Origin of the sequence: Nocardia sp. CC213A (genome assembly GCF_030766805.1) — a bacterium.
GTDB lineage: Bacteria > Actinomycetota > Actinomycetes > Mycobacteriales > Mycobacteriaceae > Nocardia > Nocardia otitidiscaviarum.
Genome location: NZ_JASFXA010000025.1, coordinates 56,389 through 105,988, shown reverse-complemented (window position 1 = coordinate 105,988; position 49,600 = coordinate 56,389). Strand labels below are relative to the sequence as shown.

The 49,600-nt window shown below is 70.0% G+C and carries 38 protein-coding genes and 1 pseudogene (1 of these 39 cut by a window edge); 21 read left to right on the top strand and 18 right to left on the bottom strand.

The genetic code is table 11. The features are described from left to right. Positions 1–1,129: aminotransferase class I/II-fold pyridoxal phosphate-dependent enzyme (locus QJS31_RS32995; protein ID WP_306358572.1), on the top strand; the 1,129-nt coding region annotated here is incomplete at its 5' end. A 455-nt stretch (positions 1,130–1,584) separates the two neighbouring features. Further along, entirely contained in the window at positions 1,585–1,998 is a 414-nt protein-coding gene (locus QJS31_RS32990) for a hypothetical protein (protein WP_306358571.1), read from the top strand. Positions 1,999–2,023: 25 nt separating this feature from the next. On the opposite strand, the gene QJS31_RS32985 is transcribed toward QJS31_RS32990, so the two are convergent. Continuing rightward, a complete protein-coding gene (locus tag QJS31_RS32985) occupies positions 2,024–3,898 on the bottom strand; it encodes an ABC transporter ATP-binding protein (RefSeq protein ID WP_306358570.1) in 1,875 nt (624 codons plus the stop codon). Between the two features lie 86 nt (positions 3,899–3,984). On the opposite strand from QJS31_RS32985, the gene QJS31_RS32980 reads away from it, so the two are divergent. Then, positions 3,985–4,416: a MarR family winged helix-turn-helix transcriptional regulator gene (locus QJS31_RS32980; protein ID WP_306358569.1), complete on the top strand. Its 432-nt coding sequence runs from the start codon at positions 3,985–3,987 to the stop codon at positions 4,414–4,416. 61 nt (positions 4,417–4,477) lie between these two features. Here QJS31_RS32980 and arc read toward each other — a convergent pair whose 3' ends face one another. Beyond that, the gene (gene arc / locus QJS31_RS32975) at positions 4,478–6,238 is read right to left on the bottom strand and encodes a proteasome ATPase (protein WP_029923568.1); all 1,761 of its coding nucleotides are present in this window, start codon (positions 6,236–6,238) and stop codon (positions 4,478–4,480) included. A gap of 244 nt (positions 6,239–6,482) precedes the next feature. Between arc and QJS31_RS32970 the strand changes: the two genes are divergently transcribed. Continuing rightward, positions 6,483–6,959: a hypothetical protein gene (locus QJS31_RS32970; RefSeq protein WP_306358568.1), complete on the top strand. Its 477-nt coding sequence runs from the start codon at positions 6,483–6,485 to the stop codon at positions 6,957–6,959. Between the two features lie 63 nt (positions 6,960–7,022). Here QJS31_RS32970 and QJS31_RS32965 read toward each other — a convergent pair whose 3' ends face one another. Next, positions 7,023–7,856, bottom strand: coding sequence for a tRNA (adenine-N1)-methyltransferase (locus QJS31_RS32965; protein WP_039814532.1), 834 nt, complete (start codon positions 7,854–7,856; stop codon positions 7,023–7,025). Between the two features lie 155 nt (positions 7,857–8,011). Between QJS31_RS32965 and QJS31_RS32960 the strand changes: the two genes are divergently transcribed. After that, the gene (locus QJS31_RS32960) at positions 8,012–8,935 is read left to right on the top strand and encodes a RecB family exonuclease (RefSeq protein WP_306358567.1); all 924 of its coding nucleotides are present in this window, start codon (positions 8,012–8,014) and stop codon (positions 8,933–8,935) included. Here the strand turns inward: QJS31_RS32960 and QJS31_RS32955 are convergent. From QJS31_RS32955 to QJS31_RS32925, 7 genes are all read right to left on the bottom strand, one after another. Continuing rightward, the gene (locus QJS31_RS32955) at positions 8,912–9,154 is read right to left on the bottom strand and encodes a hypothetical protein (protein WP_029923564.1); all 243 of its coding nucleotides are present in this window, start codon (positions 9,152–9,154) and stop codon (positions 8,912–8,914) included. The genes QJS31_RS32960 and QJS31_RS32955 overlap by 24 nt on opposite strands. A 139-nt stretch (positions 9,155–9,293) precedes the next feature. Beyond that, positions 9,294–10,145: an ATP phosphoribosyltransferase gene (gene hisG, locus QJS31_RS32950; RefSeq protein ID WP_282783864.1), complete on the bottom strand. Its 852-nt coding sequence runs from the start codon at positions 10,143–10,145 to the stop codon at positions 9,294–9,296. Positions 10,146–10,232: 87 nt separating this feature from the next. After that, on the bottom strand, positions 10,233–10,496 hold the full coding sequence (locus QJS31_RS32945) for a phosphoribosyl-ATP diphosphatase (RefSeq protein ID WP_372341723.1): 264 nt from the start codon (positions 10,494–10,496) through the stop codon (positions 10,233–10,235). Between the two features lie 174 nt (positions 10,497–10,670). Further along, on the bottom strand, positions 10,671–12,500 hold the full coding sequence (locus QJS31_RS32940) for a choline/carnitine O-acyltransferase (protein WP_306358566.1): 1,830 nt from the start codon (positions 12,498–12,500) through the stop codon (positions 10,671–10,673). Further along, on the bottom strand, positions 12,497–13,345 hold the full coding sequence (locus QJS31_RS32935; RefSeq protein WP_282786194.1) for a trans-aconitate 2-methyltransferase: 849 nt from the start codon (positions 13,343–13,345) through the stop codon (positions 12,497–12,499). The genes QJS31_RS32940 and QJS31_RS32935 overlap by 4 nt, the downstream gene beginning before the upstream one ends. Positions 13,346–13,369: 24 nt before the next feature. Further along, on the bottom strand, positions 13,370–14,212 hold the full coding sequence (locus tag QJS31_RS32930) for an arpA protein (RefSeq protein WP_306358565.1): 843 nt from the start codon (positions 14,210–14,212) through the stop codon (positions 13,370–13,372). A 211-nt stretch (positions 14,213–14,423) separates the two neighbouring features. Beyond that, positions 14,424–15,806 (bottom strand): NAD(P)/FAD-dependent oxidoreductase, encoded by a 1,383-nt coding sequence (locus tag QJS31_RS32925; protein ID WP_306358564.1) that lies wholly within the window; start codon positions 15,804–15,806, stop codon positions 14,424–14,426. A 115-nt stretch (positions 15,807–15,921) separates the two neighbouring features. Between QJS31_RS32925 and QJS31_RS32920 the strand changes: the two genes are divergently transcribed. Together QJS31_RS32920 and QJS31_RS32915 are read left to right on the top strand one after the other, a co-directional pair. Beyond that, positions 15,922–16,731 (top strand): pyridoxal-phosphate dependent enzyme, encoded by an 810-nt coding sequence (locus QJS31_RS32920; protein ID WP_306358563.1) that lies wholly within the window; start codon positions 15,922–15,924, stop codon positions 16,729–16,731. Further along, positions 16,614–17,096: a pyridoxal-phosphate dependent enzyme gene (locus tag QJS31_RS32915; protein WP_306358574.1), complete on the top strand. Its 483-nt coding sequence runs from the start codon at positions 16,614–16,616 to the stop codon at positions 17,094–17,096. The genes QJS31_RS32920 and QJS31_RS32915 overlap by 118 nt, the downstream gene beginning before the upstream one ends. 102 nt (positions 17,097–17,198) lie before the next feature. Here QJS31_RS32915 and QJS31_RS32910 read toward each other — a convergent pair whose 3' ends face one another. From QJS31_RS32910 to metH, 3 genes are all read right to left on the bottom strand, one after another. Further along, a complete protein-coding gene (locus tag QJS31_RS32910; protein ID WP_306358562.1) occupies positions 17,199–17,876 on the bottom strand; it encodes an HAD family phosphatase in 678 nt (225 codons plus the stop codon). A 25-nt stretch (positions 17,877–17,901) separates the two neighbouring features. Next, positions 17,902–19,590 carry a serine/threonine-protein kinase gene (locus QJS31_RS32905; RefSeq protein ID WP_282784169.1) on the bottom strand — a complete coding sequence of 563 codons (1,689 nt, stop codon included), beginning with the start codon at positions 19,588–19,590 and terminating at the stop codon, positions 17,902–17,904. 79 nt (positions 19,591–19,669) lie between these two features. Continuing rightward, positions 19,670–23,248, bottom strand: coding sequence for a methionine synthase (gene metH / locus QJS31_RS32900; RefSeq protein ID WP_282784171.1), 3,579 nt, complete (start codon positions 23,246–23,248; stop codon positions 19,670–19,672). A gap of 188 nt (positions 23,249–23,436) precedes the next feature. Here metH and QJS31_RS32895 point away from each other — a divergent pair, with 188 nt between their 5' ends. Both QJS31_RS32895 and QJS31_RS32890 read left to right on the top strand, forming a co-directional pair. Further along, on the top strand, positions 23,437–24,330 hold the full coding sequence (locus QJS31_RS32895) for a PAC2 family protein (RefSeq protein ID WP_282784173.1): 894 nt from the start codon (positions 23,437–23,439) through the stop codon (positions 24,328–24,330). A gap of 36 nt (positions 24,331–24,366) precedes the next feature. After that, positions 24,367–27,549: an AMP-binding protein gene (locus QJS31_RS32890; protein WP_306358561.1), complete on the top strand. Its 3,183-nt coding sequence runs from the start codon at positions 24,367–24,369 to the stop codon at positions 27,547–27,549. On the opposite strand, the gene QJS31_RS32885 is transcribed toward QJS31_RS32890, so the two are convergent. After that, positions 27,451–27,756: a hypothetical protein gene (locus tag QJS31_RS32885; RefSeq protein ID WP_081592491.1), complete on the bottom strand. Its 306-nt coding sequence runs from the start codon at positions 27,754–27,756 to the stop codon at positions 27,451–27,453. The genes QJS31_RS32890 and QJS31_RS32885 overlap by 99 nt on opposite strands. 193 nt (positions 27,757–27,949) lie before the next feature. Between QJS31_RS32885 and QJS31_RS32880 the strand changes: the two genes are divergently transcribed. The 4 genes and pseudogenes from QJS31_RS32880 to QJS31_RS32865 all read left to right on the top strand — a co-directional run bounded on the left by QJS31_RS32880 (position 27,950) and on the right by QJS31_RS32865 (position 37,491). Continuing rightward, positions 27,950–29,143, top strand: a complete 1,194-nt coding sequence (locus QJS31_RS32880; RefSeq protein WP_282785905.1) for an XRE family transcriptional regulator — start codon at positions 27,950–27,952, stop codon at positions 29,141–29,143. Positions 29,144–29,296: 153 nt separating this feature from the next. Then, a pseudogene (locus QJS31_RS32875) lies at positions 29,297–30,796 on the top strand (TIGR02677 family protein); the annotation flags it as partial. A gap of 731 nt (positions 30,797–31,527) precedes the next feature. Beyond that, positions 31,528–32,907 (top strand): TIGR02678 family protein, encoded by a 1,380-nt coding sequence (locus tag QJS31_RS32870; protein ID WP_282786248.1) that lies wholly within the window; start codon positions 31,528–31,530, stop codon positions 32,905–32,907. Between the two features lie 3 nt (positions 32,908–32,910). Then, a complete protein-coding gene (locus QJS31_RS32865) occupies positions 32,911–37,491 on the top strand; it encodes an SbcC/MukB-like Walker B domain-containing protein (RefSeq protein WP_306358560.1) in 4,581 nt (1,526 codons plus the stop codon). A gap of 146 nt (positions 37,492–37,637) precedes the next feature. On the opposite strand, the gene QJS31_RS32860 is transcribed toward QJS31_RS32865, so the two are convergent. Beyond that, positions 37,638–37,889 (bottom strand): hypothetical protein, encoded by a 252-nt coding sequence (locus QJS31_RS32860; RefSeq protein WP_282782941.1) that lies wholly within the window; start codon positions 37,887–37,889, stop codon positions 37,638–37,640. A 186-nt stretch (positions 37,890–38,075) separates the two neighbouring features. Then, positions 38,076–38,498 carry a M15 family metallopeptidase gene (locus QJS31_RS32855; RefSeq protein WP_372341724.1) on the bottom strand — a complete coding sequence of 141 codons (423 nt, stop codon included), beginning with the start codon at positions 38,496–38,498 and terminating at the stop codon, positions 38,076–38,078. Between the two features lie 1,027 nt (positions 38,499–39,525). Between QJS31_RS32855 and QJS31_RS32850 the strand changes: the two genes are divergently transcribed. After that, on the top strand, positions 39,526–41,004 hold the full coding sequence (locus QJS31_RS32850) for an FAD-binding oxidoreductase (RefSeq protein WP_306358559.1): 1,479 nt from the start codon (positions 39,526–39,528) through the stop codon (positions 41,002–41,004). A gap of 57 nt (positions 41,005–41,061) precedes the next feature. On the opposite strand, the gene QJS31_RS32845 is transcribed toward QJS31_RS32850, so the two are convergent. Beyond that, positions 41,062–42,738: a fumarate hydratase gene (locus tag QJS31_RS32845; RefSeq protein WP_282782937.1), complete on the bottom strand. Its 1,677-nt coding sequence runs from the start codon at positions 42,736–42,738 to the stop codon at positions 41,062–41,064. 190 nt (positions 42,739–42,928) lie between these two features. Here QJS31_RS32845 and QJS31_RS32840 point away from each other — a divergent pair, with 190 nt between their 5' ends. The 7 genes from QJS31_RS32840 to QJS31_RS32810 all read left to right on the top strand — a co-directional run bounded on the left by QJS31_RS32840 (position 42,929) and on the right by QJS31_RS32810 (position 48,694). Next, on the top strand, positions 42,929–43,450 hold the full coding sequence (locus tag QJS31_RS32840; protein WP_282782935.1) for a MarR family winged helix-turn-helix transcriptional regulator: 522 nt from the start codon (positions 42,929–42,931) through the stop codon (positions 43,448–43,450). A 162-nt stretch (positions 43,451–43,612) separates the two neighbouring features. Beyond that, on the top strand, positions 43,613–44,509 hold the full coding sequence (locus QJS31_RS32835) for an STAS domain-containing protein (RefSeq protein ID WP_029923542.1): 897 nt from the start codon (positions 43,613–43,615) through the stop codon (positions 44,507–44,509). A gap of 13 nt (positions 44,510–44,522) precedes the next feature. Further along, positions 44,523–44,912, top strand: a complete 390-nt coding sequence (locus QJS31_RS32830) for an STAS domain-containing protein (RefSeq protein ID WP_029923541.1) — start codon at positions 44,523–44,525, stop codon at positions 44,910–44,912. Beyond that, positions 44,902–45,315 (top strand): anti-sigma regulatory factor, encoded by a 414-nt coding sequence (locus QJS31_RS32825; RefSeq protein ID WP_282782931.1) that lies wholly within the window; start codon positions 44,902–44,904, stop codon positions 45,313–45,315. The genes QJS31_RS32830 and QJS31_RS32825 overlap by 11 nt, the downstream gene beginning before the upstream one ends. After that, positions 45,308–45,940, top strand: coding sequence for a SpoIIE family protein phosphatase (locus tag QJS31_RS32820; protein WP_282782929.1), 633 nt, complete (start codon positions 45,308–45,310; stop codon positions 45,938–45,940). The genes QJS31_RS32825 and QJS31_RS32820 overlap by 8 nt, the downstream gene beginning before the upstream one ends. After that, positions 45,937–48,171, top strand: coding sequence for a SpoIIE family protein phosphatase (locus tag QJS31_RS32815; RefSeq protein ID WP_282782927.1), 2,235 nt, complete (start codon positions 45,937–45,939; stop codon positions 48,169–48,171). The genes QJS31_RS32820 and QJS31_RS32815 overlap by 4 nt, the downstream gene beginning before the upstream one ends. 187 nt (positions 48,172–48,358) lie before the next feature. Next, complete coding sequence (locus QJS31_RS32810) at positions 48,359–48,694, top strand: STAS domain-containing protein (protein WP_282782945.1); 336 nt, start codon at positions 48,359–48,361, stop codon at positions 48,692–48,694. Positions 48,695–48,959: 265 nt separating this feature from the next. Here the strand turns inward: QJS31_RS32810 and QJS31_RS32805 are convergent, their stop codons facing one another. Continuing rightward, on the bottom strand, positions 48,960–49,600 hold the 3' portion of the coding sequence (locus tag QJS31_RS32805; protein ID WP_306358558.1) for an LLM class F420-dependent oxidoreductase. Its footprint extends 397 nt past the window's final position; 641 of the gene's 1,038 nt are visible here — the last part of the coding sequence; its start codon lies off the right edge, out of view; the stop codon is at positions 48,960–48,962.

Below are 49,600 nucleotides of genomic sequence, written 5' to 3'. Positions count from 1 at the left end.
GGTGGCGGCGGGTGGGCGCTACCAGCGGCTGCACTCGCGGTCCGACAGCGTGTTCCGGGTGGACCTGTCCCGGGGCATTCCGGATCCGGCGCTGCTGCCCGATCTCACGGCGGCGCTGCGCCGACTCGGCGACGACGACTCCATCGACGACCTGTCCGCCACCTATCTGGGCGAGGCCATGCTGCCGGAGCTGGAGCGGGTGGTGCGCGCGGACTGGCCTTTCCGGCCCGATCGGCTCACGGTGCTCGACGGCGCGCTCGACGCCATCGACCGGCTGCTGACCGCGCAGGTGCGCCTCGGCGATGCCGTGGTGGTCGAGAATCCGTGCTTCCCACCGTTTCTCGATCTGCTGGCACGGCTGGGGGCGCGTGCGGTCCCGGTGGAGATGGACGAGTCGGGCATGCGGCCCGACGAACTCGCGGCGGTGCTGGCCGAACACGCGCCGACCGCGCTGCTGCTACAACCCCGCGCTCAGAATCCCACGGGCACGTCACTGTCGGCTGTCCGGCTGCGCGCCCTCGCCGATGTGCTCGCCGCCCACGATCTCGTCGTGATCGAGGACGACCACTCCGCGGGCATCGCCCACGCGCCACCCCGCTCGCTGGGCACCCGGTTGCCGCGGCACACCGTGCACGTGCGCTCGTATTCCAAATCCCATGGCGCGGACCTGCGTCTGGCCATTGTCGGCGGCCCGGCCGAACTCCTGGATCCGGTGATCGAGCGCCGTATGCTCGGCCCCGGCTGGTCCAGTCGCCTGCTCCAGCGCGTACTGCTGCACATGCTCACCGACGACGCCGCCCGCGACCGGGTCGCCACCGCACGCGCCGAATACCGCCGACGCACCACGGCACTGCGCAAAGAGCTGTCCCGCCACGGGATTTCGGTATCCCCGGCCGACGGCATCAACCTGTGGCTACCCGTGCTAGACGAATCGGCCGCCATGATCTCCCTCGCCGCCGCCGGAATCAAGGCCGCCCCGGGTACCCCGTTCGAGGTGATCGGCCTGCCCGCCACCGACCATCTGCGCATCACCCCCGCCGCCGTCGCGGACGGCGACACCCCCCGGCTCGCCGCCGAACTGGCCGCCGCCGCCCAGGCCGCGCCGACCTACCGCCGCCTGCGACGCTGACCCTGGGAGGTCGACCGGAACGCCCGACCAGACGAACCGGGCCGATCCGAGCCCGGTGTGCGCTCGTCCTCCGACGGACCACGTCGTCAGCACAGTTGATGACACCGGCCGCGCGGCGACATCACCCGGCGATCACGCCGAGTCCCGCCTCCGATCCACGGGTAGCCGCCGGGCCGTGCGACCCATGGCGCTGCCGCGGGCCGCACGGCCACCCCGCGCGGGTCGGCACGTGCGCGCCCGCCAGGTTCGCGGACGACCACACCGACGTGAGGTACATCACGACAGCCCGCCGGCTCGTTACGGTGATCGTGCAGCACAGCGGCCGGAACCGAGGTGAATCCGCGCGATCGGTAGCGCGGACACCCGTAACAGCGGCATGATCGAGCCTCGATTCCCCAGCGATGGCATACCGCCGATCGACCGATAGTGACCGATCGCAGACAGTGGGAGAGCCGATGACTTCGATTGCCCGCAGCGTCACCCGCATCACCGCGACCGCCGCCGTCACCGCCGGAGCCGCCCTCGCCCTGGGTACGGGTACGGCCGCCGCCGACGACTGGCCGGTGCAGCAGCCGAACAGCCCGGTCTCGGTCTTCGAGGCCGAGGGGTTCCTGACCCCGACCGATCTCGACTACTGGAATCCGCTGCACACCGGATACCGCCTGACCTCGCCCTACGGCAACAGCACCCGCATCGTGTGCACCGCCTTCCACGGCGTGATCATGGAGTGCTACCAGGCCGATCAGGACGGCAACCCACACAAGCTGGCCCGCCTGCCGTTCAACTTCCCGAACATCACCGGGTCGTCGCAGCCCGGCGGCGGTCCCAGCCACTTCGTGTACCCGGGCTACCTCCCCGGGATCAGCTGACCCGCCACGACCCGCCGGAAAGTCCTCAGCGCACCAACGCCGGGCGGTCCGCAGGTGTCGTACCCGTCACCGACTCCGCGTCCCCGACCGATCCCGCGCCTGGCGCCGGGTCCGGTACCGATGCCGTGCCCGCCGCCACCGCCGCGCCCGGTGCGAGCACACCGTCGCGCGCCAGCAGATCGGCGTAGGCGGTGCCGCGCGCGAGCAGTTCCTCGTGCGTGCCACGCTCGACCACCCGGCCGTGGTCGAGCACCACGATCTGGTCCGCGTCGCGGATCGTGGAGAGCCGGTGCGCGATGGTGATGGTGGTGCGTCCGGCCGACAGGGCGTCGATGGCGTCCTGCACCTCGCGTTCGGTGCGGGTGTCCAGGGCGCTGGTGGCCTCGTCCAGGACCAGGATCGGCGGATTGCGGAGAATGGCGCGGGCCACCGCGAGGCGCTGCTTCTCACCGCCGGAGAACCGGTAGCCGCGCTCCCCGACCAGGGTGTCGTAGCCCTGCGGCAGGCTCGCGATATGGTCGTGAATCCGGGCCGCCCGTGCCGCGGCGCGCAGTTCCTCGTCGGTGGCATCGGGTTTGGCGAAGCGCAGATTCTCGGCCACCGTGGCATGGAACAGGTAGGTCTCCTGCGAGACCACCCCCACGGCCGCGGCCAGGTCGGCGAAACTCAACTCGCGCACATCGACGCCGTCGATGGTCACCCGACCCGAGGTGGCGTCGTAGAGCCGCGCCACCAGATAGCCGAGAGTGGTCTTCCCGGAACCGGTCTCACCGACGATCGCCAGGCCGCTACCGGCCGGGACGTCGATATCGATATCGCGCAACACCTCCCGGTCGGCGTCGTAGCCGAAGCCCACCCGCTCGAACCGCACCGCGCCTGTCACGCCCGCCACCGGCAGCGGGACCGGCCGCTCGGGTTCGGTGATATCCGGTCGCAGATCGAGGTATTCGAAGATGCGGCCGAACAGCGCCAGCGAACTCTGCACCTCCACACCCGTGGACAGCAGCATGACGGCGGGCCGCAGCAGTCCCGCCTGCAAGGTCGTGAACGCCACCAGCGTGCCGACGGACACCAGCGGCGTCCCGGACGCGGCGGTCAGCCCGGCCGCCCAGTACACCACCGCGGGCATGGCCGCCATCACGATGGTGATGGTCGACTGCCGCCACCGCCCCGCCATCCCGGCCCGGATCTCCAGGTCCACCAGCGACCGCGACTCCCGGTCGAAATCGTCCACCAGCGCCGGGGCGCGACCCATGGTGCGCCCCAGCAGAATTCCGCTCACCGACAGCGATTCCTCCACCACGGCCGACATGGCGGCCAGTTGCCGCTGTCGCTGCGCGGTGATGCGCCGCCGCTCGGCCCCCACTCGGCGGCTGATCCAGACGAAGAACGGCAGCATGACCAGCGAGATCAGGGTCAGCCGCCAGTCCAGTGCGAACATGGCGACGACGGCGGCCAGCACCGAGGTGAAGTTGGCGATGAGCGAGGTCGCCGTGGAGGTGACGGTCGACTGCATGCCGCCGATGTCATGGGCGAGGCGCGACTGCACCTCGCCGGTGCGGGTGGCGGTGAAGAACGCCAGTGGCATGGACTGCAACCGCGCATAGACGGCAGTGCGCAGATCGTGCATGACGCGCTGCCCCACCGTGGTGGACAGATAGGTCTGCCAGACCCCGAAGACCGAGGTGAGCGCGGCCACCGCGATCATGCCCAGCGCCAGCAGGGTCAGCAACCCGGTGCGGCCGTGCGGCAGCGCGTCGTCGAGTACCGCGCGCAGCATGAACGGGGAGGCCAGACCCACCAGCGACGACAGGCCGACCAATGCGCCCACCAGCGCGAGACGCGCCCGATAGGGGCGGAAGAGCCGGATGATCCGGCGCAGTTCGGATCGGGCGGCCATCGGCACCCTCCTTCCCACGGGAACCCCCGCTATAACTGAGCTTGACTCAATATTGTTCCCCAGAACATTGATCTATGCTCACAAATATGACGGAGGCCATCGAGGACGACCTGCCCGAGCTGTTCCTGCGCACCGCCCGCCGCATCCGCCGCGCCCAGCAGGCCGACCTCGCCCCACTCGGCCTCACCCCCGCCCAGGCGCGCGCCCTGCGCATTCTGGGCCACAGCGCCGAACCGCTGCGCATGTCCGCGCTCGCCGAACGCCTGGGTATCGTGCCCCGCTCCGCCACCACCGTGGTCGACGCCCTGGAAGCCGCGGGCTGGGTCGACCGTGCCACCGATCCGGCCAATCGCCGCGCCACCCTGGTGGCGCTCACCGACTCCGGTCGCGCCGTCCTGACCCGCATGTCCGATGCCCGCCGCCGCGCCGCCCGCGATCTGTTCGCGCGCCTGTCCCCCGGGCACCGCGCATCGCTGCGCGCCATCCTGGCCGAATTGGCCGCTGGGGACGGCGAGTAGGCCCCGCGACGGCGACGGGGCGCGCCTCCCGAAGGAAGCGCGCCCCGTCGTGTCGTACTACTTACAGGTACTGCCCCGTATTCGACTCGGTGTCGATCGCCCGGCTGGCCGAGGCGTTCTTGCCCGTCACCAGGGTGCGGATGTAGACGATCCGCTCGCCCTTCTTACCCGAGATGCGGGCCCAGTCATCGGGATTCGTGGTGTTGGGCAGGTCCTCGTTCTCGGAGAACTCGTCCACGATCGAATCGTAGAGATGCTGGAGCCGCAGGCCCGGATTGCCGGTTTCCAGGACGGACTTGATGGCGTACTTCTTGGAGCGGTCCACGATGTTCTGGATCATGGCGCCGGAGTTGAAGTCCTTGAAGTACAGCACCTCCTTGTCACCGTTGGCGTAGGTGACCTCCAGGAAGCGGTTGTCCTCGCTCTCGGCGTACATCCGCTCCACGACCCGCTCGATCATGGACTGCACGCACTTGCCGCGGTCGCCGGGGAACTCGTTGAGATCGTCGGCGTGCAGCGGCAATTCGTCGGTGAGGTACTTGGAGAAGATGTCGGCCGCGGCCTCGGCGTCCGGGCGCTCGATCTTGATCTTCACATCGAGTCGGCCGGGCCGCAGGATGGCCGGGTCGATCATGTCCTCGCGGTTGGACGCGCCGATCACGATGACGTTCTCCAGGCCCTCCACGCCGTCGATCTCCGACAGCAGCTGCGGTACGACCGTGGTCTCCACATCGGAGGAGACGCCCGAACCGCGGGTGCGGAAGATGGAGTCCATCTCGTCGAAGAACACGATCACCGGAGTGCCTTCGCTGGCCTTCTCGCGGGCTCGCTGGAAGATGATGCGAATGTGGCGCTCGGTCTCACCCACGAACTTGTTGAGCAGCTCGGGGCCCTTGATGTTGAGGAAGAACGACTTGGCTTCCTTGGCATCCTCACCGCGCGCCTCGGCGATCTTCTTCGCGAGGGAGTTGGCCACGGCCTTGGCGATCAGGGTCTTACCGCAACCGGGCGGGCCGTAGAGCAGCACACCCTTCGGGGGCCGCAGCGCGTACTCACGGAACAGATCCTTGTGCAGGAACGGCAGTTCCACCGCGTCGCGGATCTGCTCGATCTGGCGCGACAGGCCGCCGATGTCCTCGTAGTCGACATCGGGCACCTCTTCCAGCACGAGGTCCTCGACCTCGGCCTTGGGAATGCGCTCGAAGGCGAAGCCCGCCTTGGTGTCGACCAGCAGCGAATCACCCGGCCGCAGTTTGCGAATCGGGGAATCCGGATCGTCCAGATTGTCGACGTCGACCAGACCCGAGAGCGGTCCGGACAACCACACCACGCGTTCTTCGTCGGCATGGCCGACCACAAGCGCGCGGCGGCCGTCGTCGAGAATCTCGCGCAGCGTGCCGATTTCACCGATGGCCTCGAAATGTCCGGCCTCCACGACGGTCAGCGCCTCGTTGAGGCGCACGGTCTGACCGTAGGTGAGTTCGGAGGTGTCGATATTCGGTGAGCACGTCAGTCGCATCTTGCGCCCAGAAGTGAACACGTCGACCGTCTGATCGTCGTACACCCCGATGAGAACGCCGTAGCCGCTGGGCGGTTGCCCGAGGCGGTCCACTTCCTCGCGCAGGGCGACCAGTTGCTGCCGCGCCTCCTTGAGGGTGTCCATCAGCTTGGTGTTGCGAATTGTCAGCGAATCCACCCGGGCTTCCAATTCCCGTGTGCGATCCGGCGTGTCGGCGAGTTGCCTCCGGAGTGCAGCCGCCTCGGCGCGTACTACCTCGAGTTCCCTCCAGGCTGCCGAATCCGAATGTTCGATGGGGCTCATGATGCTGCTCCTCCCAGTCCCGGTCTATCAACGCTACCGGGGACAAGCCGTTCCCGCTTTCCGACATGGTTTCGTCGTGATCACATCTAGGCTGCGGTCACCGGGCCGGACGACCATGTTAGCCTGCCCTAACCTGTTTCCGGCGAGCTATTTCGCCGACCGAGCCGAAAGGGTGCTATCGATGCTCCTTCCCAGCAGTCGTACCCGTTACCGGGTTAACGCCACAAGGACGCTTCGTGTTTCCGTGGCTACCGTCGCGGCGGCCCTCGCCGTTACCGGCACCCTGGCGGGCTGCGGCTCGGACGACACCGATTCCGGGTCCACGACCGCTGCCGGCAGCGTCTCGGCCACCACGGTCGCACCTGACGATAATGCCGCCGCACCCGCCGTCACCGCGGCGGAATTGCAGTCCACGCTGACCACGTTCGCCGATCCGGCGGTTCCCGCGGCGGACAAGGCGAAACTCGTGACCGACGGTGACCAGCGGGTCGCGCTCATCGAGCGGATGAACCAGGGCCTGGCCAACTACCAGGTCACCTTCACCGTCACCGAGGTGCGGCAGGACGGCGACCGCGCCGACGCCGACGTGGATGTCACCAGCCCGCACGGCACCATGCCCGATGTGGCCATGACCTGGGAGTACGACGACAGCACCTGGAAGATCTCGGACGCCTCCGCGTGCACCATCCTCGGCATGGCGCGCGCCGCCTGCCAGCCGTAGCAACCCCGCGGTCCGCGCACCGATCAGCACGGTGCGCCGGACAACGGATGATCGCCACGTCCCTCAGCCCTTGGACGGCCTCCGCTGTGGCTTGGGGGCCACCACGCCGTCGGCCAGCCGCCGCGCGCTCACCAGAAACGCCGTATGCCCCTGCATGCGGTGTTCGGGGCGCACGGCGAGGCCGACCACGTGCCAGGGCCGGATGAGCGACTCCCAGGCGCGCGGTTCGGTCCAGCACTGCTGGCGGCGCAGCGCCTCCACCACCTCGGAGAGCTGGGTGACGGTGGCCACGTAGACGATGAGCACGCCGCCGGGGATGAGCGCCTTGGACACGGTGTCCAGGACATCCCAGGGCTTGAGCATGTCGAGGATGACGCGGTCGACCTGGTCGCCGGAGTATTCGGCGAGGTCGGCGACGGTGAGGTCCCAGTTCGCCGGGCGTTCCCCGAAGAACTTCTCGACGTTCTTGACCGCGTGTTCGGCGTGGTCGTCGCGCACCTCGTAGGAGATGACCCTGCCCTCGGGGCCGACCGCGCGCAGCAGCGAGCAGGTGAGCGCACCCGATCCGGCACCGGCCTCCAGCACTCGCGCACCGGGGAAGATATCGCCCTCGTGCACGATCTGGGCGGCGTCCTTGGGGTAGATGACCGCCGCGCCGCGCGGCATGGACAGCACGTAGTCGGTGAGCAGCGGCCGCAGCGCCAGATACGGCGTGCCGTTGGCGGAGTTCACCACGCTGCCCTCGTCGACACCGATGAGGTCGTCGTGGCGGATCTGCCCCTTGTGGGTGTGGAACTCCTTGCCCTCCTCCAGGATCACCGTGTGCTGGCGGCCCTTGGCGTCGGTCAGCTGCACCCGGTCACCGCTGCGGAAGGGGCCGGTCCGTCTGGCCGTCATGTATCTCCTGTCCAGTATCGATGGGCTTGATCGCCGGCCCGCCGTGGTCACGCAGGCTGCCGCCTCCGGGCCGGACCGATCATGCCGTTTGCCGTGCTGTCGCCACGGCCGTCGTCTGCCGCACCGTGTCGGTGCCTGGGTTTAGCCTGCCAGGTATGCAGGTGCCCGCGTCCACGACCCCGGATTCCGCGGGCGGTACGCCCCCGCCCACCGAACCGTTCGTGGGGCGGCCGCTCGCGCTGTCGCCTTCGCGGGCAATCGATTTCAAACAGTGCCCGCTCAAATACCGGTTGCGGGCAATCGACCGGATACCGGAACCGCCGGCCACGGCGGCGGTGCGGGGCACCCTGGTGCATGCCGTCCTCGAGGCCCTGTTCGGGCTCCCGGCGACCGATCGGCTACCGGAGGCCGCCGCGGCCCTCGTCGAGCCCGCGTGGGCCCGCCTGATCGCCGACCGGCCCGAGGTGGCGGACGTGGTGGCCGACGGCGGCCTGCCGGTGCTGCTGGCCGAGGTCGCCGACCTCGTCCGCGTGTACTTCACGCTGGAGGACCCGACCACCGTCGATCCGGAGTCGGTGGAGTTCTTCCTCGAAACCGAACTGCCCGACGGTTCGCCGGTGCGCGGCATCGTGGACCGCATCGACCGGGCGGCCGACGACGCCCTGCACATCGTCGACTACAAGACCGGCCGCTCCCCCGCCCCGGCCTACGAGGCCCGCGCGCTGTTCCAGTTGAAGTTCTACGCCCTGGTCCTGTTGCACACCCGCGGCGTGGTGCCCGCCCAGCTGCGGCTGCTCTACCTGGCCGACGGGCAGACGCTCACCTACGAACCGGATGCCGACGAGCTGCGCCGCTTCCAGCGCATCGTGTCGGCGCTGTGGGCGGCCATCGACGCGGCCACCAAGACCGGCGACTTCCCGCCCAACCGGGGCTGGATGTGCGACTACTGCGACTACCGCGCCCTGTGCCCGGAGTTCGGCGGCACCCCGCCGCCGTATCCGGGTGTCGCGGCGGCTATCGCGGAATCGGACGCGGCGGAATCGGGCCCAGCGCGGTCAGGCGCAGAAGGCGTGGCCTGAGTCGTCCTGGCGCGCCGTGGTACCGGGCGCGCAGGCGCGGACGGTCCAGCGTCCGTCATCGCAGATGGCCAGATGGGTCCAGTCCCAGATGACGGTCTCGCCGAGATCGTGGGCGGGACAGGGCAGCTCCTCGGCCGCCGCGGGACCGCCCGGCACGGCCGTCAGAACCGCGGCGGTGCCGAGAACGATTGCGACGCAGGACTTCCGCAGAATGAACATCGAGCCTCCGTGGTGTCGTTCGAGCGATCGATATGACACGGGTGAAGCAAGATGACGCGAGGCCACGCTAGCAAGCACCCGCCGCGCATCGCCACGGCGGGTGCTGAATCGTGATGTGGTTGTGTGGATGCGGCCGTGCTCAGAAGGCGCGGCAGGAGCGGATGTCGGTGGCCAGGATGGCCTTCGCGCCGAGATCCGCCAGCCGGTCCATGAGTTCGTTGCCGCTCTTGCGCGGGACCAGCGCCCGCACCGCCACCCAGTCCGGATCGGTGAGCGGGGAGACGGTCGGCGACTCCAGTCCGGGTGTGATCGCCACGGCGGCGTCGAGCAGCGTCTTGGGGCAGTCGTAGTCGAGCATCAGGTACTGCTGAGCGAAGACGACGCCCTGGACCCGGGCCACCAGCTGGTTGCGCGTCTTGTCGCGCTGGTCCGCGCCCTTCGCCTCGATCAGCACGCCCTCGGAATCGCACAGCGAGTCGCCGAAGGCCACCAGATTGTGCTGGCGCAGGGTGCGGCCCGAGCCCACCACATCGGCGATGGCGTCGGCCACGCCGAGCTGGATGGAGATCTCCACAGCGCCGTCGAGGCGGATGACCTCGGCCTCGATCCCGCGCGCGGCCAGATCCGCGAGCACCAGATTCGGATAGGAGGTGGCGATGCGCTTGTCGTAGAGGTCCTCCACCTTCCATTCGCGTCCCGCCGGTGCGGCGTAACGAAAGGTGGAGCGGCCGAAGCCGAGCGAGAGCCGCTCCTGCACCGGCGCACCGGAGTCCAGGGCGAGGTCGCGGCCGGTGATGCCGAGGTCCAGCTCACCGGAGCCGACGTAGATGGCGATGTCCTTGGGCCGCAGGAAGAAGAATTCCACCTGGTTGGCGGGATCGAGGACGCTCAGATCGCGGGAATCGGTGCGCTTGCGGTAGCCCGCCTCGCTCAGGATGGCGACGGCGGATTCGGAGAGTGCGCCCTTATTGGGGACGGCGACGCGAAGCATAGGGTGTCCTTTCGGGACGGGTGGGGGGACGTGCGGACGGCGGTCGAGTGGGGTTCGGCCGTACGGCGGGTACGGCGATTCGGCGCGTCACAGATGTCGGTACACGTCCTCGAGCCGCAGTCCGCGGCCCACCATCAGCACCTGCACCCAGTACACGAGCTGCGAGATCTCCTCCGCGAGCGATTCGTCGCTCTCGTGCTCGGCGGCCAGCCAGACTTCCCCGGCCTCCTCCAGCACCTTCTTGCCCTGCGCATGCACGCCGGCGTCCAAGGCGGCGACGGTGCCCGACCCCTCGGGTCGGTTGACGGCACGATCCTGCAGCTCGGCGAACAGGGCTTCGAAAGATTTCACGAGCAAACATTCTCGCAGACCAGGGGCGGCCTACCGCTGCCGGGCCTGCCCGCCCGGCGCATGCTCGCGGGTGGGAACCGGTTCCGGCCGCTGCGGGCGGCGTCGCGGACACCCCCGCCGGCGGTCCGGTACGCCGCCCGACCGGCACATCGTGGTGCCGGTCGGGCGGAAAACTCAGCCGCGCGTCGACGCCTCGGCGTGCAGCAGCTCGGTGAGCTCGGTCACGGCCGCCCGCAGATTGCTCGCGAAGGTGTGCATCTGCGCGGCAACGGATTTGGGTGTGGCGAGGTAGAGGTTCCAGCGATCGGGCAGCATGACGTAGGCGACGCCGATGCAGGTGGGGCTGGTGGAGCCGAAACCGAAGTACTGGATGTTCACCGACGGCGCGGAACTGGTACTCAGGTAGTCGTCGCGGGTGATGCGCCAGCCGGGGCTGTCGTAGAACGGCATCGGATCGGTGGCGCCCAGCTGCTCACCGCGGCGACGCTGGATGAGTTGCAGCTCCCACAGATGCTGTTCGGGCGCCTCCCCGCGCTGGCACTCCTTGGCGCGGGCCACATGGGCGTCCGCGGCGGCCCGCAGCGCCTGCCGCCGCCGCTCCGGGTCGGCGTCCGGATCCTCCATGGCGGCAATGAATTCCACGATCTCCGGGGTGACCACGCGCATGGCCTCGGTGCGGCCGTTGCGGAAGTGGCGGGTGGCGATGGATTCGTAGGTGGCCCCGATCATGCCCTTGCTGCGCTGGTGGGCGAGCTGATAGCTGAGCTGGGCGAAGGCATCCGGGGAGATGCCCAGCTGTTTGGCGCGACCGGTGCCGAAATCGGCGAAGGACACCGTCGAGGTGGCGTTGTCGGCCGCGTACTGCGCGAACGACGCCGCCGCGCTCGCGATCTCGCGCTTGCGGTCGTCGTCGAGCGCGAAGACGACGGGCTCGACCGCGGGCATGCCCTGCGGCTGCGCGCCCGAAACGGCGGCGTGCTCGGCCACCGGCGTCTCCGACAGCGCGTCGACGAAGGACAGGATGGTAGTGCCGTCCAGTCCGCAGTGCTCGACATTGATCCCGGCGGTGCCGTCGGCGAAGACGATGAAGGACACCGCCTTGTCGAACCAGCGGTTGCCGCTGTCCCCGTGCAGCAGCTGATCGCACGCCTGCTGGGTGTCGCGCGGCGCGAAATCCTCCAGGCAGACGAGGAACAGCGCGGTCTCGATGGTGTCGAGGGCCGCGACGTTCACCGGCACCGCGCGCAGCGCCCCGCGCACCCGCGCCCAGTCGGCCCGAGCCATGGTGGTCAGGTGCCCGGGCGAGGTGTTGATGGGCGCGCGCCGCGCCCCCGCCTTCATGACCGAACGCAGGCCGTCGACGATATCGCCGGGAGCGTAGGGGGCACCGGCCGGGCCGATGACATCCATGCGGAACATATTGCCGCGGTAGCAGACCACGATGTGCCGGGCCTGCGACGGACCCGGCCACTCCGGGCTGTAGGGCACCCGCACCCCGTCCTGCGGATCGCCGGGAATCCGCGTCTCGGAGAACAGGAACTTGTTCTGCGCCATGTTCAGCCGCTGTCCGCGCTGGGTCGCGGGCGGAACCCGCTCGGCGTCGAGTTGCAGTTTGTAGTTCACCGCGGCGCTCACCAGCGCCCCCGCGCGCTCGGCCTGATCGGCGGCGGTGGCGGCGGCGAGCACGGTGTCGTCGCGGAACAGGAAGAAGAAGTTGGCGTTGAGCGCGATCCGGTCCCGTCGCCCCAGGTAGCGCGAGGGCCAGAACTCGTCCAGCCAGCTGCCCACCCCGGGAGTGCTGTCGTAGCGCTCGAGGTCGGCCTGCAGCGCGCGGGCCGGGCTGTCGGGGCGGAGCATGAGCTCGACCGCGGCGGCGGTGGCCGCGTATTCATCGCCGGTGAGCAGCGGTGCGCACCAGTGCAGGAACCGCGTGCAGCTGTCCTCCAGGGTGGGCAGCGGCACCCGGGGCAGCTGGTCGTCGTGGGCGAAGGTCGGTTCGCTCAAGAGAGGTCCTCGTGGTCGAAGGATAGGGTCGGAGACGGGCGAGACACGTAGAGCTGAGCGTAGAGCCAGCCATCGGATTCGTGCCCCTCGGTGTCGACGCCATTGTCGGCCAAGGTATTCAGGACCTGGGTGCGCTCGTCGGCGGCCGCGAAGCGGCGCTGCCGGAACGACCCGGGTACGCGTTCGGTCCGGTAGCCGAGTTCGGCCAGCCGCGCGGCGATCGGATCGAAGGAGAACATGCGCAGCACGAAATGCGCCATCCAGGGCAGCTTTCCGCCGTGCGCGCGGGCGACCCGCAGCAGGGTGCGGTCGGTGATGTAGCCGACGCATCCGGTGGAGATGACGAGGTCGGCGGTGGCCAGGGTGGCACGCTGCGCCTCGGTGGGGTCGGCGGCTTCCAGGTCGGCGTGCACGGTGTCGTCCAGCAGTCCGGCGGCGCGGGCGTAGTCCAGTGCCGGGCGGGAGGCGTCCATGCCGATGAAGCGAACGCCGGGCAGCCGGTCGGCGGTGGCGAGGCGGGCGCGGTCGCGCGCGATGAGTGCGGCGGCGGCATCGTCACCGTCGGAGTCGGCGTCTCGATAGTGCTCGGTGAGTTCGGCCATGTTGATGCCCAGGCGCAGCAGGGCCGCGTTCACGCCGTAGGAGCAGCCCAGATCCAGCACGGTCGGGGCGGCGATGCCGGTGGCGGCACGGTAGTCGGCGATGAGGCTCGCGAAGTGCGGTGTCGCCAGTTCCGGTATGCAGTAGTCCAATTCGGCCATCCGCGCGTAATACTCGCGTGGATCGGGCCGGTCGTAGATGTGGTCGAACGAGGCTTTCCCGGTGCTGTGCAACGAAACCGGCACGTGTTCTCCTTCTTGGTCGAGCACTCAATCCAGCAGGCGGTCGCCGCGTACGGCCGTCGCGCCGCCGAGGTGTGCGGGCAGCACCCGGCCGAACAGCTGCCGACTGCGCTCCGCCGTGCCGATCACCCCGGTGGTCCGGCTGTAGGCGAAGATGGCGGTGTGCCGCTGCGCCGCGCCGGTGACCGGTGACACCCGGTGCAGCGAGTAGCGGCCCTGGAACAGCTGCAGATCCCCGGGGCGCAGGTCGAGGCGGCGAATCAGGTTCTCCCCCTTGCCTTCCAGCACGGCACGCACATCGTCGAGATGTTCCGCCTCCGGCGTGCGGATGCCCGGACAGTATTCGAAGACGCCGCCGGATTCCGGACGCTGGGTGAGCATGCTGACGGTGAATTCGTTGGTGTCGAAGTGCCAGGGGTGCGACATGCCCGGCGCGACCACGTTCAGGCAGAGTCCCGCCAGCGGGTCGGTGTACTCGTGCAGCTGCTCGAGCTCGAAGCAGTCGGCCACGAACCGCTGGAACACCGGGCTGGTGTAGAGCCGCTGAATCAGCGTGTGCGCCGGAATGAGATCCCTTGCCACGAAGGCGTTTCCGCGCTCGAGCACGATGCGGCCCGGATGGTGCTCGGGTAGTTCGGCGTCCAGCGGGATGTTGTAGGCGTTGACTTGTTCGACGGTGTAGTAGGCCCGCGGGGCCAGTTCCGCGCCCTCGGCGCGCAGTGTCTCCAGGAACGCCGGGCGCACGAATCCGGTGAGCACACTGCACCCGTCGGCGGCCAGGTCGGCGCGCGCCGCCCGCACGGCCCGCAGCCAGCCCGCGCCGCCGGGCACGTCCAGCGGGTAGCGCTCGGTGTCCACCACCTCGGTCACCGAATCATCCACCATCCCATCGCCAGTGGATGGGCACGCGTCGGTCCAACCCCCGCTCGTAACCATGCCGACCATTCTCACCAGAGGGGCGTCGGCGCGCCAGGGATTCGCTGGAATCGGTCACCGCACGTGGTCAGAGAGTTTTCTTGCATCCCAACAGAATTCATGCGTGCGGAGATCGCCGTCGGTCCGACGCACGATGGACGGCGCACTATTGCGTGCGGCGGCCATCAGCCGTATGCGCCGCGCGGGCCAGCGCCGCGGCGACCTCCGCGGGTGACAGATAGTGGCCGGTCTGCTCGAAATCGCCGATGGTGTGGGCGATTCGGTCGGTGTAGCCGATGCGCAGGAAGTCGTCACCGGCCAGTGCGTGCAGGGTCCAGTCGAAGACGGTGCGGGTGCGGGCCACCACGGTGCGCAGGGCCAGCAGATGGTAGGCGCGGGTGACGAACTGCGCGGGGACGCCCCGCAGTCCGATGCCGAGCGGGCGAGCGAGGGCGTCGCGGCCGCCCAGGTCGACCACCATGCCGAGATCGCGGTGCCGGTACGGGGTGCGCGCAGCGCCGCGCAGCGTGGCGGCGAGGTTGCGGGCCAGTCGGCGGCCCTGGCGGCTGGCGTGCTGGGCGGTGGGCGCGCAGACGGCGTCGCCGCCGGTGGACAGGTCCGGGACGGCGGCGGCGTCACCACAGGCCCACACCCCCGCCAGGCCGGGGACGGTCAGATCCGCGGCCGCGACCACCCGACCGCGGGCGGTCTCGGCGCCCAGGTGGGCGGCCAGCGGACTGGGGGCGACGCCCGCGCTCCACAGCACGGTGCGGGTCGGGATCACGGCTCCGGTGGTGAGGGTGACCGACCGCTCGGTGACCTCGGCCGCCGACGCCCCGGGTCGGAAGTCGATCTCCCGCCGCGCCAGCAGCCGCTTGGCATCGGCTCCGAGCCGTTCGCCCAGTTCCGGCATGATGTGGTCGCCGTGGGTGATGAGGTGCCAGCGCACCGTGGTCGGGTCCAGGCGCGGAAAGTACTGCCGCGCGGCGGCTTTGGTGAGCCGATTGAGCACCGCGGCGGTCTCGGTGCCCGCGTAGCCCGCGCCGATGGCGACGAAAGTCGACCGTTCGCGCCGCTCCGCCTCGGTATCGGCGACCGCCGCCAGATCGAGTTGGCGCAGCACGTGGTCGCGCAGGTACACGGCCTCGGCCAAGGTCTTCATCCCGAACCCGTACTCGCGCAGACCCGGGACATCCATGACCCGGGTGATGCTGCCGGGCGTGAGCACCAGGTGGTCGTAGTCGAGCGCGTACTCCAGTCCGGACCGCAGCCGCCGCACCACGCACCGACGCGCATCCGGTTCCACGCCCACCACCATGCCCGGCGCGATCTCGGTGCGCCGCAGCACCCGCCGCAACGACACCGACACCGCCCGCGCCGTCAGCACCCCCGCCGCCACCTGCGGCAGCAGCGGCAGATACAGCGCCGCGTCATCCGGCGCGACCAACGTCACCTCGGCCTCCCCCGGCCGCAGCGTCCGCTCCAACGTCCGAGCGCACTCCACTCCGGCGAAACCACTCCCGACGATGACGATCCGCGCAGGGGTCATCCGCCCAACGTAGCAACGCGCACCCGCGCGGCGGTGGAGGCTGTCGAAGAGCGGCCGACTCGTCGGCGCTCCTCCCGCCCCTGGAAACACGCACCCGCCCGTGCTTCCATGCGGCGTGGCCAGTGAGCTCGCAGCGGCGTTTCAGCGGTTGATCCGACAGGTCTCGGCGGCGCTGGAATCGGCGGCATCCGGCGTCTCCCAGCGGCTGCGCGCGGAATCCGAGGCGGGCCTGCGCGAACCCGCCCGCGCCCTCCCCGCTGCGGACACCGTCGTCGCGAAGCCGATCAAGTTTCCGCCACCGCCGGAACTGCGCGCACCGACCAGCCGGGAGCGCTGGCACGCCTTGGCCGATATCGCCGAGGGCCGCCTGCCGGAGCCGAAGATCTTCAACTCCCCCGATCTGGACGCGCTCGCGCGCTCGAAACTCCATATCGCGCTGGAGAATCAGTGGCCGGGCACCAAGTCCATCAAGGAGCGGGCCGCGCGTGTCGTGACCTCGAAACTGAACGATCTGCCTCCTGGGGTGCCGGTTCGCATCGCATCGTCGGGCAATCATGCGATCGCCTATGCGGGGGCGCTGGGCCGCCGTCGTATCCCGGTCATCGCGGTGGTACCGGAGAACACGTCCGCCGTGAAGATCTCGAAACTGGAGGAGCGCGGCGCGACCGTGATCCGGTACGGGTCGTCCTACGACGACGCCTACTCGCACGCCAAACGCCTCACTGCGGAACAGGGGGTCGGTTTCTGGACGTGTCGGCGCACGACTCGGTCGCCGCATTGGGCACCGCGGTCCACGACATGCTGTCGCTGCGGCCCTCCGCCAGCACCTTGGTGTTACCCGCCGGTGGCGGTACGGTCGCCTCGGCCGCACAGGTCGTGCGGGATTTCGAAGAGATCTGGGGCGGACGCCGCACGGTACTCGTAGCCTGCCCGGAGAACGCGCCGACGGTCTACGAGTCCTTCAAGGCCGGCGAGCCGGTCACGGTCCCCGCCCACACCATGGCCGAGGCCGTGAACGTCGGCACTGTCGACGCCCATCTGCTTCCGCAGATCCTCGACGCCGCCGACGATGTCGTGCTCGTCCCGGAATCGTCGATCCGGGAGGGCGTTCCGCTGCTGAGCGCCGCGATCGGCAGTCCCGTCGAGGCCGGTGCGACGCTCGGGCCGATGGCCGTCATCGGATCGCAGGGTGTCCTGCACGGGGCCAGCGGAGCCGTGCACGACGTCCGCGGTCAGGAGGTGCTCACACTGGTCACCGGCGGCAATGTCGCCCGTGCGCAGGGGGGGTGATCGGGGAGCACTCGTCGATCAGGGCGGTCGACCGCCGACCGCCACGCTGCCGCCCGCCGTACCGGGCGGCCCTCACGCCGGTGTGTGACCGCCGCGCGGCCCTCACACCGGTGGGTGACCGGCGGCGAGGTGGCCGAGTTCGGTGACGGTGAGGCCGATGAGGGAGTCGCGGAAGACGCGGCCGTCGCGGGCGGGGACGGGGATTTCGCAGGGGACGACCAGGACCGAGCAGCCCGCGGTTTCGGCGGCCTGGACGCCGGTGGGGGAATCCTCGATGGCCACGCAGTGTTCGGGGGCGACGCCGACCAGTTCGGCGGCGCGCAGGTAGATGTCGGGGGCCGGTTTACCGTGTGGCACCTCGTCGCCGCAGACGGAGATGTGGAAGTGGTGGCGGCCCAGGGTGTCCAGGCCGAATTCGGTGAGCGAGCGTTTGGTGTTGGTGACCAGGGCCATGGGTACCTGCGCGGCGGCGAGGGTGGCCAGGGCGTCCTGGGCACCCGGCCGCCAGGGGATCGCGCCGGTGGTGAACAGTTCGGTGACGCGGGCCTCCAGCCAGTGGCCCGCTTCGCCCAGGGCCGCCGGGGTCGGGTCCAGGCCCAGGCCGTTGAACATGATGCGCAGTGCGTTGGGTCCGGACGCGCCGATCAGGGCGTGCCGGATCTGGTCGGTCATCTCGCGGCCGAGTTCGGCCGCGAGTTCCCGCACGGCGATATCCCAGAGTTTCTCCGAATCGAGCAGGGTGCCGTCCATATCCCAGAGCACGGCGGCCGGGCGGGTCATCGGAGCAACTCCTCGGGGTCGGTGGTCAGAGGCCGGAGGCGGTGATGAGCATACGGCCACCGCTGTTGTCGACCTCGATCCAGCGGTTCTCGCTATCGGTGGATCCGTTCTTCAGGACGTAGGTGAGGGCGACGACGGCCCGATTCGCGCCCTGCGGCGTGACGGTACCGACGCGGACCTCGGCGATGGTGCCCCAGAACTGCGCGTAATTGCTGTAGCCGCCGGTGACCGCCTGGTACGACGGTGACAGCATGGACCACGCGCCGCTCACATTCCCCGGCAGCATGCCGTAGTAGTTCCGCACGAACGCACTGACATTGCCCGGATTCGGCGGGGCCGCAGTGGTGGTCGGCGTGGTGGTCACGGTCGTCGTGGTCGGATTCGCACTCGTGGTGGTGGACGGCGGCGCGGTGGTCGTGGTCGGCGCGGCGGTGCGCGACGGCTCCTGGCTGTCGGCCTGGCCGATCACCGCGGGCGAGGTCGGCGCGGCGCTCGAGGTACCGGCGACCGGCGGCGCGACCTGCGACGTTCCGGTGGCGACGGGCGGATTCTCCCCTCCCCCACCGCGGTTCACGGTGGTGGTGATCACCGCGGCGAGCAGCAGCGCCGCGACCACCCCCACTCCGGCCAGCGCGAGCCGCCGACGGTCGCGCCGCGTCCCCTGCGCCGCACCGGAATTCGGCACCACCGGCAGCGGACCGCTCGCCGGGCGCTCGGATGTCCCCGTACCCGTGTGCCGCGCGGGCGTACCCATGTCCACATGCATGGTCGGATCGGTGCTGTTGCCCGTCACGCCGTGCGAATTGGACAGCACCGTGGTCTGCGCCGCCGCATCCGCGGCCGCCGCGGCGGGCAGCACCTTGGTCGGATTCGGATGCGCGTGCGCGGGCACACCGCGCCCCTCGGCCACCGCCTCCAACGCCTCGTGCGCCTGTTTCATGGTCGGCCGCGCGTCGCCTTCGGCCGCCAGCAGTTCCATGAGCACCGGGCCGAGCGGTCCGGCCCGCCGGGCTTCGGGCACCCGGGCCCGCGCCACCGAGTGCAGCACGGCGAGCGGGTTGTCGCCCTCACCGAAGGGCGGCGTGCCCTCCACCGCCGCGTACAGCGTGGAGCCGAGCGCGAATACGTCGGAGGACGGTTCCGGATTCTCACCCCGCGCCACCTCCGGTGAGAGATACGCCGGTGTGCCCGCGAGGAATCCGGTGGAGGTGACGGTCACATCACCCACCGCCCGCGAGATGCCGAAGTCGGTGATCTTCACGGTGCCGTCGTCGGCGACGAGGATATTGGCGGGCTTCACGTCCCGGTGCACGATGCCCGCGTCATGGGCCGCCGCCAGCGCCGCCGCCACCTTGGCCCCGATCCGGGCGACCTGGGTGGGCGGCAGCGGCCCCTTCTCCCGCATGACGGCGGCCAGGCTGGGCGCGTTCACGTACTCCATGACCAGCCACGGCTGGCCGTCCTCCTCGGCCACGTCGAAGACGGTGACGGCGTTGACGTGGTGCAGTCGCGCCGCGATCCGCCCTTCGCGCATGGCCCGCATCCGGGCCTCGATGGCCTGGGAGCGGGACAGCCCCGGGCCCAGCAGCAGTTGCTTGACCGCGACCGTGCGCCGCAGGCGCACATCGGTCGCACGCCACACGACTCCCATCGCACCGGTGCCGATCGGATCCGTGAGCCGATACCGTCCCGCAATCAGCCGGTCTGCCGTCATGTGGTTGTACCCCTCCTGCTGGCGTCACGCCGAGCCCACCCTGCAACTCTGCGCGATAGCCCGGAAAACTTCCGAAATCCTATGCGTTGAAATACTTCGCTTCCGGATGCAGCAGTACGAACGCATCCGTCGACTGCTCCGGATGCAATTGCAACTCCTCCGACAGCGTCACTCCGATGCGGCCCGCTTCCAGCAGGTCCACCAGCTTGGCGCGGTCTTCGAGGTCCGGGCAGGCCCCGTAGCCGAAGGAGTAACGTGCTCCACGGTATCCGAGTTTGAAGTAATCCAGCACATCGGCCGGGTCTTCGTCGGCGACCGAATGTCCTTCCAGCACAAGCTCTTCCCGGATACGGCGATGCCAAAACTCGGCCATCGCCTCGGTGAGCTGCACCCCGATGCCGTGCACCTCCAGATAGTCGCGGTAGTTGTTCTCCGCGAACAGCACGTTCGCGAAATCGGCGATGGGCTGGCCCATGGTGACCAGCTGGAACGGCAGCACGTCCACCTGGCCGCGCTCGCGCGCCAGCTCCCGGGAGCGGATGAAGTCGGCGATGCACAGGAACCGGTCGCGCTGCTGGCGCGGGAAGGTGAACCGATACCGCTGCGGCGCATCGGGGTCCGGTTCGGTGAGCACGATCACATCGTCGTCCTCGGAGACCGCCGGGAAGTAGCCGTAGACGAGCGCCGCGTGCGCGAGCACCCCTTCGGCGGTGAGCCGGTCGAGCCAGTACCGCAGCCGCGGGCGGCCCTCGGTCTCCACCAGCTCCTCGTAGGTGGGGCCGTCTCCGGCGCGCTGGCCGCGCAGCCCCCACTGCCCGAGGAACAGCGCCCGCTCGTCGAGCAGACCCGAATATTCCTGTACCGACAGCCCTTTCACCACGCGGGTGCCCCAGAAGGGCGGCACCGCCACGGGCAGATCGGCGGCCACGTCGGAACGCGCGGGCACCTCGATGGGTGTCTCCTTGGCGCGGCGTTCGGCGGCGATGCGCTTGGAGCGCTCGTGGCGGGCCTTGCGTTCGGCGGCCTTCTCCCGTTCGGCGGTGGCCTCCGGGGAATCCGGATCGGGGCCGCCGCCGCGTTTGCGGGTCATGATCTCGTCCATGAGCCGCAGCCCCTCGAAGGCGTCGCGGGCGTAGTGCACATCGCCCTCGTAGACCTCGGTGAGATCGTTCTCCACGTAGGCGCGCGTCAGGGCCGCACCGCCGAGGAGCACCGGGAACTGCTCGGCCACCCCCTTGGCGTTGAGTTCCTCCAGGTTCTCCTTCATGATCACCGTGGATTTGACCAGCAGCCCGGACATGCCGATCACATCGGCCTTCTTGTCCACGGCGGCGTCGAGAATGGTGGCGATCGGCTGCTTGATGCCGAGGTTGACCACCTCGTAGCCGTTGTTGGACAGGATGATGTCGACCAGGTTCTTGCCGATGTCGTGCACGTCGCCCTTGACGGTGGCCAGCACGATGCGCCCCTTGCCGGAGTCGTCGGTGGCCTCCATATGCGGTTCCAGGTGCGCCACGGCGGCCTTCATCACCTCCGCGGACTGCAGCACGAACGGCAGCTGCATCTGGCCCGAACCGAACAGCTCGCCGACGGTCTTCATCCCCGCCAGCAGCGTCTCGTTGATGATTCGCAGCGGCGGCACTTCGCGCATGGCAGCGTCGAGATCGGCCTCCATACCGGCCTTCTCACCGTCGACGATGCGGCGTTCGAGGCGTTCGAACAACGGCAGCGCGGCCAGTTCCTCCGCGCGCGAAGCCTTGGAGGAGGCCGCCGAGACGCCCTCGAACAGCGCCATCAGTTTCTGCAGCGGGTCGTAGTCCTCGCCGCGGCGGTCGTAGACCAGATCCAGCGCGGTCTGGCGCTGCTCCTCGGGAATCCGGCTCATGGGCAGGATCTTGGAGGCGTGCACGATGGCCGAATCCAGTCCGGCTTCGACGCACTCGTGCATGAACACCGAGTTCAGCACCTGCCGGGCGGCGGCGTTGAGACCGAAGGAGATATTCGACAGGCCCAGGGTGGTCTGCACATTCGGGTGGCGGCGCTTGAGTTCGCGGATGGCCTCGATGGTTTCGATGCCGTCGCGCCGCGACTCCTCCTGACCGGTGCCGAGGGTGAAGGTCAGGGTGTCGATGATGATGTCGGATTCGGCCAGTCCCCAGTTGCCGGTGATATCGGCGATGAGGCGTTCGGCGATCTCGACCTTCTTCTCGGCGGTGCGGGCCTGCCCCTCCTCGTCGATGGTCAGCGCCACCACGGCCGCGCCGTGTTCGGCGACCAGGCGCATGGTCTGCTGGAACCGCGAGTCGGGTCCGTCGCCGTCCTCGTAGTTGACCGAGTTGACCGCGCAGCGCCCGCCGAGGTGTTCCAAACCCGCCTGCAGCACCGGGGTTTCGGTGGAGTCGAGCATGATCGGCAGGGTGGACGCGGTGGCCAGGCGGCTGGCCAGCTCCCGCATGTCCTTGGTGCCGTCGCGGCCCACGTAGTCCACGCACAGGTCGAGCATGTGCGCTCCGTCGCGGGTCTGGTCCTTGGCGATGTCCAGGCACTTCTGCCAGTCCTCGGCGAGCATGGCCTCGCGGAACGCCTTGGAGCCGTTGGCGTTCGTGCGCTCGCCGATCATGAGGATGGAGGCGTCCTGCTCGAACGGCACCGAGGTGTAGATCGACGACACGCTCGGTTCATGCTCGGGCTTCCGGTGCGCGGGCGTGAGTTCGCGCACCGCCTCGGCCACCTGGCGGATGTGCTCCGGGGTGGTGCCGCAGCAGCCGCCGACCAGCGCCAGTCCGAATTCGGAGACGAACTGCCGCATGGCCACGGCCAGTTCCTCCGGCGTCAGCGGGTACACCGCGCCGTTCGCGCCCAGTACCGGCAGGCCCGCGTTCGGCATGACCGAGACCGGCAGGTTGGCGTGCTTGGACAGATGCCGCAGATGTTCGCTCATCTCGTCCGGGCCGGTGGCGCAGTTCAGGCCGATCATGTCGACGCCGAGCGGTTCGATGGCGGTGAGGGCCGCGCCGATCTCGGAACCGACCAGCATGGTGCCGGTGGTCTCCATGGTGACGTGGGTGATGATCGGGATGCGGCGACCCGACCGCGCCATGGCGTGCTGGCTGCCCACGATGGCGGCCTTCACCTGGAGCAGGTCCTGGCAGGTCTCCACCAGGATGGCGTCCGCGCCGCCGTCGAGCATGCCGAGGGCGGCCTCGGTGTAGGCGTCGCGCAGCGAGGCGTAGGGCGCGTGCCCGAGCGTGGGCAGCTTGGTGCCCGGCCCCATCGACCCCAGCACGTAGCGGGGCGTGCCGTCGGCGGAGGGCCCCATCTCGTCGGCGACCTCGCGCGCCAGGCGGGTGCCGCGCTCGGACAGGTCGCGGATGCGATCGGCGATGTCGTAGTCGGCCAGGTTGGGCAGATTGCAGCCGAAGGTGTTGGTCTCGACCGCGTCCGCACCGGCCTCGAAGTACGCGCGGTGAATGTGTCGCAGCACGTCGGGGCGGGTTTCGTTGAGGATTTCGTTACATCCCTCGAGTCCCCGGAAGTCGTCCAGGGTCAAATCCGCCGCCTGCAACATGGTGCCCATCGCACCGTCGCCGATCACGACACGCTTGCGGAGCGTGTCGAGTAGGGTGGTGTCGAACTCGGCGCGGGGGGACACAGACATGTACTCAAGAGTAGTGGTCTGTCCCGACAATCCGGGCCCCGGTGCCGCCGGTCCACGCTATGGGACGCGGCGTGTCCGCGCGCCTCGCCGCCGACACGTTCGCCACGTCACACCGTGGGCGGCGTCGGCGTGTCCCGGAGGTGCGCGTCGTTGGCGCGTCATCCCGGCCGACACCGTAGGCTGACCGGGTGAACGCCAGTGAACCCCCGGTGCCTGCCGAGACGGACCTCCCCACCCTGCGGGATCCGGTCCTCGTCGCGGCCTTCGAAGGCTGGAACGATGCCGCCGATGCCGCCAGTGGAGCGGTGGAACACCTCGAACTCATCTGGGACTCGCAACCGCTGGCCGAACTCGACTCCGAGGATTATTACGACTACCAGGTGAACCGCCCGACCGTCCGCCAGGTCGACGGTGTCACCCGTGAGATCCAGTGGCCGTCCGCCATGCTGTCGGTGTGCTCGCCGCCCGGTAGCGAACGCGATGTGGTGCTACTGCGCGGTGTCGAACCGAATATGCGGTGGCGCAGTTTCTGTGACGACATCCTCGAGTTCGTCGAACAGCTCGGGGTGTCGACGGTGGTGATCCTCGGCGCGCTGCTGGCCGATACCCCGCATACGCGGCCGGTTCCCGTCACCGGGACGGCGTACAGCAAGGAGGCCGCGGAGCGGTTCAATCTGGAGCAGACCCGCTACGAGGGACCGACCGGTATTACGGGCGTCCTGCAGGACGCCTGCGTCAAGGCCGGAGTCCCGGCGGTGTCGTTCTGGGCCGCCGTTCCGCACTATGTCTCGCAGCCGCCCAATCCGAAGGCCGTGATCGCCCTGCTGCACCGCGTCGAGGATGTGCTCGATGTGGAGGTGCCGCTCAGCGGTCTGCCCAAGCAGGCCGAGGAGTGGGAGGAAACCGTCAACGAGATGACCTCGAGCGATGAGGAGATCACCGAGTACGTACGCTCGCTCGAGGAGCGCGGCGACGCGGACGTCGATCTCAACGACGCCATGGCCAAGATCGACGGGGATGCCATCGCCGCGGAATTCGAGAAGTACCTGCGCCGACGGGGGCGGGGCAGCTTCGGGCTGTAGCGGGGGCGAAGTTAGGGCACCATTACACTGGACCGAATGACCTCGCCACGGATCGCCGCGCATCTGCACGGATTCGGTGACCGTATCGCGGCGGTCCAGCATGGTCACGAAGTCCGATATGCCCAATTAGCCGGATCAGTCACCGAATTCGCGGAACGCCTCGGTGCGGGACGTCGGCTCGTCGCCCTGGCGGTGCGCAACGACATCGGCTCGCTGGTGGCCTACCTCGGCGCCCTCGAGGCCGGGTGCGCGGTGCTGCTCACCGAGACGGTGACCGCGCAACTGATCGACAGCTACGACCCCGACGTGGTCATCACGGCCACCGCCGACGGCTCGACACCCGACCCGGTCGTCCGGCGCGACGGTTCGGCGCACACCCTGCACCCGGAGTTGGCGGTGCTGCTGAGCACCTCCGGCTCGACCGGCTCACCGAAGCTGGTACGGCTGTCCTACACCAATGTGCTGTCGAACGCGGCGGCCATCGCCGAATACCTGGAGATCGAGCCGACCGACCGCGCCGCGACGACGCTGCCGCTGTTCTACTGCTACGGACTGTCGGTGGCGCACAGCTATCTGCTGCGCGGCGCGAGCCTGCTGCTGACCAGCCGGTCGGTGGTGGAGCCCGAGTTCTGGGACGAGTTCGCCGCGCAGCGCGCCACCTCCTTCGCGGCCGTGCCCTACACCATCGACCTGCTCGACCGCATCGGATTCGAGCGCATGTCGCTGCCGCACCTGCGCTACCTCACCCAGGCGGGTGGACGGCTCGCACCCGAACGCGTCGCCGCCTACGCCCGGCTGGGCGCGCGCCGCGGCTTCCGCTTCTATGTCATGTACGGGCAGACCGAGGCCACCGCCCGCATGGCCTATCTGCCGCCCGATCTGGCGGCCACCCACCCCGACTGCATCGGCATCCCCGTCCCCGGCGGCTCCTTCACCCTGGAGCCGGTCGACGAGGGCGGCCACGAGCTGGTCTACCACGGCCCCAATGTGATGCTCGGCTACGCGGAATCACCGGCCGACCTCGCCCTCGGCCCCACCCACCCCGCCCTGCGCACCGGCGACCTGGCCTGCCGCACCGAGAACGGCCTGTACCGGGTGATCGGCCGCCGCAGCCGCTTCGCCAAGATCTACGGCCTGCGCATCGACCTGCAACGCGTCGAATCCGGGCTCGCCGCCGCGGGTTTCACCGCCTGCTGCACCGAGGACGGCGAAGCACTGGTGGTAGCGGTCGAGTCGGCGACGCCTGCGGACGCGGACAGCGACGGCACGGAACCGACAGGAGCGGCACCGGCGACCGCGCGGCGGACGGAATCGGGAGTCACGACCGAGCATCGGAACGGCGCGGGCATCGCGATGCGGCGGCCGACCGGCGCGGACGGCGCGGACACGACTCCGGCGAGTGTGAATGTCGTGGACCCGACGCCACCGGGCGTCGACACCGCGAACACGGCGCTCGCCGACCTGAAGGACGCGGACACGACGGCGCCGAGCGTCGACCATGCGGACGCCGCACCGGCGGGCTCGAGGGTCGCGGGCACGCCAGCGAGCGTCGACGTCGTGGACGAAAAGCCGGCGGGGCACCGCTTGGGCTATTCGGCGTCCGGTAGCGCCGCACCCGGCCCGGCCGCGCGCGCCGCCATTCCCGTGCGGCGCACCACGTCCATCACCACTCTGCTGAGAGGTACCGCGCGAGGGGCATATCCGCTCGGAACGCAGCCCCGCGCGCGCGGAAGAGCCGTGCGCGCAGGCGCTCCCGACGCCGGGGTGGGGTGTGCGGGCGAGACTCGGCGCGGAAGTGCCGTACGCGACCGGGCGGCCTCGCCGCAGGGTGCGGCCGTCGCCCGGGAAGCGGCGCGGCTGTCCGGGCTGCCGGTCGCCGCGGTGCGGATCTGTGTGGTGTCGTCGATTCCTCGGCTACCCAATGGAAAACCGGACTATCCGAGTATTCGGCGCTTGTCGGGCACGCACGGTGACGCTCTCCCGTCGGGTGCCCCCGGCGGATCCTGCGAGGATGTGCGCATCCTCTTCGCACAAGCCCTCGGCCTCGATCGTGACCACATCGGCTCCCACGCCACCTTCGCCGATCTCGGGGGCGACTCACTGACTTTCGTCACCCTGGCGGTGCGGCTCGAACGGGCCTTGGGGCAGCTTCCGGCCGACTGGCCGTCGCGCACCATCGCCGAACTCGAGGCACTCCCCCGGCGGCGGACGCGGTTCGGGCGGTCGCTCGATACCAGCACCCTGTTGCGGGCGATCGGCATCGTGACGGTAATCGGCTCACATATCGGACTTTTCGTCCTGTGGGGCGGGGCGCATGTGCTGTTGGCGGCGGCGGGATTCAATTTCGCGCGCTTCGCCGTCACCGCGGCTCCGGCCGCGCCGCGCCTGCGGCGCACCCTGCGCAGCGCGGCCTTCGTCGCGGTGCCGACGGCGGCCTGGGTGTTGCTCACCCTGCCGTTCACCGATTATTACGGCTGGCAGAATGTGCTGCTGCTCAACAAGATTCTGGGTCCGCACGACAGCCCGACGGCCGGGCACCTGTGGTTCATCGAGGTGGTGCTCTACCTCATCGTGGGTTCCGCGCTGCTGTTGCGCCTGCCGGTGGCCGATCGCTGGGAACGGTTGTCGCCGTTCTGGTTCGCGACCGGTCTGCTCGGCGTGGCGCTCATCTTCCGATATCGGACATTCGATCTGTACCGGCCGGACGATGTGCCCTTCTCACCGCTGGTGGCATGGTTCTTCCTGCTCGGCTGGGCAGCGGCCAAGGCCGAGACGGTGTGGCACCGGCTGTTGCTCAGCGCGATCGCGCTGGCGACGATACCGGGCTATTTCGGCGAAACCGACCGAGAGCGCATGATTCTCGCCGGAATCCTGCTGCTCGTCTGGTTGCCGTCGGTGCGGGTACCCGCGCTGGTCGCGGGTGCGGCCGCGCTGCTCGCCGACGCCTCGCTGTTCGCGTATCTACTGCACTGGCAGGTGTATCCGCTGTTCGGGCAGCATCACCTGGCGGCATTGACGGCCTCGCTGGCGGCCGGGTGGGCCGCCGCGCGGCTGCTGAGCTGGGCGCGTACCGGATGGGCGAGCGCCGGGATCGGTCGGAACGCGGCCGTGGGCCGCCGGTCAGCTGTCGATCGTCCAGACCTTCGCGGACGCCTCCTGGGCCAGCTTCGCGATCAATATGTCACGCGGAATCGTCTGACCGGCAAGGTGATCGAGTGACGGCACCACGACATGGTGGGCATCGGCTCGCTTGAGTTCGGCGGTCAGCTCCGCGAATGCGGTGCCGTCGCCCGGGGTCGATTCATGGAACGTGGCGGCGAAGCAGAATCCGGCCGAGCTGGCGAGGGTGCACATGGCGCTCTCCCACTCGTCACCGCGGCCGTCGGCCAGATCGTCACGCACGTACCCATAGATCAACGCTTCCACCCGAACCTCCGTTGGATTGGGGATCTCGCTGTTCTGTTGTGTGCCCACTAACGACTATGGCGTTCTCGAAGATGCAATTGCAGATGTCAACCCACTGACATCCAGATGCCCTATCCGGGTCCACGCGGGGTTAACTGGTGAGATACTACAGAGCGTGTCCAGTGGTGACGATCGACCTGTCTGGGCTGTCCGAATGCGTGCCGAACGGGATGCTCGGGGGTGGTCACAGGCCGACGCCGTCCGCGCCATGCGCGGGAAATCGAGCCACAACCTCCCCACCGACTCCACGCTGCTACGCAACTGGCGGCGGTGGGAATCGGGCGAATCCCGCCCGGACGACTTCTACGCGCCCATTATCGCGGCGGCCTTCGACACCGTGACCGCGGCCTTCTTCCCCAAGTCACGGCCGAATCGGGACGATGAGATGCTCTCGGCGACCGGGATGGACACGCTCGAGTTCATCGGGCGGCTGCGCATGTCGGATGTCTCGGCGGCGACGCTGGACGCCATCCACATCACGGCCGACCGGCTGTGCTCGGAGTATCCGTGCACCGATCCGCACGAGTTGCACGCGGAGGGGACGGCGTGGTTGCGGCGAATTACCTCTCTACTGGACGGTCGTCTTACTCTCGCCCAGCATCGCGAGGTGCTGGTGCTCGCCGGATGGGTCGCCCTACTGGTCGGTTGCGTAGATTATGACTTGGGCTGGCGCACCGCCGCCGAGGCCACCCGCCGGGCCGCCCTGTCCCTGGGTCAGGAGGCCGATCATGCCGAAATCATCGGCTGGGGTGCGGAAATGGCGGCCTGGTTCGCCCTCACCCAGGGCAACTACCGCGGGGCCATCGACGCCGTAGACAGCGCCCTCCCCGGCGCGGGCGCGCTGGGCGTCGGTGTGCAGCTCTCGGCGCAGCGCGCCAAGGCGTGGGCGCGCATCGGCGATCGCCGCGAGGTGGAATCCGCACTGACGCAAGGCCGCTCGATACTCGACAAACTTCATCATCCCCCCAATCTGGACAATCATTTCGTGGTGGACCCACAGAAGTTCGACTTCTACGCCATGGACTGCTGCCGGGTGGCCGGGGACGACCGCCTCGCCGAAAGTTATGCGTGGCAAGTCATCCGCAACTCCACCGCACCCGACGGCACCATCCGCAAACCCATGCGCGTCTCCGAGGCCCACCTCACCCTCGCGGTGGTGGCGGTGCGCGATCGCAATCTGGAGCTCGCCGTGGACGAGGGGCTACAGGCCCTCACCGGCAAGCGCCGCTCCCTGCCCTCCCTGATGTGGATCGCGAGCGAGGCGGCGCGCGAGATGATCGAACGCTTCCCCGGCGACCCCCGCACCCGCACCTACCTCGAGCAACTGCGCACCCTGGCCGCCAGCTGATCCGGTCGCGGCCCGCCACATTCGGACTCACCACGCAATACAGCGCCGCCACGTCGGCATTCGGGTCGCTGTGGCGCGCCGAACAGCGGCCGCATTGGGGACTCGGGCGGGGGCGGTATTAGTCTCACCCCGGTGACCGAGACCGCTGCCGGATTGCTGCCCGACCCGTCCGGGGTCGGTGGAGGGGATCTGCCGCACGCCGATCGGCTCCGGCTGTTCTCCTTCGCCACCGCCGAGAAACGGGCCGATTACCTGTGGGTGTTGCGCGCCTTCGACACCGCGCGGGCCGCCTATGTAGTGCTGCTGCACGCCAGTGACGTCGTGGAGACGCTCGGACGTTGCCCGGGGGCTCCCGCGCTGACCGCGACCGAGGTGGGGCCGCTGCTGGAGCAGTTGCACCAGTGGGGCGTGCTGGAGCGCAGCTACGACGGCACCCGGGCGGCGACGCTGGCCGAGTACCGGAACCGGCATTTCGTCTACCAGTTCTCGCAGGCGGGCTATCAGGCGTACCGAGCGGTCTCGGATGTGTTGGACGCGCGACTGGACGAGGCGGCGCTCTCGCGTCTGGTGCTGCCGGAACTGCTGGCGGACCTGCACACCCTGGCCGAAGCCAACCGCACCGGTGACGCGCCCCGGGTGTACCGGGTGCTCAACCGGCTGGACCGGGCGCTGTCGGATCTGGCCGACCGCGCCGCGCATTTCTATCTCACCCTCGGCGACCTGGTGCGCACCACCGAGGTCACCCCCGAGGCGTTCCTCGTCCACAAGGACGCGCTGCTGGCGCATATGCGCGAATTCTCCATGGACCTCGCGCGGTTCGCGCCGCGCCTGGCCACCGCCATCCGCGAGGTCGAGGCGACCGGGGTGGACGAGCTGATCGAGCGCGCCGCCCGCTGCGACGAACGCGTCCTGCTCGATACCGCTGCGCGACAGGCGGATTGGCGGGCGCGCTGGCAGGGCCTGCACGCCTGGTTCCTGCCGTCGGAGGCCGAGGGCGCGCTCACCGAATGCGAGCGCCTGCGCGAGGCCACCATGAGCGCCATCGCGGCGGTGCTGTCGCTGCTGCGCCGCGTCACCGAGACCCGCAAGGGCGGCGTCTCCCGCGAATCGGCACTGCGCCATCTGGCGGGCTGGTTCACCGCCGCCCCCACCGCCGAGGCCGCGCACGCCCTCTACGACGCCGTCTTCGGTCTCGGCCGCCCCCGCCATCTGTCCATGCGGCATCCCGACGCGGACGTCATCCCCGCCATCCGCTCCTGGTGGGACGCACCACCGCTGGAGATCGCCCGCACCCTCGCCGAGACCGGCCGCCCGCCCACGCCCGGCGCGCCCGCCCGCATCCAGCGCAACGACGCCGGTATCCGCCGCCTGCGCCAGGCCCAGCTCGACGCCCAGCGCGCCCGCGCCGAGGCCGCCCGCTCCCTCGCCGCCGCCGACCTCTACGACCGCGTCCTCGACGAGGGCGAAACCGAGGTCCTACTGAAGCTGCTCGACGCCGCCTCCACCGCCTGGGTCCCGGTCAGCGGCCGCGTCGGCGGCACCACCGGCACCGACAACGGCGTCACCCTCACCGTGCGCGAACACCCCGGCTCCACCGCCGTCCGCACCTCCCGCGGCCTGCTCCACCTCAACGGCCGCACCCTCGAGATCCGCGAGAACACCGGCCGCCGCCAACGCGCCGCGACAGCGGGGAAGGCGAAAACGCCCGCCACGCCATCGGATTCGCCCGCCACGGCCACCGCCGCACGTGGGCCGGCCGTGCCCGAGGCGCCCAGCGGGCGAGCGCGCCGCACTCCGGACGGCGAGCCGACGCCTGTCGATACCGAGCCCCGACACCCCGATCCGGCGACCGAAACCTTCGCGAGCGACGGCGAATCGTCGGGGGCCACCCCCACGCCCGCTGCGGATTCCCCCGCCACCGCGAGATCTCTCGCCGATACCGGGCTCCCGCGCCCGGGGCGGGCCACCCGTACCACTGCGACCGGTGGCGAACTCCCGGAGACCATCACCGCCGACAACTCCCCGACAGCCCTCGCACCCGCTGGGCGCGGGCCGTCCGCAACCAGCGCTCGGTGTGGGCACCCACGGAACCGCCCGGATGGCTCCCCTACTCCCACCGTCGACGACCGCACCCCGGCCCGACGCACCGAGCAGACGGCCGAGCGGCGCACTCCCAGCAGCGAATCACCCGCGATCACGGCCGACGACAGGCCGACTGCCACCGCCGCCGGGGGCACAGCACCCGCCGACAACGCGGCCTCCGACTCGGCACTCGAGTCGACCACGGACCTCAGCGCGACAAACGAATCGGCAACGACCCCCGGCACACCGGCCGCGCGACTCGACACGTCCGACGATATGCCGACCGCGGGGGTGCGCGGCTGATGCACGCTCGGACCATCGACTCGCTCGCGCTGGACAGCTATCAGCGCGCCGCCCGGGTGATCCTGGCCAACCACCTCGTCACCCGCACCTACCCGGATCGCATCGCGCTCGCACTCATTCGCCGCTGGGCCACCGAACTGCGGGAAGACCTCGCCGAACTCTTCGGCTACCGCCTGGAGGTCACCGAGACCACCGCGCGACTGTTCCCGATCGTGGACCAGCTCGACGGTGCGCGCCCGGCCCGCACGGTCGCCGACCGTGTCTTCGACCGTCGGCGCTACGCCTATCTGTCCCTCGCGCTGGCCGCGCTGGGCCGCGCCGGTGACCAGATCACCCTGTCCGAACTGGCCGACCAGGTGGCCGCCTACGCCGAACAGGTGGACGGTCTCGAACTCGCTCCCGACCGGGCCGCCGATCGGGACGCGTTCGTGGATGCCGTCGGCTGGCTGGCGGCGCGCGGCGCGGTGGCCCTCGCCGACGGTGACGCGGGTGGTTGGGCCGCGGATCCCGAAGCGGGAGAGGCACTTTACGACATCGACCGGGCGGTGGTCTTCGCCCTGTTCCGACCGCCGCGCGCCCTCCAGCACCTGCACAGCGTCACCGGGCTGCTCGGCGACGAGGCCACCGCGGCCGACACCCGCTCCCCCGCGGCGGCGCTGGCGGCCCGCCGGGTCCGGCGCGCGCTGGTGGAGCTGCCGGTCGTCTACGCCGCGGACCTCCCGCCCGCCGAGCGCGCACTGCTGGCCCAGGACAAGCTGGTCGCCGAGGTGGAACTGCTCACCGGATTACCGGCCGAACGCCGCGCCGAGGGCGTGGCGCTCATCGACAGTTCGGGCCGCCTGTCCGATATCCGTTTCCCGAGCACCGGCACCCTGGCCCAGGTCGCCCTGCTCCTGGTGGGCGAGATCGCGGACCTGGTATTGGATATCGACAATCCGGTCGAGCGCCGTCCCCGCCCGGAACGCCCGCTGACCGATCTCACCGAGCAGCTCGATTCCGCCATTCCGATGCGCACGGTCTTCGCGCCGCTGTCGGATCCGGTGGATCCGTTCGCCGCCGAGGACGCGACCGACGACGACCCCGAACCGGCCGAGATCCCGGAGTACCCGTTCATCGCGTCCTCCTGGATTCTCGACACGGTGCGGGCGCTCACCGACCGCTACGGCGCGACGTTCGCCGCCCAGTGGCAGGCCGACGCACCCGGTCTGACCGGTGAGGTGGTGGCGCTGCTGGAGCGGCTGCGCCTGGTGGAGGTGCTCGACGGCGGTCTGCTCGTGCTACCCGCCCTGGCCCGCTACCGAGGGGCGGTGGTGACCGTCCGCACGCGCGCGGAAACCGAACTCTTCGTGGCACCCGGCGATATAGAAGGGACTGTCTGACCCATGGGCGACCTCATTCACGGTGGTGTGCGCTTCGTCCCCACCCGCGCGGGGATCGTGAACCTGTGGGATTACCGCGATCAGGAATTCTGTTTCGCCGACGGGCGACTGGTGCTGCGCGGACCCAACGGCTCGGGTAAGACCAAGGCGCTCGAGGTGCTGTTCCCGTTCGTGCTGGACGGGCGCATCGAGCCGCGGCGGCTGAATCCGTTCGCCGGCGAAGAGCGCACCATGAAGTCGAATCTGCTGTACCGCAAACAGGAATCGGCGTACTCGTACGTATGGATGGAGTTCGCGCGCGGCAGCTGGGCCGACCCCGAGGTGGTGACCGTCGGCATCGGGATGCGCGCCACCCGCTCCGCCGACAAGGTGACGCGCTGGTACTTCGTCGCGGACGGCCGGGTGGGCGTGGACTTCTCCCTGCTGGACTCCGAGGACCGGCCGCTGACCCGCAAGCAGCTGGCCGAGCAGATCGGGACCGACGCCATCGTGGACCGGCCGGTGGAGTACCGAGCCGCCATCGACGCCCGCATGTTCGGGCTCGGGCAGCAGCGCTACGACCAGCTCATCAATCTCATCCTCACGCTGCGCCGCCCGCAGCTGGCGAAGAACCTGGACCCGCGCGGACTGTCGCAGGCACTCACCGACGGCCTGCGCCCGCTCGATGAGCAGCTGATCCTCGACGCCGCCCGCTCCTTCAGCGATATGGAGGAGGTGGGCCGCACCCTCGAGGGCCTGGTGCAGGCCGACACCGCCACCCGCACCTTCGTCACCGTGTACCGCAAATACCTTGCGGTACAGGCGAAGACCGACGTCGACCAGGTGCGCACCCGACTCGACGCGGTCACCCACGCGGCCACCGCCCTGCACGCCGCCTCGGCGCTGCGGCAGCGCCGCGACACCGAACGAGCCGCCGCCGAAACCCGCGCCGACGATGCCGACCGCGCCTACGAGCAGGCCCTCGCCGACCGCGAAACCCTCCAGCGCTCCAGCGCCTACGAGGGCAAACAGCAACTCGACGACCTCGCCGACGCGGTGCGCCGCCTGGAGACCTCGGCCGCCGTGCACCGCGACAAGGCCACCAAGGCCAGCCAGACCGTCGACCAGCGCGCCGAGGAGTTCGAGCGCGCCCAGGCCGCCGTGCAGCACGCCGCCTCCGCCCTCGCTCGCGGCGAGGACGAACTGCGCAGTGCCGCAACCGAAGCGGGCATCGAATGGGCCGCACTGCCCGAGCAGGCGCGCGGCGACCAGCTCACCACCACGGTGCGCAGCCACGCCGAGGAGCGCGACGCCGACGTGCGCGCGGTCCGCCGCGCCCTCACCCTGGTCGACGCCGCCGCCACCGAACGCACCCGGGCCGAGCGCGCCGCCCAGCGCGCCCTGGAACTGCGTGATGCCGCCGCCGCCGAACTCGCCGAGGCCGAGGCCGCCGTCACCCTCGCCCGCTCCGATACCGCCGCCGCCCTGCGCGAGTGGTGGAACACTCACCGCGATGTCTACGGCCCGGTGCGGGAGGGCCTGGTCGAAGCCCTCGAACACGCCCTCACCAGCACCGGCACCGAACCCACCCCCGCACCCGCACCCGCTGCCGGCGGCCGGAAGCCGCGCAAGAAGTCGACCGCCGGGTCCGAACAGTCGGCGCACGCGTCCGGATCCGCCGCCACCGAGCTCCGGCAGTCCGCGCCGGGGCCGCGGGGTGCGCCGGGGACGCGGGGTGGGCAACCACAGCACGGTCTCGACGGCGACGCCACGCCCACCGCCGACATCGGCCCCACCGACACCCCGTCCGCCACCGGCACACCCGCCGCCGATTCCGGCACCGAATTCCTCACCCCGGCAGAGGTTCTCGCCGAGCGCACCGAACCGCTCACCGAGGACATCCGCGCCCGCCGCCTGCACGCCCGCACCCGGGCCGACCAGTCCACGGCCCAGCTCGCCGAGCTGCGCGCCGAACAGCAGCGCATCGCGGCCGAACGCGACGACGCCCCACCACCGTTCGCGGCCCGCACCGCCGATCGCGACGCCCGCCCCGGCGCACCCCTGTGGCGACTGGTCCGCTTCGCCCCGCACCTCACCCCCGCGTCCGCGGCCGGTGTCGAGGCCGCCCTGCAGGCCGCGAACCTCCTGGACGCCTGGGTGAACCCGAGTTCCGACATCCCGGCGCACGACTCCGAGCAGTTCCTGCTCCCCCTTCCTCCGGCCGACCGCCCCACCGGCCCCACCCTGGCCGACGTCCTGGAGGTCGAGGACGACACCTTCGGCGTCCCCCGCACCACGGTCGCCGACATCCTCGCCTCGATCGCCCTGCACGAGAGCGCCACCACCACGCCCCCGAACGCCGGTACGGAGGCCGGTGCCGCGTCCGGGTCGGACAGCGCGCAGGCCCGTGCCGCGTCCGGGGCGGACGGTGCCCGCGCCGCCGACCCGGCATCGCTGGCCGCCGTCGCCGCACACCCGCGCCTCACGGTGACCACCGGCGGCCACTTCCGCCAGGGCATCCAGCTGGGCCGCCACACCAAGTCCGACGCCGAATTCATCGGCACCACCGCCCGTGCCCGCCGCCGCGAACTGCGGCTGGCGGAACTGGCGGCCGCCATCGAGGCCACCGAGGCCGCCATTGCCGAGGCCGAGGCCGAGGCGGCCGCCGCCACCGCCGAACTCACGCGCATCACCGCCGCCGCCAAGGCGCTGCCGCGCACCGCCGCCGTCACCGCCGCGCTGCGCGCTGTGTCCGAGGCGGCGGGCATGCTGCGCTCGCGCTCCGAGGCCACCGCGCAGACCGAGCGGGACCTCGATCAGGCCATCGCCGACTGCACGGCCGCGGAGAAGAAGGTGCGCGCCATCGCCGCCGACCATCGCGCCCCGCGCGATCCGGCGGAACTGGACGCCTTGGCCGCCGCCGTCCGGCATTTCGAGAACGCCGGCACCGCCCTGCTGCGCCTGCGCGGCGATCATCAGCGTGAGCACGAACGCACCCGGGAGGCGCGCGACCGCCTCGACGAATCCCGGGATCTGGCCGAGGCGTTCGCCGAGGAGGCCGAGGCCGCCCGGACCGGGTACGAGGAGCAGCTGCGCAAGCTGGAGACCCTGCGCGAGGCGCTGGGTGCGGGCGCGGCCGATATCGACCGCGAGCTGGAGGCCGCGCGGGAGAAGATCGACGCCGCCCGTGCCGAGCAGAAGGCCGCCCGCAAGGCCGCGCACGAGTCCATCGAGGCGGTGGGCAGCGCGGAGGGCGCGCACCGCGCCGCCCACGACGCGCTCGGCACCGCCCTCGCCGAATTGCGCACCGACGTGCGGACTCTCGCCCCGTACGCCCGTCCGGATCTACTCACCCTGCTCGGCGCGCAGGCCGAAAGCCGCTGGCCCAGCAGCGATGCCGCCTGGTCCACCCCGGAGCAGCTGCTCTACCGCATCGAGAACGGCGATCCGGAGCAGCAGCCGCCGGTGCTCCCGCCCGAGGTGCTCGAACTGTTCGAGAACCTCTCCGCCGCAACCGCTGCGGTGCGGGCGGGCGAGGCGGCCCGCAAATCCACCCGCAGCGCGGTCACCACCGCGCTGCAGGAGTTCGATGCCGCCCTCGCCGCCTCCCGCCAGGACTACCGCCTGCAGTGGGATGCCGCCGACGGACTCACGGTGGTACAGGTGCACGACGAGCACGGCCTGTCGGCCCTGGCCGATTTCGCCGAGCGCATCGCCGCCGCCCGGCGCGATCAGGAATTGCTGCTCACCGACTCCGAGCGCCGCATCCTGGAGGACGCCCTGCTCACCGGCCTGGCCCAGCAGATCCACGAACGCACCGGCGACGCCCGCGATCTCATCGCCAAGATGGGTGCGGAGATGAAGCAGCGGCACATGTCCTCGGGCAACACCATCGGCGTGCACTGGGTGCTCGCGGATACGCTCTCCGATCCGGCGCGGGCGGTCTGCAAGATTCTCGACCGCGACTCCTCCGAGCTCACCGCCGACGACCTGTCGACCATCCGCTCGCATTTCGCAGCGGAGATCCGGGCCGCCCGCGCCGCCCATCCGGAGCGGTCGTTCCCGGAGATCCTCGCCACCACACTGGATTACCGCACCTGGCGGGTGTTCTCCTTCACCATCATCACCGCCGACGGCACCGAGGACCGGCTCACCGTGGCCCGGCACAGCGCCCTGTCCGGCGGCGAACAGTCGGTCTCACTGCATCTTCCGCTGTTCGCGGCCGCGCACGTTATGCTCGATTCGGCCGATCCGCAGGCGCCGCGCCTACTCGCCCTGGACGAGGCGTTCGCCGGTGTCGACGACAACGGTCGCAGCGAATTGCTCGGCCTCTCGGTGCAATTCGATCTCGACCTGTTCATGACCGGCTACGACCTGTGGATCACCTACGACCACGTTCCCGCCTGCGCCCACTACGATCTCGCCCACTCCGCGGCTGAGAACACCGTCAGCGCCACCCTGCTCGTCTGGGATGCGGGCGATCTGCTCGCCGAACACGACGGCACCGACCTCACCACCGCCCTCGGCTCCCCCAACCGCCGCCGCACACCGCACACCATCGAAGGCGGCATCCCCCTCACCGACACTCTCCTGGCCGACGCCTGACCGCGAAGGGGAAATCGAAGGCGGCATCCCCTCGCCGACACTCTCCTCGCCGATGTCCGACCGCGAGGGGGAACCGGTGGCAGACCCCTCCCGGGCGTTACCGCCACCGGTTCCCGTGATCACTCGACCTACTCGGCGCGGTGTGGTCAGGGGTGGGCGGGCGCTTCCAGCGGGACCACCACGGCGGGCTGGGGGTGGGTGGGGCCGGTGGGGTGGGCGTAGCCGAGCCAGCCGGTGCCGATGAAGACGGCCAGCAGGATGGCGGTGGGGAGTTCGAGCAGGAGCCAGCCCGGCGGGTAGAGAGGTTCGCTGCGGGCGGCGCGGCGGATCGGGGGTCTCGGGTGTGCGAGGGCGGAGCGTGCCGTGCGGTTGGTGCTGCGGTTGCCGTGCCTGACCACCCGAAAAACCTCCCGAATCGTCCCCGCGGGTGTGCGGGGCGCAACGATGCCTGACCGATGTCGACCGTCGTGACGACGGAGTGCCGGCACGTGCGCCAGCGTCACACTATGCCGAACCACCTGCGCACACACCGGGCGAATGTGCGGACATCGCCTTGTCCGCGGGTTTGTCGCCCGGTGCGGCGTTCAGCGCGCGGAGGCGTCGGGTAGTCGGGCGGGGCAGGGCTGGCCGGGCAGGGTGGCGAGTTCGAAATGCCACCATTCGTTGTCGAAGGTGCGGCACAGACCCCAGCGGTTGCCGTTGACCTCCAGCCACGCCGCGCCCTCCCGCGGGCCGACGTCCACGGCCTGGCCGGTGACATGGGTGGATTCCTCGGGCGGCAGCACCCAGCGGCGAGCCTCCTCCGGGCTGCCGTAGGTGGCGATGCCGTCCTCCCACATGGCCTGCTGTTCACCGGGGCTGCGGTAGCCGGAGGTGATGGACAGCGGAACGCCCTGGGCGTGCGCCTCGGCGGCGGCCAGGTCGTAGGCGATGGCCAGCAGCGGGTCCAGGCCCGCGGTGGTGGCGACGAACCGCGCGGGTGGCTGGCCGGCACCGGCGGAGACCAGGTGGGTCGCGAAGTCCGCCACGCGGGTGCCGCCGAAGACGAGCAGGGCGGCGGCATCCGACGGCGTGAAGGACCGCGCCGTCGCGGACTCCCCGCCCGCGCCCGACGGCCACACCGTGGCGACCACCCCGTCGCGCGGGGACACCGTGGCGTCCGCCACCCCCGCCGGTGCGGTACCGGTTTCCTCGGTGGCGGCGGGAACAGCGGGTTCGGGGTGCGCGTGCGCCACCGATGTGCTCACGCCGCCGAACGCGGTACCGGCCAGCAGCGCGAGTACGGCTCCACGCCGCACCCCGCGCCCGCCCTCGGCACCGCGAGAACCACCCTCGCCCTTGTTCATCCGCATCCGCTCACCTCCACATATTCGTTCGCACACCCGACTCGGATCGGTCCCGAACCCGACCCGGTGCCACCCGACACCCGGCCCCGCAGGAGAACGCCGAAAACTCGCGAACCAGATCTTCCGCACAGCGACCGTCCGCGCATCCTATCGGCCCCACACCCCCACGGCGTTTCGCACCACGGCACGCCGCCGCGCCGGAATCGCACACGGACAGCCTCGACCGAACGGCGGCCGCTTGCGCGCCACCGCCGTTTTGCGCGCCGATGCCGACCGTGCGACAACCAGTCCGGCGCGACAGCCGCCGATGGGACGACTGGCACTCCGACAACCGCCCGACCGGGCGGTGGCCGCAGCCCCCAGCGACCCGAGCCGAACCCGCCGGAACGGTGGGCCGGGCGGCGGGCAGGTGCGGTTGGATGCGGAGGGCGCGTCCAGGCGACCAAGCCGTATTCGGTGCGTTGGCGACGGCGAGACCCGGCCTTGCCGCCCCGGCCACGGTCGCCCCGCCACGGGTGCGGCCCAAGTCGCGGGTGTAGAGGTGGCCAAGCCACGTCGGGTGCCGTTGGCGACGGCGAGGCCCGGCCTTCCCGTCCCGGCCACGGTCGCCCCGCCACGGGCGGCCATCCGCCGGACTTCGGGTGACGAATCCCCGTCGCGCGCCGACTGTGAGGGGTACTCCGACGATATGGACGCTGATTCGAGGTCACCGCACAGCGGGTCCGATGCGCCTGCTCCGGGTCCGGGTGGCGGGGGTCCAGCGCTGTCGCGGCGCGGGGCGCTGCGGCTGGGGGTCGGCGCGGCGGCGGTGTTGGGCAGTGGCAGCGGTGTGAGCGCACAGGCCGATCCGGGGATGTGGACGGAGTTGCGGGATCGGGTGCGGGGGCGGGTGCTGGTGCCCGGGGACGGCGAATACGCAGTCGCCGCACGGTTGTTCGATCCACGGTTCGATGGCCGCGTTCCGGCCGGGGTCGTAGCGGCGGCGGATGCCGAGGATGTCCGGGCCGCAGTGGGTTTCGCGGCCGAGCGGGGGCTCGCCGTGGCGGCGCGGGCGGGTGGGCATTCGTATGTCGGCGCGTCCGCTACCACCGATGCCGTGGTGGTCGACGTACGGCGACTCGACCGGGTGGCGGTCGCGGGCGATACCGTGACCGTGGGGGCGGGGGTGACATTGTTTCCGCTGCTGCGCGAGCTGGCGCGCTTCGGGCGGGCGCTGCCGGTCGGCACCTGCCCGACCGTCGGTCTCACCGGGCTCACGCTGGGCGGCGGGCTCGGCGTCGACTCCCGGACGTACGGGTTGACGTGTGATCGGCTCGTCGCCGTCGATCTGGTGCTGCCGGGCGGCGAGGCGCGCACGGTGTCGGATTCCCGGTTCCCGGATCTGTTCTGGGCACTGCGGGGCGCGGGCGGCACGGTGGGTGTGGTCACGTCGCTGACCCTGCGCACCCATGCCGCGACCGCGAAAGACGTCGTGCGGCTGACCTTTCCGCGCGATGCGACGGTGCGCGCCCTGCTCGGGTGGGCGCGCTGGATGCCGACGGCCGAGCGATCGGTCTGGGCGGGCCTCACCGTCTCGGTCGAGGCCGGGGACGCGGTGTGCCGGGCGCTGCTCGTCTGCCCGGCCGGGCTCGGCGACGCCGCCACCGCCGAATTCGCCGCCGCCGTGGGCGTTTCCCCCAGCGCGAAGGAGAGCTACACCCTGGACCATCTCGATGCGGTGCGCACCCTCGCCGGTGGCACCACCGACACGCCCCGCTCCACCAAGGCCGCCGGTTCCGATGTCGTCACCGATCTCACGGCGGCCGCCGAGCGCATCGTCGCCCACGTCTTCGCCGGATCCCGTTCGCGAGCACCGGGTTACGCATTGATCGACCCCCTCGACGGCGCGGTCCGCGACGCCGAACCGACAGCCTCGGCCTTTCCGTGGCGTCGCCACGCCGCCACCGTGCAGTGGCTGGTCGACTCCCCCGCCGACCCGGCCGCCGCCCACCGCTGGGTCACCGAGGCGCACACCGCACCGGGCACGGCGACGGCCGGGGCCTACCTCAACTACCCGGAACCGGACACCCCCGCCGAACGGTACTTCGGCGACAACATCGGTCGGCTCCGCACGATTCGCCGCCTGGTCGACCCGGATCGCCGCCTGCGCACCGGCGCGGGAGTCTGACCGGCTTACGCCAGCTCTGTAGCGCCCCGCTACGAGCGGCGCGGCGATCTCACCGCGTCAGACGCGTTCCTTGGACCGGGTCCGCACCCGCAGCGCGATCGGCTTCTGGGTTTCGGCGAAGAAGTCGTTGCCCTTGTCGTCGACCACGATGAACGCCGGGAAGTCCTCGACCTCGATCTTCCACACGGCTTCCATGCCGAGTTCCGGGTATTCGAGCACCTCGACGGATTTGATGCAGTCCAGGGCCAGTCGCGCGGCCGGTCCGCCGATGGAGCCGAGGTAGAACCCGCCGTGTTCCTTGCACGCGCGGGTGACCTGCGCGGAGCGATTGCCCTTGGCCAGCATGACGAACGAGCCGCCCGCGGCCTGGAACTGGTCGACGTAGGAGTCCATGCGTCCGGCGGTGGTGGGGCCGAAGGAGCCGGAGGCGTATCCGTCGGGAGTCTTGGCCGGCCCGGCGTAGTAGACGGCCATATCGCGCAGGTACTGCGGCATCTCCTCGCCCGCGTCGAGCCGCTCCTTGATCTTGGCGTGCGCGATGTCGCGCGCCACCACCAGCGGACCGGTGAGCGAAAGCCGGGTCTTCACCGGGTATTTCGACAGTTCGGCGCGGATCTCGGACATGGGCCGGTTCAGGTCGATCTTGACGACGTCGCCGCCCAGGATCTCGTCGGTCTGCTCCGGCAGGTACTGCGCCGGTTCGCGTTCCAATTGCTCCAGGAACACGCCCTCCGGGGTGATCTTTGCCTTGGCCTGCCGGTCCGCCGAGCAGGACACCGCGATGGCCACCGGGCAGGACGCCCCGTGCCGCGGCAGCCGAATGACCCGCACGTCGTGGCAGAAGTACTTGCCGCCGAACTGCGCGCCGATCCCGAAGGACTGGGTGAGCTTGAACACCTGCTCCTCGAGTTCGAGGTCGCGGAAGCCGTGCGCGGCCATGGACCCCTCGGTCGGCATGGTGTCCAGGTAGTGCGCGGAGGCGTATTTGGCCGTCTTCAAAGCGAATTCGGCCGAGGTGCCGCCGATCACGACCGCCAGGTGGTACGGCGGGCAGGCGGCGGTGCCGAGCGAGCGGATCTTCTCGTCTAGGAATTCCAGCATGCGATCCGGATTCAGGATGGCCTTGGTCTCCTGGTACAGGAAGGACTTGTTGGCCGATCCGCCGCCCTTGGCCATGAACAGGAACTTGTAGGCCGGATGCGCGGGATCGCCCGCCGCCGAGTACAACTCGACCTGCGCGGGCAGATTGCTGCCGGTGTTCTTCTCGTCCCACATGGTGAGCGGCGCGAGCTGGGAGTAGCGCAGGTTCAGCTTGGTGTAGGCGTCGTACACGCCGCGCGAGATCCACTCGGCGTCGTCGACGCCGGTGAGCACGCCCTCGGACTTCTTGCCCATGACGATGGCGGTGCCGGTGTCCTGGCACATGGGCAGGATGCCGCCCGCGGAGATGTTCACGTTCTTGAGTAGGTCCAACGCCACGAAGCGGTCGTTGCCGCTGGACTCCGGATCGTCGATGATCTTGCGCAGCTGCTTCAGGTGGTCGGGCCGCAGGTAGTGGCTGATGTCGTGCATGGCCTCCTGGGTGAGCATGCGCAACACCTCCGGCTCGACCTGGAGGAAGGTGCGGCCGCCGGTGGAGAAGGTGCTGACGCCCTCGGTGGTGAGCAGCCGATACGGAGTGTCGTCGGCACCCGTCGGCAGCAGATCCGAGTACAGGAAGTCAGGCGCGGTCACGAATCGCACTCCTCGAGCAGGGCCGGGGGCGGCCGGGGCGTGTTGAAGCACCGGAGAGCCTAGCCAGCACGCCGCCGACCCCGTGCCTAAGGCAAACCTTATTTCTGCGAACCATGCAAAGGTTGCACCTTCAACCCGCACGGTGTTACCTGTCCATGATGCGATCGTCTGCGGTGGGGAGGGAAACAGCATGGCAACAGAGCCCGAGAGTGGCACCGTCACCGAGCCCCGGTGGCTCGACGATCTCGAGCGGCGCGCCTGGCTCGGCTTCGTCTTCACCCGCGACCTGATCGCCGCCGCGGTCGGCCGGGACTCCCTACGTGAGTCCGATCTCACCTATGTCGAGTACACCGTCTTGGCCCGGCTCGCCGACGCGCCCGACCACCGCCGCAGTTTCGCCGAACTGGCCGCGGTCCTGGAGTGGTCGCAGAGCCGCCTGTCCCACCAGATCACCCGGATGGAGAAGCGCGGCCTGGTGGCCCGGGAGTCCATTCCCGACGATGCCCGCCGCACCGCCGCCGTCCTCACCGACAAGGGCGCGCAGGTGCTGGAATCCGCCGCTCCCGCCCACGTCGACAGCGTCCGCCGGCACATGATCGACGTGCTGGACCGCGACCAGTTGGCGGCCCTGGCCGATATCTACGACACACTGCTGGACCACCATCGAAGACCGTCGGCCCAGCAACAACCCCGGAACCGTCATTCCGCGTGACGATTTCTCCGCCCCGCCCGTGTTTGGTTTCGCGCCCATCGGGTATTGGGTAAGACTAGGCTCGGCAACGGCTGCTCTGTCATGTGTTCCACGCAGACTGTCGGCAACCGAGCGCACACCGAGCACCCGAACCTGGCCTTAGTGAAAGGGGCAGGAGTTTCCATGTCCGACGTGTCCATCGGCCTTCCGGCGGATTCACTGCCCGCGGGGTCCGTCGACAACCTGCTTCCACAGCTGGTCGAACACCTGCGGCAGAATCGCACCGAGCTGCGCGAGGAGTGGGCCCGCCGTATTACGGACGCCCAGCTGCTGACCGCCATGACCCCGGAGGAGATCTTCTCCGAGGCGACCTCGATCTTCGACAACTACGTCGAGGTTCTCGAGACCGGTAGCGTCGAGGCGCTGCAGGCGTACGCGCGTGACCTGTCCGAGCGCATCATTCCCAGAGGCGTCGAGACCGACGAGGTCCTCGGCATCGTGCTGTTGCTGCGAGATGTGCTGGCCCGCTCGCTGTTCGAGAAGTACCAGTCGAACTTCGAGCTGCTGAACCAGGTGCTCGACGCCTACGAACCCGCGGCCAACCGCATCGCCAACACCGTGGGCGTGTCCTTCGTGCAGGAGCGCGAGCGCGTCATCCGCCAGCAGCAGGAGGCCATCCGCGAGCTGTCGACGCCCGTTCTCCAGGTGCGTGAGCAGCTGCTCATCCTCCCGATCATCGGCGTGCTGGACTCGCAACGCGCCCGGCAGCTGACCGAACAGCTGCTGCGGGCCATCCGAGCCAATCGCGCCAAGGTGGTCGTCATCGACATCACCGGTGTGCCCGCGATCGACTCCACCGTGGCCAACCATCTGGTGCAGACCGTCGACGCCTCGGGCCTGATGGGTGCGAACGTCATCATCACCGGCCTGTCCTCGGAGATCGCCCTGACCCTCGTCACCATCGGCCTGGATCTGTCCAAGATGAACGCCGTCGGCGACCTGCAGGGTGGTATCGAGGAGGCGGAGCGGCTGCTCGGCTACGAGGTGTCGCGCGTGACCGCCGAACGCGACGGAAGGTAGACCGGGCCCGCTCATGCCGGTACCCATTCTGAAACAGGGGACCTACCTCATCGCGTCGGTGCAGTCCGCCCTCACCGACGCCGACACCGAGCGCCTGCAGGACGACCTGATGAAGTACGTCAGCAAGTACCGGGCGCAGGGAATCATCGTCGATGTCACGGCAATCGACGTGATGGACTCCTTCGCGGCCAGATCGCTGCGTACCATCGCCCACATGACCAAGCTGCGGGGTGCGGAGACGGTCATCGTGGGTCTGCAGCCCGAAGTCGCGTTCGCCATGGTTCAGCTCGGACTCACCTTCGAGGACATGCACACCGCCCTCGATCTGGAGGAGGGTCTGGCCTGGTTGAACATCAAACTCGATACCCGCCGCCAGCGAGACGGTCGTGATCGTGGCCGCTGACTACGTGGTGATCGCGGTGAAAGAGTCGAACGACATCGTCACCGCACGGCAGGCCGGGCGGGAACTCGCGCTGGAGCACGGGTTCTCACTCACCGACATCACCATGATCTCCACCGCCATCTCGGAGGTAGCCCGCAATATCACGAGTTACGCAGGCAGCGGGGAGATCCGACTGTCGGTGACCGACAAGGAAGGCCGCCGGGCACTGGTGGTACAGGCACAGGATCAAGGCCCCGGCATTCTCGACATCCCGCGGGCACTGGAGGACGGCTACTCCACCGGGCGCGGCCTCGGGCTGGGCCTGCCGGGCGCGCGCCGACTCATGGACAAGCTGATCATCGAGTCCACCCCCGGCCACGGCACTCTCGTGGAGATGTGGAAGTGGGTGCCCGCCGGTGCATGACGACGGATTCATCGGTGCGGTGGAATGGGCGGTCGCCGGACGGGCGCTACCCGGGCAGCGAGTCTCCGGCGATCGGTCGGTGATACTCGACGCGGGCGGCGATTCGGTGCTGTTCGCGGTGATGGACGGGCTCGGGCACGGTGCGGCCGCGGCCGACGCGGCCGATCGGGCGGCCCAGGTGCTGTCGGAGAATCGCGCCGAACCCCTGGACGTGCTGATGCTGCTGTGTCATCGCGCCATGGCCGACACCCGCGGCGCGGCGGTATCGCTGGCGCTGCTGGACGCCGGGGAGAAGGTGCAGTGGCTCGGGGTCGGCAATGTCGAATCCCGGATCATCGCCGCGGCTCCCGGCAAACCGGCGATACGGGCGGCGGCGCTGCTGGTCGGTGGGATCGTCGGCTATCTGCTGCCACCCAATCTGCAGGCGCAGACGGTGGCGGTGCGGCCCGGTGATCTGCTGCTGATGTCCACCGACGGCATCGTGCCCGACTACGCCGACGGCATCGACCTGGCCAAGCCGACCGCCGACATCACCGCCGAGATTCTGGCGAAGCACGCCAAGGACACCGACGACGCGCTCGTGCTCGCCGCACGGCACCGCGGGCATACGGGATCGACGCCGTGAGTGCGGTGCTGGCCGCCTTCCGCGCGGCGTACACCGGCGCACTGCGCCAGCACCTGCGCGCGCCCAACCAGACCACCCTCAACGAGGGGTACGAACTGGGCCGCCGTGCCCTGGTGGAGGGTGTCAGCATCCTCGACCTCACCGAGCACCACTTCCGCATCCTGGAGGACGAGGGGCTGCTGCCCGCCGCGCACGACGAACGCGCCGACGCCGCACTGGAATTCCTGCTCCAGACCATGGCGGCGCTGGATGTGGCCACCCGCGGCTTCCTGGACGGGGCGCGGCGCTACGAGGCGGAGCGTTCCCGCGCCGAGGATCTCGCCGGACGCGACGCCTTCCGCACCGCGCTGGTGGAGTCACTGCAGGACGGCTTCTTCGTGGTGGACTCGAACGGCACACTGGTGGAGGTCAACTCGGCCTTCGGCGCGCTCACCGGCTACGGCCCCGACGGCGTGCCGTATCCGCTGCCGCATCCGTGGTCGGTGCCGGACGGCCCGCGCTACCCGGATCTGGGCACCGACGCGGCCCGGTTCGTCATGCCGGTGCGGCATCGCGACGGGCGGCGGCTGTGGCTGGCGGTGAGCACCTCGTCACTGGTGAAACCCGAAGACGGGGAACGGATCTTCGTCGGCACCATTCGCGATGTCACCGCCGAGCACGATGCGCAGGCCCGCGATCAGGCGGTGTCGCGGCTGGCCACCGCGGTGGGCGCGGCCACCAGCGTGGTGGAGGTGCTCACGGTCGGGCTGGAGGAGCTGCGGCACACCGTCGGCGCGGAGTCGGCAGTGGTGTCGGTGTGGCCGAACCGCCATACCGGGCCGGAACTGTATGTCTCCGAAGACAATCCGCGCACGGGCGAGTCACGGCAGGTACTGGACGCGCGGGCGCGGGCGCTGCTGGACCGGGCCCGGCTGCGGCCGGGCCGCAGTATGTTCGCCATTCCGGAGGGCGCGTCCAGCTCCGAGGGGATCGTCGCGCCGCTGGGCGAGACCGGGGATTCGGCGCTGTGGCTGCGCTTCGCCGCACCGCGCGCCATCAGTCCGGGTGACTGGGCGCTGTTCTCGCTGCTGGTCGGGCATCTGAGTCTGGCGGTGCAGCGGGCGCGCAACTTCGATCAGGCGCGTTCCACCTCGCTGACCCTGCAACGGGCCATGCTCGGCCCCATCGAGCTGCCGCCGCGCTTCTCCGTGCACTACGAACCGGCGTTGCCGCCCTTGGAGATCGGTGGCGACTGGTACGACGTCGTCCGGCTCGAGGACGGCACCATGGGTGTGGTGGTCGGCGACTGTGTCGGACGTGGGCTGTCGGCGGCCGTGGTCATGGGGCAATTGCGCACCGCCGCACGGGCATTGCTGCTGCGCGGGGCCGGTCCGGCACAGCTGCTGGCCGAACTCGACACGGTCGCCGCGCGGATTCCGGGTGCCATGTGCACCACGGTGTGCGCGGCCATCCTGGATCCGGTGCGCGGTCTGGTCCGCTACTCCAGCGCGGGACATATGCCGCCGGTACTCGCCGAACCGGGCAGCAAGGGCCGCCTGCTGGAAGGCGGCCGGTCGGTTCCATTGGCCACCTTCGATCCGCCCCGCCGCCCCGAGGCCACCACGCCGATGGCTGCGGGATCCACGCTGGTGCTGTTCACCGACGGTCTCGTCGAACAGCGCGGCGTGGATATCGACGAGCGGTTCGTGGAACTGGCCGACGAACTGTCCGGGGTTGCCGGGCAGATGCCGCGCGAGGTGGCCGACTCGGTGCTGTCGCGATTGCGCCCGGCCGGGGGTTACGACGACGACGTCGCCATGGTGGTGTACCGGCAGCCGCCGGCGCCGCTGCACCTGGATTTCCCGGCCGCTCCCGGTGAACTCGCCGGGATGCGGCGTAGGCTCGAGGCGTGGCTGGATTCGGCGGCGGTCCCCAAGGAGATCGCCACCGACATCATCGCCGCCGCCAACGAGGCATGCAGCAACAGCATCGAACACGCCTACCTGGGTGGGCACCCGGCGCGGGTGGAACTGCTCGCCGAATCCGGGATCGACACCGTCACCATCGATGTCTGCGACACCGGCGTGTGGCGGCCGCTGCCCGCCGATCCCGGACACCGTGGGCGTGGTATCGCCATGATGCAGGCGCTCACCGACAAACTCGATATCGACCACGGCGGACCGGGGACCCGGGTGCGGATGGTGGTGCGGCTGCCCGCGGTGTCGTTCTCCGCGGCGGCGAGTCGCCTATGAGCGGCACGATTGCGCCACCGCCTCCGGTGTAGCTGCCGAAATGCTGCGGTAGCCGGGTATTTCACCACGAGCTCGGCTACCGATCCGATACCGATGTGGCCGACGATGCAGCGGGAAAGGACCGTTCATGGCAGATTGTTCTGATGTGACCAACACTTCCGGAGACGCGTATCCCCTCGCCGACACGATGACCACCACGGTCTCGGTGCGCGACGAAGCGACCGTGCTCACCGTGGCCGGCGAGGTCGATTTGGCCACCGCCCCCGCGCTCGAGAACGCCATCGACGCGACGCTGGGCGGCAAACCCACGGCGCTCGTGATCGATCTGTCCGACGTCAGCTTCCTCGCCTCGGCGGGGATGGCGGCCCTGGTGGCCGCCCATCAGCGCGCGGGTGACACTCGCATCGCCGTCGTGGCCGACGGCCCCGCCACCGGCCGCCAGCTCAAGATGACCAATCTGGACCAGGTCTTCGCGTTGTTCCCCACTCTCGACGAAGCCCTGGCCTCCTTCCGGCCCAACTGATTCAACCGGTTCCGCCGGGTCCCACCACCCCGGATGCCGCTGTCGGCACCGCGGCCCACCATCCCGGCGGACCGACGGCACCGCTGCCCTGCGGTTCTCGCGGGAGCGCTGCCCGGGGCACCCGCATTCCCGGCGTGCCGCCCTCCGCACGAACGCCGCGCCGACCGCGATTCGACGGCTGCCGCCCACGACGACCGGTGCGACCCACCGTAAAACCGCGTGCCCGCCGCTCGGCGGGCACGCGGTCGTGTATCCGGGCCAGTCTTCAGACCAGAGCGCGCAACTGCTCGATCAGCTTCACCCGCTCGGCGGGCGTACCCGCCAAGGGCACCACATTGAGCACGGTGACGCCCGCCTCGCGGAAGGCCGCGATCCGTTCCTTCACGAATCCGGCCGACCCGATCAGGTTCACATCGCGAACCAGGTCGTCGGGCACCACCTTGGCGGCCTCTTCCTTCTTCCCCGCGAGGTAGAGCTCCTGAATCCGATCGGCCTCCGCGCCGTACCCGTACTTGGTCGCCAGGGCGTGGTAGAAGTTCTTCCCCTTCGCACCCATGCCGCCGATGTAGAGCGCCAGATGCGGTTTCACCCATTCCCGCAGTGGTTCCACGTCGTCACCGATGGCCAGCGCCGGACCGGCGTACACGTCCAGCTTGCCCAACGCCGGATCGCGTTTGGCCAGACCGGCTTTCACCGCGTCGCCCCACACCGCGTCGGCCTTCTCGGGCAGGAAGAAGATCGGCTGCCACCCCTCCGCCATTTCCGCGGCCAACTCCACGTTCTTCGGCCCCAGCGCCGCCAACAGCACCGGAATCCGTTCGCGCACCGGATGGTTGATCAGCTTCAGCGGCTTCCCCAACCCGGTCCCCTCCCCCTCGGGCAGCGGAATGGTGTAGTACTTGCCCC

Coding starts and splice junctions, on each gene's coding strand:
- QJS31_RS32990 (WP_306358571.1), top strand. CDS start 1,585: ATGACTTCGATTGCCCGCAGCGTCACCCGCATCACCGCGACCGCCGCC.
- QJS31_RS32985 (WP_306358570.1), bottom strand. CDS start 3,898: ATGGCCGCCCGATCCGAACTGCGCCGGATCATCCGGCTCTTCCGCCCC.
- QJS31_RS32980 (WP_306358569.1), top strand. CDS start 3,985: ATGACGGAGGCCATCGAGGACGACCTGCCCGAGCTGTTCCTGCGCACC.
- arc (WP_029923568.1), bottom strand. CDS start 6,238: ATGAGCCCCATCGAACATTCGGATTCGGCAGCCTGGAGGGAACTCGAG.
- QJS31_RS32965 (WP_039814532.1), bottom strand. CDS start 7,856: ATGACGGCCAGACGGACCGGCCCCTTCCGCAGCGGTGACCGGGTGCAG.
- QJS31_RS32960 (WP_306358567.1), top strand. CDS start 8,012: ATGCAGGTGCCCGCGTCCACGACCCCGGATTCCGCGGGCGGTACGCCC.
- QJS31_RS32955 (WP_029923564.1), bottom strand. CDS start 9,154: ATGTTCATTCTGCGGAAGTCCTGCGTCGCAATCGTTCTCGGCACCGCC.
- hisG (WP_282783864.1), bottom strand. CDS start 10,145: ATGCTTCGCGTCGCCGTCCCCAATAAGGGCGCACTCTCCGAATCCGCC.
- QJS31_RS32925 (WP_306358564.1), bottom strand. CDS start 15,806: ATGACCCCTGCGCGGATCGTCATCGTCGGGAGTGGTTTCGCCGGAGTG.
- QJS31_RS32910 (WP_306358562.1), bottom strand. CDS start 17,876: ATGACCCGCCCGGCCGCCGTGCTCTGGGATATGGACGGCACCCTGCTC.
- QJS31_RS32905 (WP_282784169.1), bottom strand. CDS start 19,590: ATGACGGCAGACCGGCTGATTGCGGGACGGTATCGGCTCACGGATCCG.
- metH (WP_282784171.1), bottom strand. CDS start 23,248: ATGTCTGTGTCCCCCCGCGCCGAGTTCGACACCACCCTACTCGACACG.
- QJS31_RS32890 (WP_306358561.1), top strand. CDS start 24,367: ATGACCTCGCCACGGATCGCCGCGCATCTGCACGGATTCGGTGACCGT.
- QJS31_RS32880 (WP_282785905.1), top strand. CDS start 27,950: ATGCGTGCCGAACGGGATGCTCGGGGGTGGTCACAGGCCGACGCCGTC.
- QJS31_RS32870 (WP_282786248.1), top strand. CDS start 31,528: ATGCACGCTCGGACCATCGACTCGCTCGCGCTGGACAGCTATCAGCGC.
- QJS31_RS32865 (WP_306358560.1), top strand. CDS start 32,911: ATGGGCGACCTCATTCACGGTGGTGTGCGCTTCGTCCCCACCCGCGCG.
- QJS31_RS32850 (WP_306358559.1), top strand. CDS start 39,526: ATGGACGCTGATTCGAGGTCACCGCACAGCGGGTCCGATGCGCCTGCT.
- QJS31_RS32840 (WP_282782935.1), top strand. CDS start 42,929: ATGGCAACAGAGCCCGAGAGTGGCACCGTCACCGAGCCCCGGTGGCTC.
- QJS31_RS32835 (WP_029923542.1), top strand. CDS start 43,613: ATGTCCGACGTGTCCATCGGCCTTCCGGCGGATTCACTGCCCGCGGGG.
- QJS31_RS32830 (WP_029923541.1), top strand. CDS start 44,523: ATGCCGGTACCCATTCTGAAACAGGGGACCTACCTCATCGCGTCGGTG.
- QJS31_RS32810 (WP_282782945.1), top strand. CDS start 48,359: ATGACCACCACGGTCTCGGTGCGCGACGAAGCGACCGTGCTCACCGTG.